Annotated in this window: 52 protein-coding genes (1 of these 52 only partly in view); 21 read left to right on the forward strand and 31 right to left on the reverse strand. The window is 66.7% G+C overall.

Features of this window, described 5'->3' with window-relative positions; translation table 11 throughout:
- Window positions 1-169 precede the first annotated feature (169 nt).
- Entirely contained in the window at window positions 170-5,404 is a 5,235-nt protein-coding gene (locus ACFU4Z_RS23320) for an amino acid adenylation domain-containing protein (RefSeq protein ID WP_379066372.1), read from the forward strand.
- A 16-nt stretch (window positions 5,405-5,420) separates the two neighbouring features.
- On the opposite strand, the gene ACFU4Z_RS23325 is transcribed toward ACFU4Z_RS23320, so the two are convergent.
- Window positions 5,421-6,005, reverse strand: a complete 585-nt coding sequence (locus tag ACFU4Z_RS23325; RefSeq protein ID WP_379066374.1) for a hypothetical protein — start codon at window positions 6,003-6,005, stop codon at window positions 5,421-5,423.
- Between the two features lie 328 nt (window positions 6,006-6,333).
- Window positions 6,334-6,948 carry a TetR/AcrR family transcriptional regulator gene (locus ACFU4Z_RS23330; RefSeq protein WP_379066376.1) on the reverse strand — a complete coding sequence of 205 codons (615 nt, stop codon included), beginning with the start codon at window positions 6,946-6,948 and terminating at the stop codon, window positions 6,334-6,336.
- A 193-nt stretch (window positions 6,949-7,141) separates the two neighbouring features.
- Between ACFU4Z_RS23330 and ACFU4Z_RS23335 the strand changes: the two genes are divergently transcribed.
- Complete coding sequence (locus ACFU4Z_RS23335; protein WP_379066543.1) at window positions 7,142-8,218, forward strand: PDR/VanB family oxidoreductase; 1,077 nt, start codon at window positions 7,142-7,144, stop codon at window positions 8,216-8,218.
- Between the two features lie 81 nt (window positions 8,219-8,299).
- On the opposite strand, the gene ACFU4Z_RS23340 is transcribed toward ACFU4Z_RS23335, so the two are convergent.
- Both ACFU4Z_RS23340 and ACFU4Z_RS23345 read right to left on the reverse strand, forming a co-directional pair.
- Complete coding sequence (locus ACFU4Z_RS23340) at window positions 8,300-10,117, reverse strand: LodA/GoxA family CTQ-dependent oxidase (RefSeq protein WP_379066379.1); 1,818 nt, start codon at window positions 10,115-10,117, stop codon at window positions 8,300-8,302.
- Window positions 10,014-11,114: a tryptophan 7-halogenase gene (locus ACFU4Z_RS23345; protein ID WP_379066381.1), complete on the reverse strand. Its 1,101-nt coding sequence runs from the start codon at window positions 11,112-11,114 to the stop codon at window positions 10,014-10,016. Before ACFU4Z_RS23345 ends, ACFU4Z_RS23340 begins: the two co-directional genes overlap by 104 nt.
- A 403-nt stretch (window positions 11,115-11,517) precedes the next feature.
- Between ACFU4Z_RS23345 and ACFU4Z_RS23350 the strand changes: the two genes are divergently transcribed.
- Window positions 11,518-12,246, forward strand: a complete 729-nt coding sequence (locus ACFU4Z_RS23350; protein ID WP_379066383.1) for a TetR/AcrR family transcriptional regulator C-terminal domain-containing protein — start codon at window positions 11,518-11,520, stop codon at window positions 12,244-12,246.
- A gap of 12 nt (window positions 12,247-12,258) precedes the next feature.
- Here ACFU4Z_RS23350 and ACFU4Z_RS23355 read toward each other — a convergent pair whose 3' ends face one another.
- From ACFU4Z_RS23355 to ACFU4Z_RS23370, 4 genes are all read right to left on the reverse strand, one after another.
- Entirely contained in the window at window positions 12,259-13,503 is a 1,245-nt protein-coding gene (locus tag ACFU4Z_RS23355) for a fatty acid desaturase family protein (RefSeq protein WP_379066385.1), read from the reverse strand.
- A 205-nt stretch (window positions 13,504-13,708) separates the two neighbouring features.
- Window positions 13,709-15,019, reverse strand: coding sequence for a glycoside hydrolase family 130 protein (locus ACFU4Z_RS23360; RefSeq protein ID WP_379066387.1), 1,311 nt, complete (start codon window positions 15,017-15,019; stop codon window positions 13,709-13,711).
- Window positions 15,019-16,029, reverse strand: coding sequence for a glycosyltransferase (locus tag ACFU4Z_RS23365; protein ID WP_379066389.1), 1,011 nt, complete (start codon window positions 16,027-16,029; stop codon window positions 15,019-15,021). The genes ACFU4Z_RS23360 and ACFU4Z_RS23365 overlap by 1 nt, the downstream gene beginning before the upstream one ends.
- Window positions 16,026-17,219 (reverse strand): glycosyltransferase, encoded by a 1,194-nt coding sequence (locus tag ACFU4Z_RS23370; protein WP_379066391.1) that lies wholly within the window; start codon window positions 17,217-17,219, stop codon window positions 16,026-16,028. Before ACFU4Z_RS23370 ends, ACFU4Z_RS23365 begins: the two co-directional genes overlap by 4 nt.
- Window positions 17,220-17,462: 243 nt before the next feature.
- Here ACFU4Z_RS23370 and ACFU4Z_RS23375 point away from each other — a divergent pair, with 243 nt between their 5' ends.
- The 3 genes from ACFU4Z_RS23375 to ACFU4Z_RS23385 all read left to right on the forward strand — a co-directional run bounded on the left by ACFU4Z_RS23375 (window position 17,463) and on the right by ACFU4Z_RS23385 (window position 20,969).
- On the forward strand, window positions 17,463-18,557 hold the full coding sequence (locus tag ACFU4Z_RS23375; protein ID WP_379066393.1) for a glycosyltransferase family 4 protein: 1,095 nt from the start codon (window positions 17,463-17,465) through the stop codon (window positions 18,555-18,557).
- Window positions 18,558-18,884: 327 nt separating this feature from the next.
- The gene (locus tag ACFU4Z_RS23380) at window positions 18,885-19,550 is read left to right on the forward strand and encodes a trypsin-like serine protease (RefSeq protein WP_379066395.1); all 666 of its coding nucleotides are present in this window, start codon (window positions 18,885-18,887) and stop codon (window positions 19,548-19,550) included.
- A gap of 75 nt (window positions 19,551-19,625) precedes the next feature.
- Window positions 19,626-20,969 (forward strand): MFS transporter, encoded by a 1,344-nt coding sequence (locus ACFU4Z_RS23385; RefSeq protein ID WP_379066397.1) that lies wholly within the window; start codon window positions 19,626-19,628, stop codon window positions 20,967-20,969.
- Window positions 20,970-20,994: 25 nt separating this feature from the next.
- On the opposite strand, the gene ACFU4Z_RS23390 is transcribed toward ACFU4Z_RS23385, so the two are convergent.
- The 4 genes from ACFU4Z_RS23390 to ACFU4Z_RS23405 all read right to left on the reverse strand — a co-directional run bounded on the left by ACFU4Z_RS23390 (window position 20,995) and on the right by ACFU4Z_RS23405 (window position 23,759).
- Window positions 20,995-21,243: a DUF397 domain-containing protein gene (locus ACFU4Z_RS23390; protein WP_379066399.1), complete on the reverse strand. Its 249-nt coding sequence runs from the start codon at window positions 21,241-21,243 to the stop codon at window positions 20,995-20,997.
- Complete coding sequence (locus ACFU4Z_RS23395; RefSeq protein ID WP_379066401.1) at window positions 21,218-22,084, reverse strand: metallophosphoesterase; 867 nt, start codon at window positions 22,082-22,084, stop codon at window positions 21,218-21,220. The genes ACFU4Z_RS23390 and ACFU4Z_RS23395 overlap by 26 nt, the downstream gene beginning before the upstream one ends.
- Window positions 22,085-22,317: 233 nt before the next feature.
- On the reverse strand, window positions 22,318-22,896 hold the full coding sequence (locus ACFU4Z_RS23400) for a pyridoxamine 5'-phosphate oxidase family protein (RefSeq protein WP_379066403.1): 579 nt from the start codon (window positions 22,894-22,896) through the stop codon (window positions 22,318-22,320).
- A gap of 152 nt (window positions 22,897-23,048) precedes the next feature.
- Window positions 23,049-23,759, reverse strand: a complete 711-nt coding sequence (locus tag ACFU4Z_RS23405; protein ID WP_379066405.1) for a TetR/AcrR family transcriptional regulator — start codon at window positions 23,757-23,759, stop codon at window positions 23,049-23,051.
- A 97-nt stretch (window positions 23,760-23,856) separates the two neighbouring features.
- Here ACFU4Z_RS23405 and ACFU4Z_RS23410 point away from each other — a divergent pair, with 97 nt between their 5' ends.
- Window positions 23,857-25,476: an FAD-dependent monooxygenase gene (locus tag ACFU4Z_RS23410; protein WP_379066409.1), complete on the forward strand. Its 1,620-nt coding sequence runs from the start codon at window positions 23,857-23,859 to the stop codon at window positions 25,474-25,476.
- A gap of 129 nt (window positions 25,477-25,605) precedes the next feature.
- Window positions 25,606-25,947: a hypothetical protein gene (locus ACFU4Z_RS23415; protein WP_379066412.1), complete on the forward strand. Its 342-nt coding sequence runs from the start codon at window positions 25,606-25,608 to the stop codon at window positions 25,945-25,947.
- A 227-nt stretch (window positions 25,948-26,174) separates the two neighbouring features.
- Here ACFU4Z_RS23415 and ACFU4Z_RS23420 read toward each other — a convergent pair whose 3' ends face one another.
- From ACFU4Z_RS23420 to ACFU4Z_RS23435, 4 genes are all read right to left on the reverse strand, one after another.
- Window positions 26,175-26,717 carry a hypothetical protein gene (locus tag ACFU4Z_RS23420; protein WP_379066415.1) on the reverse strand — a complete coding sequence of 181 codons (543 nt, stop codon included), beginning with the start codon at window positions 26,715-26,717 and terminating at the stop codon, window positions 26,175-26,177.
- A 157-nt stretch (window positions 26,718-26,874) separates the two neighbouring features.
- On the reverse strand, window positions 26,875-27,498 hold the full coding sequence (locus tag ACFU4Z_RS23425; RefSeq protein WP_379066418.1) for a DUF305 domain-containing protein: 624 nt from the start codon (window positions 27,496-27,498) through the stop codon (window positions 26,875-26,877).
- 87 nt (window positions 27,499-27,585) lie between these two features.
- The gene (locus ACFU4Z_RS23430) at window positions 27,586-27,996 is read right to left on the reverse strand and encodes a DUF6153 family protein (RefSeq protein WP_379066420.1); all 411 of its coding nucleotides are present in this window, start codon (window positions 27,994-27,996) and stop codon (window positions 27,586-27,588) included.
- 58 nt (window positions 27,997-28,054) lie between these two features.
- Window positions 28,055-28,633, reverse strand: a complete 579-nt coding sequence (locus tag ACFU4Z_RS23435; protein WP_379066423.1) for a hypothetical protein — start codon at window positions 28,631-28,633, stop codon at window positions 28,055-28,057.
- Between the two features lie 148 nt (window positions 28,634-28,781).
- On the opposite strand from ACFU4Z_RS23435, the gene ACFU4Z_RS23440 reads away from it, so the two are divergent.
- From ACFU4Z_RS23440 to ACFU4Z_RS23450, 3 genes are all read left to right on the forward strand, one after another.
- Window positions 28,782-29,387 (forward strand): hypothetical protein, encoded by a 606-nt coding sequence (locus ACFU4Z_RS23440; protein ID WP_379066425.1) that lies wholly within the window; start codon window positions 28,782-28,784, stop codon window positions 29,385-29,387.
- An 83-nt stretch (window positions 29,388-29,470) separates the two neighbouring features.
- Window positions 29,471-30,619, forward strand: a complete 1,149-nt coding sequence (locus tag ACFU4Z_RS23445) for a class I SAM-dependent methyltransferase (protein ID WP_379066427.1) — start codon at window positions 29,471-29,473, stop codon at window positions 30,617-30,619.
- 146 nt (window positions 30,620-30,765) lie between these two features.
- A complete protein-coding gene (locus ACFU4Z_RS23450; protein ID WP_379066429.1) occupies window positions 30,766-31,620 on the forward strand; it encodes a Bax inhibitor-1/YccA family protein in 855 nt (284 codons plus the stop codon).
- 74 nt (window positions 31,621-31,694) lie between these two features.
- Here the strand turns inward: ACFU4Z_RS23450 and ACFU4Z_RS23455 are convergent, their stop codons facing one another.
- The 6 genes from ACFU4Z_RS23455 to ACFU4Z_RS23480 form a co-directional block, all read right to left on the reverse strand.
- Window positions 31,695-31,922 (reverse strand): DoxX family protein, encoded by a 228-nt coding sequence (locus ACFU4Z_RS23455; RefSeq protein ID WP_379066432.1) that lies wholly within the window; start codon window positions 31,920-31,922, stop codon window positions 31,695-31,697.
- 883 nt (window positions 31,923-32,805) lie between these two features.
- Window positions 32,806-33,327 carry a type VII secretion system-associated protein gene (locus ACFU4Z_RS23460; RefSeq protein WP_379066434.1) on the reverse strand — a complete coding sequence of 174 codons (522 nt, stop codon included), beginning with the start codon at window positions 33,325-33,327 and terminating at the stop codon, window positions 32,806-32,808.
- Between the two features lie 172 nt (window positions 33,328-33,499).
- Complete coding sequence (locus ACFU4Z_RS23465; RefSeq protein WP_379066436.1) at window positions 33,500-34,423, reverse strand: hypothetical protein; 924 nt, start codon at window positions 34,421-34,423, stop codon at window positions 33,500-33,502.
- A gap of 323 nt (window positions 34,424-34,746) precedes the next feature.
- Window positions 34,747-35,967 (reverse strand): acetyl-CoA C-acetyltransferase, encoded by a 1,221-nt coding sequence (locus ACFU4Z_RS23470; protein WP_379066438.1) that lies wholly within the window; start codon window positions 35,965-35,967, stop codon window positions 34,747-34,749.
- A 74-nt stretch (window positions 35,968-36,041) separates the two neighbouring features.
- The gene (locus ACFU4Z_RS23475; protein WP_379066440.1) at window positions 36,042-36,929 is read right to left on the reverse strand and encodes an SGNH/GDSL hydrolase family protein; all 888 of its coding nucleotides are present in this window, start codon (window positions 36,927-36,929) and stop codon (window positions 36,042-36,044) included.
- Window positions 36,930-36,993: 64 nt separating this feature from the next.
- Window positions 36,994-37,455 carry a hypothetical protein gene (locus ACFU4Z_RS23480; protein WP_379066442.1) on the reverse strand — a complete coding sequence of 154 codons (462 nt, stop codon included), beginning with the start codon at window positions 37,453-37,455 and terminating at the stop codon, window positions 36,994-36,996.
- 177 nt (window positions 37,456-37,632) lie between these two features.
- Here ACFU4Z_RS23480 and ACFU4Z_RS23485 point away from each other — a divergent pair, with 177 nt between their 5' ends.
- Window positions 37,633-39,024, forward strand: a complete 1,392-nt coding sequence (locus tag ACFU4Z_RS23485; RefSeq protein WP_379066444.1) for a cystathionine beta-synthase — start codon at window positions 37,633-37,635, stop codon at window positions 39,022-39,024.
- Window positions 39,025-39,065: 41 nt separating this feature from the next.
- Here the strand turns inward: ACFU4Z_RS23485 and ACFU4Z_RS23490 are convergent, their stop codons facing one another.
- The 3 genes from ACFU4Z_RS23490 to ACFU4Z_RS23500 are packed head-to-tail and all read right to left on the reverse strand — an operon-like array spanning window position 39,066 to window position 41,295.
- Window positions 39,066-39,860, reverse strand: a complete 795-nt coding sequence (locus ACFU4Z_RS23490; protein WP_379066446.1) for an MBL fold metallo-hydrolase — start codon at window positions 39,858-39,860, stop codon at window positions 39,066-39,068.
- A gap of 31 nt (window positions 39,861-39,891) precedes the next feature.
- Window positions 39,892-40,653 (reverse strand): maleylpyruvate isomerase family mycothiol-dependent enzyme, encoded by a 762-nt coding sequence (locus tag ACFU4Z_RS23495; RefSeq protein ID WP_379066448.1) that lies wholly within the window; start codon window positions 40,651-40,653, stop codon window positions 39,892-39,894.
- Between the two features lie 27 nt (window positions 40,654-40,680).
- Window positions 40,681-41,295 carry a TetR/AcrR family transcriptional regulator gene (locus ACFU4Z_RS23500; protein ID WP_379066450.1) on the reverse strand — a complete coding sequence of 205 codons (615 nt, stop codon included), beginning with the start codon at window positions 41,293-41,295 and terminating at the stop codon, window positions 40,681-40,683.
- A gap of 673 nt (window positions 41,296-41,968) precedes the next feature.
- On the opposite strand from ACFU4Z_RS23500, the gene ACFU4Z_RS23505 reads away from it, so the two are divergent.
- Window positions 41,969-42,847, forward strand: coding sequence for a hypothetical protein (locus ACFU4Z_RS23505; RefSeq protein ID WP_379066452.1), 879 nt, complete (start codon window positions 41,969-41,971; stop codon window positions 42,845-42,847).
- A 76-nt stretch (window positions 42,848-42,923) separates the two neighbouring features.
- Here the strand turns inward: ACFU4Z_RS23505 and ACFU4Z_RS23510 are convergent, their stop codons facing one another.
- Window positions 42,924-44,099: an acyl-CoA dehydrogenase family protein gene (locus ACFU4Z_RS23510; protein ID WP_379066454.1), complete on the reverse strand. Its 1,176-nt coding sequence runs from the start codon at window positions 44,097-44,099 to the stop codon at window positions 42,924-42,926.
- Window positions 44,100-44,281: 182 nt separating this feature from the next.
- Between ACFU4Z_RS23510 and ACFU4Z_RS23515 the strand changes: the two genes are divergently transcribed.
- Window positions 44,282-45,427: a cystathionine gamma-synthase gene (locus ACFU4Z_RS23515; protein ID WP_379066456.1), complete on the forward strand. Its 1,146-nt coding sequence runs from the start codon at window positions 44,282-44,284 to the stop codon at window positions 45,425-45,427.
- A 115-nt stretch (window positions 45,428-45,542) separates the two neighbouring features.
- Here the strand turns inward: ACFU4Z_RS23515 and greA are convergent, their stop codons facing one another.
- Both greA and ACFU4Z_RS23525 read right to left on the reverse strand, forming a co-directional pair.
- Window positions 45,543-46,037, reverse strand: a complete 495-nt coding sequence (gene greA, locus ACFU4Z_RS23520) for a transcription elongation factor GreA (protein ID WP_328405951.1) — start codon at window positions 46,035-46,037, stop codon at window positions 45,543-45,545.
- A gap of 306 nt (window positions 46,038-46,343) precedes the next feature.
- Complete coding sequence (locus ACFU4Z_RS23525) at window positions 46,344-46,799, reverse strand: DUF4307 domain-containing protein (protein ID WP_379066458.1); 456 nt, start codon at window positions 46,797-46,799, stop codon at window positions 46,344-46,346.
- A gap of 105 nt (window positions 46,800-46,904) precedes the next feature.
- On the opposite strand from ACFU4Z_RS23525, the gene mca reads away from it, so the two are divergent.
- The 5 genes from mca to ACFU4Z_RS23550 all read left to right on the forward strand — a co-directional run bounded on the left by mca (window position 46,905) and on the right by ACFU4Z_RS23550 (window position 49,898).
- Complete coding sequence (gene mca / locus ACFU4Z_RS23530) at window positions 46,905-47,783, forward strand: mycothiol conjugate amidase Mca (RefSeq protein ID WP_379066460.1); 879 nt, start codon at window positions 46,905-46,907, stop codon at window positions 47,781-47,783.
- On the forward strand, window positions 47,783-48,064 hold the full coding sequence (locus tag ACFU4Z_RS23535) for a hypothetical protein (protein ID WP_379066462.1): 282 nt from the start codon (window positions 47,783-47,785) through the stop codon (window positions 48,062-48,064). Before mca ends, ACFU4Z_RS23535 begins: the two co-directional genes overlap by 1 nt.
- A gap of 60 nt (window positions 48,065-48,124) precedes the next feature.
- Window positions 48,125-48,508: a hypothetical protein gene (locus tag ACFU4Z_RS23540; RefSeq protein ID WP_379066464.1), complete on the forward strand. Its 384-nt coding sequence runs from the start codon at window positions 48,125-48,127 to the stop codon at window positions 48,506-48,508.
- A gap of 119 nt (window positions 48,509-48,627) precedes the next feature.
- A complete protein-coding gene (locus ACFU4Z_RS23545) occupies window positions 48,628-49,155 on the forward strand; it encodes a DoxX family protein (protein WP_379066466.1) in 528 nt (175 codons plus the stop codon).
- Window positions 49,156-49,334: 179 nt separating this feature from the next.
- Window positions 49,335-49,898, forward strand: coding sequence for a TIGR03086 family metal-binding protein (locus ACFU4Z_RS23550; protein ID WP_379066468.1), 564 nt, complete (start codon window positions 49,335-49,337; stop codon window positions 49,896-49,898).
- Between the two features lie 140 nt (window positions 49,899-50,038).
- On the opposite strand, the gene ACFU4Z_RS23555 is transcribed toward ACFU4Z_RS23550, so the two are convergent.
- A complete protein-coding gene (locus ACFU4Z_RS23555; RefSeq protein ID WP_379066470.1) occupies window positions 50,039-50,599 on the reverse strand; it encodes a GyrI-like domain-containing protein in 561 nt (186 codons plus the stop codon).
- Between the two features lie 131 nt (window positions 50,600-50,730).
- On the opposite strand from ACFU4Z_RS23555, the gene ACFU4Z_RS23560 reads away from it, so the two are divergent.
- Window positions 50,731-51,645: a serine hydrolase gene (locus ACFU4Z_RS23560; RefSeq protein WP_379066472.1), complete on the forward strand. Its 915-nt coding sequence runs from the start codon at window positions 50,731-50,733 to the stop codon at window positions 51,643-51,645.
- Here the strand turns inward: ACFU4Z_RS23560 and ACFU4Z_RS23565 are convergent.
- Window positions 51,597-52,547, reverse strand: coding sequence for a LysR family transcriptional regulator (locus tag ACFU4Z_RS23565; RefSeq protein ID WP_379066474.1), 951 nt, complete (start codon window positions 52,545-52,547; stop codon window positions 51,597-51,599). The genes ACFU4Z_RS23560 and ACFU4Z_RS23565 overlap by 49 nt on opposite strands.
- Before the next feature lie 154 nt (window positions 52,548-52,701).
- Here ACFU4Z_RS23565 and ACFU4Z_RS23570 point away from each other — a divergent pair, with 154 nt between their 5' ends.
- Entirely contained in the window at window positions 52,702-54,846 is a 2,145-nt protein-coding gene (locus ACFU4Z_RS23570; protein WP_379066476.1) for a thioredoxin domain-containing protein, read from the forward strand.
- A 6-nt stretch (window positions 54,847-54,852) separates the two neighbouring features.
- Here the strand turns inward: ACFU4Z_RS23570 and ACFU4Z_RS23575 are convergent, their stop codons facing one another.
- On the reverse strand, window positions 54,853-56,435 hold the 3' portion of the coding sequence (locus ACFU4Z_RS23575; RefSeq protein WP_379066478.1) for an adenylate/guanylate cyclase domain-containing protein. The gene runs 28 nt beyond the window's last position; the window shows 1,583 of its 1,611 coding nt (coding positions 29-1,611); its start codon lies off the right edge, out of view — the gene reads right to left on this strand; the stop codon is at window positions 54,853-54,855.

A 56,435-nucleotide genomic window follows, 5' to 3' on the forward strand; every position in this document is an offset into this window, starting at 1 on the left:
ACCCGAACCGCGGTGGGTGTGCCCCCCGGTTTGGTCACTTTTTCAATCCCGCTCATCCCGGCGGGGTGGGCACCCCCACCCCGCCCCCCCCACCCCCCCGGGGGCGGCGACCGGCCCGATCGGCGATGACGAGCGGACGCGGCCGCTGCGGGCCTCGCATGTCGCCTACGTGGTCTTCACCTCCGGATCCACCGGGGTGCCGAAGGGCGTCGCCATCACGCATGCCGGCATTGCCGACTTCGTCTCGGGGCAGCGCGCCGACCGCGAGCTCCAGCACACGTCCAGGGTGTTGCATTTCGCGTCGCCATCGTTCGACGCCGCACTGATGGAGATCCTGATTGCGGTCAGCCGGGCCGGTGCACTGGTCGTGGCGCCGACGGGGATCTACGGCGGCGGTGAGCTGGCCGAGTTCTTGCGCGTGCAGCGGGTCACCCACGCGTTCATGACCCCGGCCGCGCTCGCGTCGCTGGATCCGGCTGGGCTGGACGACTTGCGGCTGGTGATGTCCGGTGGTGAGGAGGTCCCGGCGGATCTCGTGAGCCGATGGGCGGGCACCGACGTCGCGGGCGCCCGGAAGTTCCAGGTGCTGTACGGGCCGACCGAGGCCACGATAGTCGCCACGGCGACGCGTGTTCTGCAAGCGGATGACCGGCCGACGATCGGTGTCCCGCTGCCCGGAATACAGGCGCTGGTCTTGGACGCCCGGCTGCAGCCGGTGCCGGTGGGGGTGGCCGGAGAGTTGTATCTGGCGGGCCTCGCGCTGGCGCGCGGGTACCTGAACATGGCCGCTACCGTCGCGGCGCGGTTCGTGGCGCATCCGTTCGGGGAACCGGGACGCCGCATGTACCGCACGGGTGATGTGGTGCGCTGGAATGCCGACGGTGACCTGGAGTTCCTGGGGCGCAACGATTTCCAGGTGAAAATCCGTGGCTACCGGGTCGAGCTGGGCGAGATCGACGCGGTGCTGAGCGCGCGGGCGGAGGTGGCATACGCGGTCACGGTGCCGTGGCGTACGGGCACGGGTCCTGCGCAGTTGGTGTCCTACGCGGTGCCCGAAACCGGGGCGAGCCTCTCGGGCGAACAGCTGGGCGCGGCGTTGGCCGAGGTGCTGCCGTCGTACCTGGTGCCCGCCGCGGTGATGATCCTCGACGCGATCCCCCTGTCGCCGAATGGAAAGCTCGACCGCGCGGCCCTGCCCGCACCCGTTGTCCAGGCCAAGCGATTCCGGGCCCCGGCGTCACCGGTGGAGGAAATAGTCGCAGGCGTATTCGCCGATGTCCTCGGCATCGACGGTCCCGTGGGCGCCGACGACGACTTCTTCGAGCTCGGCGGCAACAGCCTGGTGGCCACCCGGGTAGCCGCGCGGATCGGCGCCGCACTCGACGCGACCATCCCGGCGTCGATGATTTTCGAGGCGCCGACGGTCGTGCGGTTGGCCGCGCGCGCCGAATCGCAGGCCGACACCGGACGGGTAGCGCTGACCGCACAGCCACGGCCGCAGCGAATTCCCCTGTCGTACGCGCAGCAGCGGATGTGGTTCCTGAACCGGCTCGAGCCCGGCTCGGCCGCCTACAGCATTCCGATCGTGCTACGGCTGTCCGGACAGCTGAATCTCGACGCGCTGCGCGCGGCCATCGAGGATGTGCTGAACCGGCACGAAGTACTGCGGACCGTATACCCGTATGCCGAGGGTGAGCCGTCGCAGGTTGTCCTGCCCGCCGCCGCGGCGTGTGCGCCGATGACGGTGACCTCGGTCGCGGAACCGGAACTGGCCGAGTCGTTGTCGGCGTTCGTCTCGACGGTGTTCGATGTGACGGTCGAGGCGCCGGTGCGGGTACGGTTGTTCGAGCTCGGGCCGAACGAGTGGGTCCTGGCCGTGGTGGTGCACCACATTTCCTGCGACGGTTCGTCACTCGGCCCGCTGGCACGGGACATGATGACCGCGTACACAGCACACCTGCTCGGGGAGGCGCCGAATTGGCCGCCGCTGCAGGTGCAGTACGCCGACTACGCGATCTGGCAGCGGACGGTGCTGGGGACCGAAGCCGATCCCGAATCGTTGCTACGTGCCCAGATCGACTACTGGACACACGAATTGGCGGACCTCCCGGTTTTGCTCGAGCTGCCGGCCGACCGACCGCGTCCGCCCATGCAGACCTATGCGGGCGCGAGCGTACCGATAACCGTCGGTGCCGATCTGCATGCGGGATTACAGCAGGTCGCCCGAGCACACAATACGACGCTGTTCATGGTCTTCCACGCTGCGCTGGCGGCGACGCTGGCCCGGCTGGCGGGTACGGACGACATAGCGATCGGCACTCCGTATGCGGGACGCGGCGAGCCCGAACTCGACGATCTGGTCGGAATGTTCGTCAACACCCTGGTGCTGCGGACCCGGTTGACCCCGGGGATGACGTTCACCCAGCTCCTCGAACAAGGGCGCGGGACCGATCTGGCCGCGTTCGGGCACGCCGATGTTCCGTTCGAGCGGCTGGTGCAGGAGTTGAACCCGGTGCGGTCGCACGCCCACCATCCACTGTTCCAGGTGATGCTGGCCTTCCAGAACGTCGCGATGGCCCAGTTCGAACTGCCGGGGCTCTCGGCGTCGGCCGTGACGGCCGACACCGACACCGCACTGTTCGATCTGCAGATCACGATGTCGGATTCCTATGACTCCACCGGTGGCCCGGCCGGCATCAGCGGCGGGGTGATCTACGCGAGCGACCTCTTCGACGCGACGACAGCGACCACGATCGTCGATCGCCTGCTGCGGTTGCTCGGCGCACTGGTGACCGATCCGGCACAGCCGGTGCACGAGGTGGATCTGCTCGGCGCCGATGAACGGGAAGCCATTCTGACGCGGTGGAATTCGACCGATCGCGGGCTCCGTCCCGGCGAGACGCTCGCCTCCGTCTTCGCCAACTCCGCGCAGGCGCATGCGGACCGGCCCGCGGTGATAGCCGGAGAACAGACGCTGACCTATGCGGAATTCGCGTCTCGCGTATACCGGTTGGCGCGGTGGTTGATTTCTCGCGGAGTGGGTCCGGAGTCGTTGGTGGCGCTGCGGGTGCGGCGTTCACTGGACCAGGTCACCGCCATGTACGCGGTGCACGCCGCAGGCGGTGGGTACGTGCCGGTCGATCCGGACCTGCCGGCCGACCGCATCGCGTACATGCTGTCGATCGCCGCACCGGTGCTGGAGTTGTCCTCCCTCGATGGGCTGGAGCTGTCCGGATTCGATGACGCGCCGGTCACCGACGCCGATCGGCTCGTACCGCTGCGACCGCACAACATCGCATACGTGCTCTTCACTTCGGGGTCGACGGGTCGACCGAAAGGTGTTGCGATATCGCATTGTTCGGTGGTCAACCAGGTGCGATGGTTCAGCGGGGTCTACGCGCTGACGCCGAATGACGTCGTGCTGCAGAAGTCCCCGGCCACGTTCGACATGTCGGTGTGGGAGCTATTTGCGACATTGGCGGTGGGGGCGCGGCTGGTGATCGCGCGAGCCGACGGGCATACCGACCCCGCCTATCTCGCCGAAACCATTGCCGCCCAGCGGGTCACGATCACCGCGTTCGTGCCGTCGATGCTTGCGGTACTCGCGGACGCGGCGCCTGCGGAGTCGCTGGAGTCGGTGCGGACGCTTCTGGTGGGCGGTGAGGCATTCGGCCCCGAGGTGGTGGCCGCGGTGCGGCGAATAGTGCCCGGAGTCGAGTTGCACAATCTGTACGGGCCGACCGAGTTCACCGTGTGCGCGACCGCGCATCGGGTGACCGAAGCCGACAGCGGGAGCATGCCGATGGGCACACCGGTATGGAACGCGCGGGCATACGTACTCGACAACCGGTTACATCCGGTACCGCCCGGTGTCGCCGGGGAGCTGTACTTGGCGGGCACCCAGCTCGCGCGCGGCTATCAGTCACGTCCGGGCCTCACCGCGGAACGGTTCGTGCCCGACCCGTACGGTGACGGCCGGCGTCTGTACCGCACCGGCGACTTGGTGCGCTGGCGCCAGACCGGCGAATTGGAATACCTGGGCCGCACCGATTTCCAGGTGAAGCTGCGTGGCCTGCGTATCGAACTCGGTGAAATCGAGGCAGTACTCGCCGAGCACCCCAGCATCGCCCGGGCGATCGCTGTGGTGCGCTCCACCGGTGCGGTGGACCACTTGGTCGGCTATCTCGTGCCCGCCGCGGGCGCCACGGTCGACACCGCGGCGGTCTCGGCGCACGCGGCAGCCAAACTGCCCGACTACATGGTGCCCACCACGGTGATGGTGCTGGACACGGTGCCCCTCACCGCCTCGGGCAAGCTGGACCGCACGCGGCTACCGGAGCCGGTGCTCGCGGTAGGGGAGTTCAGACAGCCATCGTCGTGGCTGGAAGGGGAGGTCGCGCGGGCCTTCGGAGTGGTACTCGGCGTGGATCGGGTGGGCGCCGATGACGACTTCTACGCATTGGGTGGCAACTCGCTGAAGTCGGTGCAAGTGGTGAGCGAGTTGCGGAAAGGACTCGACTACGAGGTTCCGATCAGCTGGATGGTGTCGGATCCCTGCCCGGCCGACCTGGCAAAGCGGATCGAATCCAGAATGCGCTCCGGTGCCGCCATCGACCGGACCGATGTCGGCTTCGACACGCTGCTGCCGATCCGGACCGGCGGTGAGCGACCACCACTGTTCTGTATCCACCCGGCCTTGGGCCTGTCGTGGTGTTACCGCGTACTCGACCGGTACCTCTCCGACGGTCGACCGATCTACGGCATACAGGCGCCACAAATCGGCGGCGAGGTCCCCGGTCCGATATCGATCGAAGAAATGGCCGAACGCTACTTCGACGAGATTCGCGCGGTTCAGCCACACGGCCCCTATCATCTCCTCGGCTGGTCGCTGGGTGGTGTGATCGCTCACGCCATTGCCGTCGAGATGCGCGCCGCCGGTGAACAGGTTGCGCTACTGGCACTGCTGGACGCCGAGGTGGACGGTGTCGACGAGTCGACGCTGCGCGCCGTCACGGCCGGCGAACTGATCAGCAATCTCGGCCCGGTCATGGGCGTCGATTTCGTGAGCCCCGATGCGACTGCCGAGGAGGCCGCCGACCTGATCGAACGGCACCTCGGGGGCAGCCTCGGTATCGACGCCGCACGGATCGAGCGCCTGACCGATGCCTACAACCTGGCGATCCGGGCGGCCAGTGCGTGGCGGCCCGCGGTCTTGGACAGCGACATGCTCTATTTCACCGCGGCGCGGGAAAGGCGATCCGATGCTGCGGGTCACGAGGGATGGGCGCGGGTGGTCCGCGGGCAGATGTCGATTTTCGACATCGATGCGACCCACCTCGCGATGACCGAACCGGGTGCGATTGCCCAGATCGCCCGGATTCTCAACGCACGACTGGATAGATGAGCGCGTTTTGTCTCGGCTAGGTGGTGGGCGCGCCGGATCCCTCGGTTCGGACGTCCTCTTGTGGGAGGGGCGTGGTGATGCCCACGATCACCCCGACCGCCGCCCCGAACGCCGCACCGAGCAGGGCGGCAGGTCCGGCAACGACGGCGACGCCGACGGCCGCGCCCAGGAGCGGGCCGACAACCAAGCCGGTCGGCAGGAACGGGATACCGGCGATGAACCCGGCGCCCGCGCCGACCAATCCGACGGCTATCGCGACGGGCGCGGACACCCCTGCGGCGAGGCCTGCGCCGATCGCCGCACCGACGGCCGCGTCGATGGTGGTGGCGATGCATGTGCGGGGATCTACGGGGACGTACGCGCAGAACGCCTGGATCGCCTCCTGATCCACGGCCGGCGGCGAGTCCGGCGAGTCCACCGTCGCGACGCGGGTCCATCTGTCGGCGGCGAGCAGATCCGCCGGGAAAGGACCTTGCCACTGCACCTGGTGTGCCGGCGAGAGCCAGTCCGCTGTCGTCGGCGCCTGCGCGGTGTCAACCGGGGATGCGTCGGCTACTCCGGTTCCGAGTGCGACCGCAAGCGGCAATATGCTCGCAATCAATAGTGGACGTGATCGGTGCCAACGATCGGCTTCCGGCATTCCGCACCTCCTGGACGTCTACCTCTTATCGCTTCTCGACTTCGAGTATTTGTCGCACGTTGCGGCGGTTGCCAGCCTAAGCGGTCGGCGCGGCCGGGTCGGGGAGAAATGCCGAACCCCCGTGTGTGGCGAATTTGTGGCTATGTCTGGGCCGCGAGGCCGCTCGACCGGTCGGTGACGGTGGCGGCCATCGTGTGGTCGTCGCGCGCGGTCAACAGTTGCCGGGCCACGTGATACCCCTCGGTCGGCAGTTGCGCGGGGCGCGAGGTATAGACGGAATCGGCGAATTTCAGCCGGAGATGATCGGCGCCAAATACTTTCGGGCGAATTCGGTGAGCTCTTCGGTGGATTGGAGCGGGATGGATCCGTCCGGCTGCAGGACGAGTGAATGCACGAAACGGCAGACGATCTCCGCACGGGTCCGCACATCGGGGGAGTCCGGCAGCAGCTTGCTGTCGACGGCCTGTTGCAGCGCGGCGGACGTCGCCGCGACCGACATGGCGAAGGTGGCGGCGCCACCGGTGGTGAGTTGCGGAAGGACTCGCTCGGGTTCGAGGGCCAGCATCCGTTGCACGAGGGGATGGGTGCGCCATCGGGTGACGACCGTGACGAAAATGTCGGCGACGAGTCCGTCGAGGGTGTCGTGGCGTGCGGGCATCTCGGCGAGTTCGGCGAGCACGCGCCCCACTTCGCGGGTGGTGACCATCTGCACGACGTCGTCGCGGGAGCCGACGCGACGGTAGACCGTGACCCGATCGACGCCGGCGCGGCGGGCGATGTCCTCGATCGTCGTCTTTTTGATCCCGACCTGTTCGAACTGAACCAGTGCGGCGTCGAGGATGCGCGATTCGATGGCTTCGGCCGATTCGCGCGTATTCGACGAGGTCGTGGGCGTGGCGGTCACGCTTCGACGCTAGCAGGGATCGCACTTTCTGAAACATTCTTGATCTAATTGTTGCTGCAACAGTGCAATGTTATTTGTTGCGCTGTACTGTCAGATCATGCGCAACGACGTGGCACTCGTCGCAGCGCGGACTGGTGGGCGCGACAGCGCGATATCCGGCCGGGTCGCCCGCGGCGCGGCCGACGAGCGATGGATGGGAACCGAAACGGTGGCAGCGGAATTCGTGCCTTCGGCGGGCATGCGAATGCTCGGCGTCGCCATGGATGCCTACAAGCAGGTGTTCGTCGCGGGTAAGGTCGCGCGGTTGCTTTCGCGGTCGAACCCCCTGCGGCGCAGCGGCTTCGAGCTGGATCTCGTCGTCGAGTCGATGTGTGTCGAGGCCGAAGACGTGCTGAGCCTGACGCTCGTCGCGCAGGGTGGGCAGCGGCTGCCCGAGTGGCGGCCGGGTGCGCATCTGGATGTGTTTCTGCCCTCGGGGCGGCAGCGCCAGTATTCGTTGTGCGGTGAACCCGCCGACCGGACGCGCTATCGGATCGCCGTTCGGCGAATCCACGACGGCGGCGGCGGATCGCGGGAGTTACACGAGGTCGTGCGCGCCGGCCACGCCCTCCGAATTCGAGGTCCGCGCAACGCGTTCACCTTCATCGAGGCGCCGTCGTACCTGTTCATCGCGGGCGGCATCGGAATCACGCCGATCCTGCCCATGGTGCGCGCGGCCGAGGCTGCCGGAGCCCGCTGGAAGCTGGCTTACCTCGGCAGGTCGCGTGCGACGATGCCGTTTCTGGATGAACTGAGCACATGTGCGGGAGGCGAGCTCGAGATCCGCCCCGACGACGAATTCGGCACCCCGGATGTCGCGGATCTGATCGCGAGGGCGGATCCCGGCGCGGCGGTGTACGTGTGCGGCCCGCCGCCGGTGCTCGAGGCCGCGCAGCGCACGATGTTCGTGGTCAACCCGGCGGGATCGTTGCACACCGAACGCTTTTCGGCGTTGCCGGTCGTCGGCGGCAAGGAATTCGGCCTGCGGCTGGCGCGCAGCGGGACAACGATCCGCGTCAGCGCCGATGAGCCGGCACTCGCTGCCATCAGACGCGAGATCCCCAGCGTCGCCTACTCCTGCCAGCAAGGTTTCTGCGGCACCTGCAAGGTCGCGGTGCTCGCCGGAGACGTCGAGCACCGCGACCGCATACTGCCCGACTCGGAGCGTGTGAATTTTATGCTCACCTGCGTATCCCGAGCGGCAGGCGACGGTCTCGTGCTCGACCTCTGACCGGTCGAATGCCGAAAAGTCCTTCCGTGGCGGCGTCCCTACCGAACTGCAGGCGATCCGGCGGGTGCCGGGTCGACATGTTCACGCGGTAACCGAAGTCCCCGAGTCTGTGCTGGTGTCCGCCGATTCCCCCTCGACCACGACGACCCGGCCGTCGGGAAGGCGACGCGGTCGGAGCACGCCAAGGCGGCTCCAGCCGGCCACCATCTCGTCGTCGGCGACGGTTGCCGTGTCGTGCAGGCTGCGCGCCCATGGCCGTGCGGTTCGGGGCAGATCGCCGATATCCGGCTGCGGACCCGCTGCGACGGCTTGCGGGTCGCTCGACCTGGCTGGATCGGTGATGGCCGCGAGGAATTCGGTGAAGGCGGCCTCGGTGATCACCTCGTCGGGACGCTGCGCGGGCCACCAATGGACCTGGCAGTAGTAGAAATCGGCCTGCCATGGCAGCGCCATTCGCTCGGTGAGTTCGCCGGGTGACAGGTCGGGGCGCAGCCGGTGTGGTTCCACATACATGCTCGGATCGCGGCTGGTGTAGGTCATTTCGATGCCGGGGAAGAACGGCCCGCCCGCACAGGCCTCCAGTGCCGCGCGATCGAGGGCGGCCGGTTGCTCGGACACCGGTATCTGGTCGAACCGCCGTGGCGTCGGCTCGCGGCCCGGCCAGTCGGCGTCGAAGTCGCCGTCGGCCCATCGGCGCATTGCCGCGTATTGGTGGGGCAGCACAGCCAGGAACGTTGCCGGTTGGCCGGTGCGCGCGTCGCCCGCGTCGCCGGACAGCGGCGGCATGAAGCGCTTCGATGCCTGACGCGCGGCGGCGGCATCCCGCAGATTCGGATCGCGCAGCCGCCCGAACACGCTCATGTGTGCGGTCCGCGCCGTCGCGCCGTTGTCGGACAGCACGCGCAGCGCCTCGGGATTCAGGAAGTCGCCGCCGGTGCCGTGGCCGTGAAACTGGTTGGCGCCGAGATTGACCCAGCGATAGCCCGCCGCGCGCGCCAGGATCGGGTAGATGTCGGCGGTGAACGAGATGGTCGGCGGTGGCGTCGTGGCGCGCGTGATACCGACCTGCACGTCGTGGAGGGTGACGATGTTCCCGACCGCGGGCGCGTAGTCCGGCGGCGCGACGATCACCCACGACGACGCGGTGACGGGAATCTCGCGGCCATCGTGCAGCACGGCGCGCGCGGTGACCGGGCCGTCGGACGTATCGTCGAACCACGTGTCGTTATTGGCGAATTGCTCGATTTTCGCGTTCACGACCGACCGCGAACTGCCGAAGCCGCCGAGTACGACCAGCCTGCCGTCCTCGTCGGTGCGTAGTTCGCCGAGCGGGACTTTCTCGCCGAGGAAACTGCCGGTGTCGAAGCGCTGTGCCGCTGCGCCCGCATTCGATCCAGAGACCGTGCGTGGACCGGGGTCGATCACCAATGCTGTTCGTGCAGCCGGATTTTCGGGGGTGTCCGCGATCGTGGCGTTGCGCGGTCGTCGCGGCACGCCCGGCGCCTCGAACGTCTCCGCGGCGGCCTTCGCGTTCACCAGGTGGACCGTCCAGCCGATATCCGCCTCGGCCGCGGTCAGCTCCCGCACCACCTTGCCCGCGGCGTTGTACCCGTACAGCCGAAATCGAGCAGCCTGCCGCTTCATCCGACCTTGTGCGTCCTTGAACGGCCCCTCGGGGTTCGCCGGAATCCCCGGCGCTTCCGGTCCGAGGAAGAACTCGTCCGGACTGTTGCCGACGCGCGCCACTCCGATGCCGGGATGGATCCGCGCGAAGGCGATGTGCGACGGGTCGGTGTCACTGCCGGCCGGCGGCGGGGATGCCGCGGCGAGTCCAGAAGGCCGAGGCGGGCCACCGCTGCTCGGACCGGTATCGGGCGCTGCGCTGTCGGAGGTGGTCATCGAATAACTCCGTCTCGTGGTGTGTGTAATCGGTGATGGCCGAAAAGTGCTGGGCGAGTAGCGCATCGGCGGCCCGCGCCCCCGCGGCCGCGCTGCTGACCCCATGCAGGATCCCGCTGCTGCTGAGCGGGTCGTAGGTGGCCGCGGCGTCACCGACGGCGAGCCAATTCGGCCCGGCAACAGGGTGCAGCCTGGACGGCCCGGCCGCGGCGACGGCAATGGCGGGGTCGGCTGCCGCCCGGGCGCGCGCACTGGTGTTCGGAGCTCGATGCAGCAACGCGACCCACTGCTCGCCCAGTCCGTTCGCCCCGAGATCGACGACCTCGGTGTCGGTGACCAACATGACCGATAGTCCATCGGTCGCCGGTGCCGAATACCACCAGCCGATATCGGTGGCTTCCACCAAAGTATCGGTCACCCCGGCATTTCCGGCGGGTTCGCAGGTCGCGGCGAAACTCGTCGTTTGATCGATGTTGAGGCGGGTGGCGCCGAGCCCACGGGCCACCCGCGCCGAGCGGCCGGTCGCATCGATCACCACGGCGGCATCGACGCGTATCGCGTGGTCGGATGTTTCGACGTGCAGCGCAGCGTGTTCGGTGCGGTTCTCGGCACGCGTGACATGGCCGTCGATCAGGCGGACGCGCTGTTGGGTCGCTGCCGCGCGCAGCTCGGCCTCGAAAGCGGGCAGGCAGAGGTGCCAAGCACATCCGTACGGGTGGCAGATGTAATGCCGTTCGCGCGGATGCGCGCTACCCCAGCACGAGTGATTGCTCCAACATTCACGGGGTGCGGACCGGAGGAATTCCGGCCAGAGTCCGAGTTCTTCCAGCAGCGGCCGGAACTCGGGTGGCACTGTCTCGCCCCGATTTCGGCGGCGCGGCCGTGCGTGGATGAGCGCGACGCTCCTGCCTGCGCGGGCAGCGATCAACGCCGCCACCGATCCAGCGACTCCCGCGCCCGCGATGGCGACATCCACCGAGAGCTGGGGGACGGCCATTGCCCCACGGTAGAACCGGCGCACCTCGCCTACACGGGTAGTCGAGTACTCGTCCTACTCGCACACCCCGCAGCGTGCTCGAGTATCGGTCCGTGCTCGGTGTCGGTACCGCTCAGCGCTCGTGGCTTCGGCCGAGTTTGCGGGCTGCTTGTTCGGCCTTGGCTGCTGCGCGGGTGGGGCGGCCCTCGTCCTGCATCGATGCAGGTTCGCTGGGGCGGAGGAATCGCTTGATGGCACGGAGCGCGGTGCGGGCTTTGTCGGCGAGCGTCATTGCGGCGGCTTTCTATGGGCGGTAACCAGCTGGGTCGCCGAATACCTCCAGTGAACTCCGATGACCCCCAGGTGTCAACGCTGTAGGTATACACTCATGACCCACACTGGTTTTATCGAGGGAGTGCCCGTGATGGCCGAATCACCGACCGGCGGCAAGGGCGCTGCCGCAGGGGGTCGTGACAACGGCCAGATCACGCGGGCGGTGGTGCTCGCGGCCGCGCTGAAGATCGTCGATCGGGACGGGGTCGAGGGGTTGTCGATGCGCCGCTTGGCCGACGCGGTGGGCCGGGATCCGATGGTGATCTATCGGCATGTGCCGAACAAGGCCGCGGTGCTCGACGGTGTCGCCGAGTCGGTGTTCGCCCAACTCACGGTCGATGCCACCGGTACCGATTGGGCCGACCAGTTGCGTGTGGTCGCGCGCGACTTCCGGCAACTGGCGCTCGCGCATCCGCGCGCGGTTCCGCTGCTGGTGACACGGCCGTTGGCGACGCCGTTGGGGATGCGGCCCCGCGCCGTGGTGCGGCCTTTGGAAGACATCATCGGCTTGCTGACCCGCGCGGGATTCTCTGGAGCCGACGCACTGCATATCTACCGTGCGCTCTTCGGATTCCTCTACGGCCACATCCTCAACGAACTCCAAGAGCTCGTGGAACGACCGGAGGAAACCGACGAAGTGCTGCGCCTCGGGCTGCACCGGCTGCCGATCGGTGAGTTTCCGCTGCTGCGCGAACTGGCCCCCGTCCTGGCCTCCTACGACGGCGCTGCGGAACTCGAGCGTGGCCTCGACATCCTGCTCGCCGGTCTCACCGCGACGCTGCCCGATCCCGGCGAGGTCGCGCGCACCCCGCGCGGGTGATGCCGTCCGCTCTCAATGGCGCAGTGCGGCGATTGTTTCGATGCGCCGCCGGAGGGCGCGGTTCTTCAGCGCGGTGCGCAGACCGCGTCGGGTAGCCGCTGAGCCGGTGTCCGATGTCGTCGCGGCGATGTCCTTGTCGAATCGTCGTTCGGACGCTGTCTCGGGTGCGTCATCACTGGTGGCGGTGAGGAAGCGGTCAGGGAGAGCGAGTTTGTGGATGGTGCGCAGCGTCAGCAGGTACTGGTGGGTCAACGAACCGGTGGTGTAGGGCAGATCGTATTTGTCACAGAGGGCGCGCACTCGCTCGGCGATCTCGGCATAGCGATTGCTCGGCAGATCCGGGAACAGGTGGTGTTCGATCTGATAGCACAGGTTTCCGCTCATGAATGCCAGCAGCGGGCCCGCATCGAAGTTCGCGGTGCCGAGCATCTGCCGCAGGTACCACTCCGGTTTGGTCTCGTGCTCCATGACTTCGGGAGTGAATTTCTCGGCGCCGTCGGGGAAATGTCCGCAGAAGATCACCAGATACGCCCAGATATTGCGCAGCACATTGGCGGAGGCATTCGCGGCCATGGTTCGCCGCCACCGCCGCCCGCTGAGTGCGGGGAAGAGCAGATAGTCCTTTCCTGCCTGCCGGGCGAGCTTGCCGATCATCGCCCTGGTCTGCGCGGTCTTCTGCTCTTGGGTTGGCATGCGATCACGCTCGGCATACATGCCGTGCAGGGCGATACCCCATTCGAAGGTGGCGGCCAGGAACAGATTCTGCAATGGCTGCAGCAGAAAACGGGGCTGCCAGGTTTGGTCGCGTGTCACCCGCATGACGCCGAAGCCGATGTCGTCGTCCATGTCGAGCACATTCGTGAACACATGGTGGCGATAGTTGTGCGAATAGCGCCACTGCGCCGAAACCCCCGCCATGTCCCATTCCCACGTGCTGGAATGTATTTCGGGATCGTTCATCCAATCCCATTGGCCGTGGCACACATTGTGGCCGACTTCCATGTTCTCGATGCTCTTGGCCACCGCCAAGCCCGCGGTGCCGAGCAGCCAACCGGCCTTGGTCCTGCTGCCGACGATCACCAACCGCGACACGGCGTCCAGTATCCGCTGGAAGGCAATTGTGCGACGGATGTACGCCGCGTCCCGCTCGCCACGCTGCTCGGTGATGTCCCCGCGGATCGCATCGAGTTCGCGCCCGAGCGCCTCGACATCGGCCGCGCTCAAATGCGCGTATTCCTTGATTTCGGTGATTGCCATACCAGGTCCTCGTTGTTCGGTCAGATCGAAACTCTGGTGCGCGGTCACCGGCGTGATGAACGGGCCGGTCCGGGTGGAACCACACGTGCCCGAGATCGGATCTGCCAGAACTCCAGTACACGCCCGTATAGGATAAGTGTCAACGCTGTAGGTCAACGCGTCACAACTACAGTGTGAATAAACGATGAAACAGTGCGCGAGCCCCTCAGTCGGGACCGGCTTCCAGGAGCTGCCGCAGCAGCGCGGGCAGCGATATGAACGCGAATCCGACCGCTGAGTCGCTGCGCCCGTAGGGCAGCACGAGGGTGTCCTGGTGGACCAGTGCGCCGCAGGAATACACGACGTTGGGCACATAGCCGTTGCGCTCGGCCTCGTTCGGCGCCAGCAGCGGCCTGCGCAGAGCGCCGATGACCCGGGTCGGATCGTCGAGGTCGAGCAGAATCGCGCCGATGCCGTAGGTGCGCATCGGTCCGACGCCATGGGTCAGCACCAGCCAGCCCGCGGGTGTTTCGATCGGCGGACCGCAATTGCCGAGCTGGATCAGCTCCCATGGCTGGGTTGGTCGATAGACGGTGACCGGGTCACTCCACACGCGGGCGTCGGGCGAGCCGACCACGCTGATGCTTTCCCGATCCCACCGCGACAGCATCAGATATCGGCCACCGACCTGTCGAGGAAAGAGCGCCATCCCTTTGTCCCCGGCCCCATCTCCGGCAAGCGCGGTGCTGACGAAGGTGACGAAATCGCCGGTCTGCAGGAGTCTCGGTGTGACGACCGCGCCGTCGAACGCGGTGTAGGTGGCGTAATACGTCACGGTACCGCCCGCCGCGACGAACCGGGTGAATCGCGCGTCCTCGATCCCACGGCTCTCCTCGTCGACGGCCGGGAAGAGCACCCGCTCGCACATCGGGAGTTCGGCCGGAAAGGCCACGGTGTAGTCGCCGGACGTCGTCGAGGTGAACTGCCCGGTCTGGATGTAGGGCGTCTGCTCGTCCAGCCGAACCGAATCTCCTTGTCCGAGCAGGCCGGTCCGGAACTCGATGCTCGAAATATGTCCTTCACCGAGCGCGCGCAGGCTCATGACGAAGCGCAGTTCGCCAGGGGCGACACCGGATTGATCGGGGTGCGCGACGATCGACGGATTGAACAACGCCGCGGCTTCGACCGCGTACTCCTGGGTGAAGCAGGCGCCGATGAGCTGACGGCGTTCGAGCGCCGGCGTCGATGTGCGCGGTACCCGGTGCGCGACCTGTGCGTAGTGCGTCGCGAACATTGCGCCGATATCGCGGTGCCGTTGGCCGAACCGGCTCATCGTGTCGGCCAGGGTGGCCGGCACCGCCGCATCGGAGAGGCCGAGGACTCTCCCGATGATGGCGTCGGCGCGCGACATGCCTTGCCCGAGAATTTCCTGGCCGGGCAGGAACAGTCTGGCCAAGACCCGGCGTTGGTCGGGATACAGCGCCTGGTCGCCCCGCCGCGCGAGCTGGGCCGGACTCGGCGCCGCGGGGTCTGTCATTACCGCTCCCGCTGCAGTCGGCGGGCCTGTTGCTGGGTGGAAATCAGCGCGAGTGTCGACTCGGCGCCTTGGTTTTCGTTTCTGCCGGTCGGCTCCAGTCCGTCACAGCAGCCGCCGCTGACCTCGTCGAGCAATGGTGTCCCGGCGTCGTTCGCACCGCGGAACCAGCTGTCGCACAACAGGACCGCATCCTTCCAGCGCTGGTCGCCGGTCTGGTCGTAGGCGCGCGCGCACGCGTCTGCCAGACTCGCGACCTCGATCGGCTGCTGATCGAATCCGGGTCGCAGCTCGCCGGTGGTCCAGCCGTCGACGGGGGTCACCGACAGATGGTCGCCCGCCGTTTCCACCTCGAGCAGCCAGCGCAGCATTACCAGCCCATCGGCGTGTGTCCTTTCCTCGCCGAGGGCCGCGCCCGCCACCAGAATCGCCTCGGCCAGCACCGCATTGGCGTAGTCGAGCCGGGGTTCGGGCCAGCGCCAGTGCAGTTTTCGGGTCGGTGGCCCGATCAGCGCGCTCGCGCTGGCCAGTAGCTCACGGGCGACCTGGTTGGTCGGATCGGCCTGCAGCACTTCGGCCGCACCGAGCGCCGCGAAGGCCATCGCGCGCGGCCATTGCGAACGCCGTCGCGCACCGACGGTGAAATGCGCGAGCGCGGCCTCCGCCAGGTCCGGCCTTCGGGCGACCACCGAGCCGAGCGCCCACAGGCCGCGGCCCCAATGGTCTTCGAGGCTCGGCTCGTCCTGCCAGGTGCGGTCGGATCCACGGCGATTGTGGAAGCGGCCGTCGGTGGTGAGTGCGCTGACAACGAAGTCCAGATAGACCTGCGTGAGGGCCAGCAATTGCGTGCCGGGCTCAGGCTCGCGGACGGCGACAACGAGGGCGCGCGCGACGTCATCGACGCAATAGCCGTTTTCGGTGCGCGGTTCGGTGAACTTCGCGTGCTCGAAGATCCCGCAGTCATCACTGAGCCGGAACATGTGTGCGTAGGAAATGGTGATGGTGTTGTTCATGCGGTGGCCAGCTTTCGGTCGGCCTGCAAGGTTTCCGTGGCGAGCGCGCGATACTTGCGGCTCACCGAGGACCAGAGCAGTTCGGGTGCAAGACGATCGGCTTCCTCGCCCATGCGATCCGCGAGGCCGGGCTCGGTGAGCACGCGGCGCAGTGCTGTCGCGATGGCAGTGGGCGACTCTCGCTCGACGAGCAGGCCCGCGCCGCTCGACAACAACTCCCGCGCATGCGGGAAGGCCGTCGACACCACCGGTTTGCCCGCGGCGACGGCCTCGATCAACACGCCCGAGGTCACCTGTTCGCGCGAATCATAGGGCAGGAGTACGACATCGGCCTGCCGGATCAGCCGGTACAGCTCGGCGCTCGACAGGTAGCGGGCATCGAAATGCACCGCGTTGCCGACCCCGCGACGACGGGCACGTTCGACGAGTCCGGTGCGGTAGGACTCGCCATGCTGTTCCAGCACCCGGGGGTGGGTCTGTCCGACCACCCGATAGTGCGCCGCAGGTCGCAGATCCGCGAGCTGAGCCATCGCGTCGATGCCCCATTCGATGCCCTTGCCGGCGCCGAGCAGCCCCCAGGTGAGGATGACCGGTGATCGTGAGATCGGCTGGTGCCGGTCCTCGGGCTGTCCGGCGCGGTTGTCGGCGGCTCCGTGCGGGATCAGCCGGATCTTCGCCGGGTCGACCGTGTAGTGATCGATGAGCCGCTGGCCCGCGGTTTTCGTCATCGTGACGACCGCAGCGCAGATGCGGGCGAGCTCTTCGAGGATCACCCGTTGCCGGGACGTCGGGGTGGCCAGCACGGTGTGCAGCACCACGATCGCCGGAATGCGAAGGGCGCGAACGGTTTCGAGTACATCCGCACCGTCTCGCCCGCCGAAGATGCCGTACTCGTGCTGGACTATCGCCACGTCATAGCGGTTGAGCGCCGCGGCGGCGGCGATCGCGCCGCCGCGTGCGCTGCGCACCCACTGATGCGCCACCTCGGGCAGCGGTGTCTGCTCGGGGGTGTCGACAACGGCGACGACACCGACGGTGCTCACCTCGCGAACCGGTTCACGGACCAAATCGACCGGTGTATAACCATTGTCTTTCGACATCAGCGAAGTGACCAAGGCGTCGGTGAAGGTCGCCAACCCGCACTGAGTGGGTGGATACGTGCTCAGAACTCCATAGGATCGAACTGACACGACGTCAGCCTTCCTGTTTCGAGGCAGCGTCTACGGTGGCGCTGTCTGTAGCCACTCAATTGGCTATCGTGCTGCGCTGGAGCGCTTGAGAATCCGCTCCGGACTACGACACGGGCGGATCGACCACTAGGCCCCGATCGTAACATCCAGGTCACGGGGCGTGGGGCGTGGTACGGTCGTGTAATCAAGTCCGCTCCGTCACTCGACGATTCTCGCGGCAAAATCGCCAGTAATCGAGGATCTATGAAAATCGGCGTTATTTCGTCGGTCGCGCACCGGTCGCCTCCGAAAAACTATGGACCGTGGGAGCACATTGCCTCGACCTTGGCCGAGGGATTCCTCGCGCGTGGCCACGAGGTCACGCTGTTCGCCACCGCCGACTCGACGACGTCGGCACGGCTGGTCGGTCCTGTTCCTTCGGGATACGAGGAGACGGTCGGCGCGGATGCGAAAGTGGCCGAGGCGCTGCATAATTCGACCGTGTTCGAGCATGCGGGAGAGTTCGATGTGCTCGCCAACCACTTCGACTTCATGCCGCTGACCTACAGCAGGCTGGTGTCGACCCCGATGGTCACCACGATCCACGGCTTTTCCTCGCCGAAAATCGTGCCCGTTTATCGGGCATTCGACGATATCGCGCACTATGTGGCGATCAGTGCCGCTGATCGCCACCCGGATCTCGGCTATGACGCGACCATTCATCACGGCATCGACCTCGCGGATTTCACCTTTCGGCCGGAGCACGGCGAATATCTGCTCTTTCTCGGCAGAATCCACCCGGAAAAAGGCACGCACCTGGCGATCGAGGTGGCACGGCTGTCCGGACTTCCGCTGATCATCGCAGGCGTGATTCAAGACGAGGAATACTTCCGCACCGAGGTCGAGCCGCATCTCGCCGATACGGCGGTGACCTACGTCGGTCCGGTCGGTCCCGCGCAGCGCGACGAGTTGCTCGGCGGCGCGCGTGCGCTGCTGCATCTCATCGGTTTCGCCGAGCCGTTCGGGCTGTCGGTCATCGAATCCTTGGCGACCGGAACACCGGTCATCGCCACGCCATTGGGATCGATGCCGGAGATCGTGCGCGATGGCTCGACGGGGTTTCTGGTGACCGATGTCGCGGCCGCGGTCGAGGCGGTAGCCGAGATCGGCACGCTCGATCGCCGCGCCTGCCGGGACGATGTGAAGGCACGCTTCGACGCGGATCGGATGATCGACGCCTACCTCACGCTGTTCGAGCGGATTGTGCGACTGCCGAGGCGGTCCGCCCGGTTGGCCGCACCTGCGACGGCGGGGCAGTCCATCGGCTCGCCGGGACTGTTCTCACACGCGGGTCTGTAATCACGGCTGTTCTCGATCCCGCCTCATCCCGCCGATGTCCTATCGAATTCCCGGTGCGGCGGGGTGCGGACCCACGCAGCCGGGTGGCCAGTCGGCGAAGGGCGGCGCCGGTGTCTTTCCGAGACAGCGCAGCACCCGGGGCGCTGGTGGACATGGCTCTCCGGTCATCGGTGTGACGGCACTCGGATTCGCCGCATGAACTCTATTCGCCTCGGCGGGGAAGTGGTTGAGCGCGCGCATCGTGGCGGCGGGCGATATCGTGCATGTGTCGGCGGCGTAAGCGAGTACCGGCACAGTGGCCGGGCCGACACAACCGATAGGCGAATCATGCACTACCGCAACAGGCTGTCGATGTTGGTGACCGTGGCAGCCCTCGCGGTGTACCTCGGCGTGGGATTCCCTGCGACCGCGCAGGCTCAGGTGACCGCGTACCCGGGCATGACGATCCGGACTGCCGACCGGATCTGCTCGGTCGGGGCGACGGGGCATATGGGTAGTGCGCAATACGCCGTCACGGCCGCGCACTGCTTTCAGCAGAGGGCGCGTGTCTACAACGCGAACGGCGGCGTCATCGGATGGTTCGAACAGAGCTATGGTGACGACTCCACGGTCGCGAACCTCGGCTTCGCCCTCATCCGGCTCGCGAACAATGTCGGCATCTCGGCCTCGCTCGGCACCTTCGGCATCCAATCCACCTACACCGAACCCTTTGTCGGTGAGGGTGTGTGCCATGTCGGCTCGGCAACCAGCTGGACCTGCGGAACCATCACCTCGGTGGCCGACAACCACTTCATCACCGACTTCTACGCCGACAGGGGCGATTCCGGCGGCATTGTGTACAACCAGACCCCGGAGGGACGCGCGGCCTTCCTCGGAATCCTGATCGGGGGCATGGAATCCGGCGGCGTCGTGGTTGAAACGGCCGGCTACCTGCGCGATACCATCGACGCCCGCGCCGTCGGAAACGACAGCTTCCGCTGGTACGTCGAATAGCGTCCCCGGCGTGGCCGGGGCCGTCGCGTCCCCGATGACTTGACTCCCGGGCATCGCGGCGTCGAGAGTGCCCGAATGGTCCACGCCACTGATGTGTCCGGCGCGACGGTGCGCAAGGTCACCCTCCGTCTGGTGCCCTTTCTCGGGCTGCTGTATTTCGTCAACTACCTGGATCGGGTGAATATCGGCTTCGCCGGGCCCAGCGGTATGAAGGCCGATCTCGGGCTGAGTGAAACCGCGTTCGGCCTCGCCTCCGGGATCTTCTTCATCGGCTACCTCATTCTCGAAGTGCCGAGCAATCTGGCGCTGCACCGGTTCGGGGCGCGGCGGTGGATCGCCAGAATCATGGCGAGTTGGGGGATTGTCGCCACCGCAATGGCTTTCGTGCCCAACGAAACCATGCTGTATGTGCTGCGCTTCGCACTCGGTGTCGCGGAGGCCGGCTTCTTCCCCGGCATCCTGCTCTACCTCACCTACTGGTTTCCGCAGCAGCACCGCGCGAAGATCGTCGCACTGTTCATGACCGCGGTACCGATCTCCACCGCGCTCGGCTCGACGGTGTCGAGTCTGATCATCCAGTACGGCGACGGCGTGTTCGGGCTCACCGGCTGGCGCTTCATGTTCTTGGTCGAAGGCCTGCCCGCGCTGGCGCTGGCGGTCGTGACCTGGTTCTATCTCACCGACCGTCCGGACAAGGCGCGCTGGCTCTCGCCGCGGGAACAGGATTGGCTGACAGCCGAACTCGCGGCCGAACAGGCCGCGCTGGAGCAGGCCGAGCATTGGACGGTGCGCAAGGCGCTGACCCATCCGCGCGTGCTCGGCCTCGCCCTCATCTACGGCGGCATCGTCTACGGCCTGTACGCGCTCGGGTTCTTCCTGCCGACCATCATCGCCGGATTCCAGCAGCAATACGGAACGCACTTCTCGATCGTCCAGCGCGGGCTCATCAATGCCGTGCCCTATGTCATCGGTGCGGTGGTCATGGTGTTGTGGAGCAGGCACGGTGACCGAACCGGCGAGCGAACCTGGCATGTCGCCCTGCCCGCATTGATCGGCGGGCTCGCCATCCCGGTGGCCCTCTATCTCGGAAATCCGTTTGCGGCCATGGCCGCTGTCACCGTGTGCGCGGTCGGAGTGCTCGCCGCGCTGCCCACCTTCTGGGCGCTGCCGAGCACCTTCCTCACCGGCGCCGCCGCGGCAGGCGGCATCGCGCTGATCAACTCGATCGGCAATGTCAGCGGCTTCGTCGCGCCGTATGTGACCGGTGCGCTGAAGGATCTGACCGGCAGCCAGCGCGCCGGTCTGTGGGTCGTCGGGCTCTGCATGGTGGCGGCGGCGGTGGGAGTGCTCGTGCTGCGAAACCGGGCTCGCACGTACTGGAACGTGCGTGGGACAGACAAGAAACGGCCACAGCATTGAAGCCAGGGGCCGATCTGTATCCGAGCTACGGGCGGTCCAACCGGCCGTCATTCACTCCCGCGGTGAATGCTCCCCACTCTCCGGGAGTGAGGGCCAGCACCGGGCCAGTCGGATTCTTGCGGTCACGGACGCCGACCACACCGCTGCCGAGGAAAGCGACCGCTACGCAGTCGCGAAGCCGGACATCGTCCGTGCCGCAGGCGATTCCATCAATTGTCGTAGGTCGCGTCACAAGCCCGCGATGAATATCAGCTGGCCAACTCCGGTTGTTCACGATCGGCCGACGCGTGGCGAGATGGCAATTGCAGTACCAGCCAAGACTGGTCGTGGTCGTAGTCGTGCCGATGGGAGGCTTCCGGGTCCGCTCCGAGGCCGTCGACCTGCGTCCAGTGATCGGCGCCGCACCGAATCATGTCGGTGTAGCGGTAGTGCAGATGTCCGTGCAGCATCAGGCCGGGCCGCAGCGTGTTCACCGCGCGCTGGATACGGTCCTGATTGGGCAGGCACTCGGGCAGATTCTTGCGATTCCAGTCCGGGGCCGAGTCGCGCGGTTTGTCGTGCGCGAGCAGCACATCGACCGGCGAGGTGTCGGCGGTGAGCACCGCATCGAACTCCTCGTCGGTCATCTGCTCTTCCGGAAACCACAGTTTCCCCACCGTGGCCGGACGCCGTGACGACCCGAAGCGCCTGCGCCGCTGCGCATTCCGTTCGCTCTGCGCCTCCTTCGCCAATCGCCAGGACTTGTCGACCGAATACGCCCCACCGAACGCCGCGAACCGCGTCTCCTCCCACACCCATCGGTGACCGCGCGGGGCATACCGAATATTGCTGCGGCACACCAGGAACCCATCATCATCGGCTTTGCCGTCATACAGCTCATGGACCAGCGACGACTTATCGTGATTGCCGTCGAGGAAGTACACCTGAACCCGCAGCTTGCGCGCCACCCGATTCACCACATCGAAGTAGCGCCTGCCCTCCGGCGTGTGTTCCCAGGCACCGAAGTCCCCGAGCACGAACATCCGCGTGCACTTCTCCCGCACCGCGACACGCACCAACCGCACCGCATGATCGGTATTGCCGTGTATATCCCCGGTCATCAGCACGTTCCCCATGAGCACATCGTCGCAGGCGCGCGCACACTCGGCATCCGCATTTCCACCCATATCGGATGGCCTGGCTCGAGATCCAGCTCTACACGGGTTCGGGAGGTCAGTGAGCAGTCGGCTGTGAGCGGGCGGAGGCCCTCCAGGTCACCGCGGTGATCAAACGGCAACTCGGGCCGAAGTCCGATTGACCAGCACATGAGGCGAGAGGTCAGCTGGAGCGCCGGTATCGACTCGTATGGCTAGCGTTCGATTGTCGTGGGCAAGGGATGTTCGGGATCCAGCGCGGGCAGGCCGTCGATGCTGTGCCCGTTGTCGCCGGCGATCCGCCGGGCGAACTTCTCATCGGGCTGTCTGGCGAGGTAGGCGTCGAGCACGGGGCGCTCGCCGACGAGGTCGTAGTAGGGCACCGAGTACCCGCACGAGTCCGCGATGCGATCCACCGCGATAACAATGGCCATCCGAACACCAGGATGATCACCGCCGAAATGCTGGCGCAGGGTATCGAACTCCGCATCGACGGGCCGGACAACCCGGCCGGTACCGAACAGGCGCAGAATCCGCGAGTTGCGGGTGAACGAGCAGAACATGATGGTAATCCGACCGTTGTCGCGCAAGTGCGCGATGGTCTCCACGCCACTGCCGAACAGATCGAGGTAGGCCACGGTGTGATCATCGAGCACCGCGAAGGTATCGCGGTACCCCTTCGGAGACAGATTCACTCGGCCGCCCGTCGACGGCGCGGTCGCGACGAAGAACATCGCCTGCGCCCCGATGAATTCACGCAACGACTCATCGATATGCGGAAATACCTTCGCCATCGGGCTCCTCTTCCCACGCCATCCCCGATGCAGGACTGCGAATCGAGGCTAACATGCGCCCGCAGAGGTATACGCTGACGACCTCAACAGCGGTGCTGCACTGACCAGCTGAGCCCATGTTCCTTTCACCGACACCGCGACGGCCGCAGATGTCAGCCGCGGATGCGCGCGGCGATTCCGTCCAGCAGGCAGTCGAGGCCGAAGTCGAAGCGCTGTTCGGGCGCGGCGTCCTCGGCGTCGGCGACGCGGCGGGCGAAGTGGGGGTAGGCGTTGCTCGCGATAACTTCACGGATGTAGGGAGCGACGGCGGCGCGCCATTCGTCTTCGGTGTGGCCGGTGCGGCGTTGCGCCTGCTCTTCGGCGAGGTGCCGGGCGACGGCCCCGAAGACGTAGGCGTCGACGGTATCGACGACGGCGGCCGCGACGGTGATGTCCGGAGTGAGGGTGGTGGCGGCTGCGAGCGTAATATCGTGCAGGCGTAGGGAATTCGCACCAAGGGTGGGGCGTCCGGTGAGTTCGGCGGCGAGCCATGGGTGGCGGATCATGGTGGCGCGCAGATGGCGGGCCACCGCGGTGAGGTCGGTGCGCCAATCGCCTGCCAGTTCCGGTGGCGCCACTTCGCCGTTGACCGCATCGATCATCAGATCCAGCAGGTCGTCGCGGCTGGCCACGTAGCGGTAGAGCGAGGCGGTGCCGGACTCGAGCTCGGTGGCGATGCGGCGCATCGAGACGGCGTCGAGTCCTTCGCTGTCGGCGAGGTCGACGGCGGTGCGGACGATCTGCTCTACGCCGGGCGCGCTGCGGCGTGGGGTGCGCCGCTCCTTGGTCCACACCACAGCCGGGGTCTCCGCCGACTTCGCCATCACGTCCTCCTTGTGAAACGTCCGACCTTGCGAACATCGTAGCAGTATGGCTACGGTGTATCCGTAGCGAGAACACTGTATCCATAAGGGAGTGGTCATGACACAGACTCGGGTTCCCGTGCTGATCGCGGGCGGTGGCTCGGTCGGCCTGTTCGCAGCGCTGTTGCTTGCGCATCATGGGGTCGAGGCGGTGGTCGTCGAGTGTCGATCGGGGCCTTCGATCCATCCACGCGCGACCGGACTCGGACCGCGGACCCTGGAATTCCTGCGTGAGCTCGGGCTCGCCGATGCGGTCGACGCGGTGGCGGTGGACATGACGGCGGGCAGCCTCGGCAAGATCTCCGCGGTGACGCTGGCCTCGGTCGATCCGGCCGCCCTGCCGGATGTGGCACCCGCGCGTGCGGGCCGGGTCGCCGACCGGGTCAGCCCCGCCACGATTCGCGGCACTTGCCCGCAGCATCGGCTCGATTCGGTAGTGCTGCCCGCGGCGACAACGCGGGGCGCGACGATTCGGCACTCGACTCGGCTGCTGTCCTTCGAACAGGACGCGGACGGCGTCACCGCGCATCTGGACGACGGTGCGACGATCCGGGCGGACTATCTGATCGGGGCCGACGGCGTGCACAGCGGTGTCCGCGGCGCGCTCGGGATCGCCACGACCGGCCCTGGCGCACTAGGTAGTCCGAAGATGAACATCCTCTTCCGCGCGGATCTGCGGCCCTACACCCGAGGGCGGTTCTTCGCCGCCTGCGACATCACCACGCCGGACGCGCCGGGCATGTTCATGACCGTGGACGGCGCGACCGAGTGGATCTTCCACACCGAATACCGCCCGGAGGACGGACAGTCGGCCGACGACTTCACGCCCGAACACTGTCGTGCCCTGATCCGGGCCGCCGTCGGCGACCATGAGCTCGACGTCGAGGTGCTCAGTCGATTGCCATGGCGGGCGCGTGGATGGGTCGCCGACAGCTTCCAGCAGGGACGGGTATTCCTGATCGGAGACGCGGCGCACGCCGTCCCGCCGCTCGGCGCGTTCGGCCTCAACACCGGCGTCGCGGATGCGCACAACCTGGCCTGGAAATTGGCGGCGGTGCGCGCGGGTCGGGCCGGTCCCGCGCTGCTCGACAGCTATCACGCCGAACGGCGACCGGTGGCGCTGACCACCATGGAACAAGCGCTGCTACGGCTGAAAGCACCACGGCTGCACTGGGATTCCAGTGCAGCGGCGGCCTCGGAGCGGACGGCGATGGGCATGATCAACGCCCCGATCGTGCAGCTGGGCTACCGCTACGACTCGGCGGCGGTAGTCGATCCGCAACCGCACCTGCCCTCCACCGAGGACATCGAGCTGGTGCTGGACGGCGCACCCGGCTCCCGGCTGCCGCATGCCTGGATCGACATGGACGGTAGGCGAGTATCCACGCTCGACCTCGTGCGATCCCGCCTCACGCTGCTCGTCGGCGCGGGTAGTGCGCAGTGGGAACGAGCCGCGACAAAAGCGGCAGACCGTCTCGGTGTCCCACTCGCGGTCGTCGCGATCGACTCGGGGAAGAGTTGGGCGCGACAGGTCGGGCTCGACGCGGGTGGCGCGGTTCTGGTGCGACCCGATCAGTTCATCGCCTGGCGATCGCCGGCGGCGGTCGAAGATCCGACCGGCGAGCTCATCACCGTGCTGGATCGCGTGCTCGCCTGCGGCGGGGATGGCCGAGGCTGATCCTTTGGCGGGCAACGTAGTCCCATCGACGAGTGGTAGCCGCCGAACTGTTTGGGGCCGCGTAATCGGGCAACCCCTCGATATGACGCAGCCGGGCGCATCGCCCGAACCGAAACGTGAGGTACCAGCATGACAGCGGAAGGATCGTGGGAAATTCCCCCACTCGACGACGCACCCGATATCGCCCGCGCACCCGAATCCCCACCGGGACACGCGCTGGCCGACGCACGAAATTGGGCCGGGTTCGTCCTGCTCTTCATCGGAGGAGTGGTGACCGTCGCCGCCGCGGCGATCGGGGTGGCCGGTTATCAAGGGGCGGCGGTGGTCGGCGCGAGTATCGCCATCGTTATCGTGCTCGGCGGCACGGCGCTGATTGTGCTCGAACGTCGGAAGGCGCGGTCGCGGCAGAGCCGGACGGCCGAGCCCGAGGCGCCCGCTTCCTGGCAGGCGGTCGTCCCGCCGGGGGTTTGAACCGGCTCAGTCGAATTCGAGCGCCAGCTCCTCGGCGACCGTTGCGGCCGTGGGCATCTGGTCGATCTCGGTGCTCAGCCTGAGAACCGGGGCGCGATCGGACGCGAGCACGGTGTCGATACCTGCCGCATGGTGTCCGCCGAGATCCGGTCGGGTGCGAGGTGCACGGGGGAGTCCTGCTGGAAGACCTCCTCGAGCGTGCCGAACGCCGCTCGAGATGAGTTGTCTCAGTGGGCTTTGCAGACGGCGATCGCGGCGTCCTTGGTGGCGTTGAACCTGTCGATGGCGGCATTCAGGGTGTCGGTCGGCGCACGCTGGGCGAGCGTGTCGGCCAGCCCATTGGTGTCGTCGCGGTAGGCGCGCAGCGGAGCGGCCACCTCGGCCGTCACCTCGTTGGTCAACTTTTCGTCGAGGTTGCGCGCATTGTCGCGCAGTGTGGTGACCGCGACGTCGGCCTTGGCATTGACCTCGGGGTCGTCGAGCCCGCGATCATTGCTCACGGCGATGTATTCGTTGAAAGAGTTCACCGAGCTCGCGTTCGCGCTGCGCAGTGCCGTGCACGCCGCCTCGGTCGTGCGCTCCGCCGCCGCGGCGCGCGAGGAGGACGCGGCGATCGAGGACGCCGTGACCTCGGAGGTGTAAGCGGCGAGGTCGGTCTGGTTGACCGCGGCGGTGCCGGAGACCTGTGTCGAGCAGGCGCCGATCGTGACAAGACCAACGGCAGTCGCCGCGGCGGTGGCGGCCAGACCCGCGCGTTCCAGTCGACGCATGGTCGGATCCCCTCTCTCCCCTCCGAGTTCCCGGCCGCTGGAGGTGCCGAAGGAGGCCGGATATTTCGACCGTACTTCTTCGGCGCGCCACACGTCAGCGGGCCGCGCCGATATCGATGACGAACCGATACCGGCGCGGCTGCTGCTGCCTGCGGTGTCAGCCCTGGCCGAGCATGGCTCGCATGACGCCGATCTCGGCCTGCTGCGCGGTGACGATGGCACCGGCCAATGCCTTCGCGTCCGGGTTGGCGCCCGTGGCGAGCTCGGTGTTCGCCATCGCGATCGCGCCGGCGTGGTGATCGATCATCATGGTCATCCACTGGCGATCGAACTCGACGCCCGACGCGGCGTGCAGGGAGCTCATCTGCTCGGGCGTCATCATGCCTTCCATGTCGTGGCCGGTGTGCCCGCCCGCCGCGGCAGGCGCCTGCTGGCCGAAGCTCTCCAGCAGGGTGCTGATCTGCTGCATCTCCGGAGCCTGTGCCTTTTCCACCTCCGTGGCGAGCGCGAGCAACTGCTGATTTCCGCTCCGGCCGGGGACCAGCTTCGCCATCTCGACGGCTTGGGCGTGATGGGGATACATCATCTGCAGGAAGGTCACATCGGCGGCGTTGAAGTCGGTTCGGGCGGCAGGCCGGGTGGAGGTGGCCGCCGCACTGGATGGCGAGCCGTGCTCCATGCCGGGCATGGAGCCGGAGTCGTCGTTGCCGCAGCCCGCGGCGAAAAGCGCTGCCGCGGTCGCGGCGACGGCGACGGTGATCCGGGTACGGGTGATGAACATGTCTGTGCTCCTGGTGAATGCGAATGACTCGGTGTCGGACAGGCGAAAGCCGCGGCCGTGCTCGGTGGCTCGGGCGCGGTGGACCTGTCAGATCCGCAGAATCGATAATTCGGCCAGTGACGGAACCGTCCATGGCGGTGCGCGTTCGCGCCGCGGCTTGCCGTTGCGCGGTAGTGCTGTGTCGAGGTGCGGTCGATCACCGGTGACCCGGTAGAGCAACACGAGCATCAAGGCGAGACCGACGGCGGTCAGGATGAACACGCACGCGTGCATGCCGCCGTGGGAGTCGCCGCAGCCATCGCCGCCGCAGTCCGTTCCGGTCGCGGCGGCGCCGTGGTCCTCGGCAGGCATGGCCGCCGCGACCGTTGCGGCCATATGGTGCTCGCCGGGGATCGTGAACACGCCCGCGTGCATCGCGACGATGCCCGCGAACAGCGCGAGCACGCCGAGCAGCCGGGGGAACCCGGATGCGCGCAGTGGAGCGTGCTGTGCCGTCACCTCGCCCATTCTAGGCACGGCGGGTCGACGCTCTGCGATACCCCCGGTGGGTAACCCGTCATGGCGTGGCTATGTCGATGACCAGGCGGGTGGGGCTGGTCAGGGTGGTGACGGAGAATGGCGGGCGGTCGGCGTCCACGCCGATGAAGGATTGGGTGGCGCCTTCGAAGACGCCGGACTGGTAGACGCCTGCGACCGTGGGGGCGCTGGGGTCGGTGGCGGGGTCGGGACCCGCGTAGGGGGTTACGCCGCTGTCGAACGGATACGCGGAGCCGGTGATCTGGACCTCGAGGATCGAGCGGCCCGCCACCTCGATGATCTTGCCGCTACCGTCCTGGACGGCTCGGTCGGCATATTGCACGATCCAGCCCGGGATGCCTACACCGCCGAGCTCGTAGACCACACGGTCGAATCCGGGCTGGTGGCCGATCCGGATATCGGTCACGGTGAGGCCCGCGTCGCCGGAGGGATTGCCCCGCTTCGGTTGCGCGTCCGGTGGCGTGGACTGTGGTGTCGCGTCGGCGAGCGTGCTCGCGGCCGAGGTGGTCGGGGAGCCCGAGGCGGCGGTCCCGTCGTCATCACAGCCGGCGAGCAGTGCCGCTGCGGCGGCGGCTGCCAACACCATCCTTGTGCGCATAGGGCCCGATCGTAGCCGTCGAATCGAGTGTTGCCGTTGATTTGCACGATGCTGGTGCCGATACCGGTGAACCAGGCGGGCGGCTGTCCCGTAGTTATCGGTGACTGGGTGCAACGGGTGCGCCACGATCCATGGAGGAATTCGAAAAATGCTGTCGACCACAAGCTTCCGCCGCTCTGCGCTGCCGTTCGCCGCTGCCGCGGTGGCGCTCGCCGGATTGCTGAGTGCGTGCGGAGGCGCCGAACCGGCGAAACCCATCGCCGCCACCAGTTCGGCCACGCCTGCACCCGCCGCCGTCGCCGCGCCGCAGGCCGGACAGGCGCCGGCGGTCGCGAAGACGCAGGGCTGGCTGAAGATCTACGACGGGCCCGCTCCGGCGGGCGCAAATGCGGTGCAGCTCAATGTGACCAGTAATCCGAGTGTCGGACAGTATGTCTCGGATGGATCAGGCCGATCGCTGTACCGGTTCGACAAGGACACCGCCAATCCGTCGGCGTCCAACTGTGCTGGGCAGTGCGCTGTCACCTGGCCGCCGCTGACCGTGGCGCGAGGTCAGTCGATCTATGTGTCCGGCGTCGACCCGCAGCGCGTCGGATTCATCGAACGTGCCGACGGCGCATGTCAAGTCACGGTCGGCGGCTGGCCGGTGTACTACTTCGGGAAGGATAAGAACGCGGGTGATCTGCTCGGCCAAGGCGTCGGTGGCACCTGGTTCGCGGTGGCGCCGAGCGGCGGCAAGGCTGTGGCGAGCTGATCCGGATCCGTTGCGGCGCAGCGGCCTGGTGGTTTTCCCGGCCCCGCCGTGACGGCGCGGCAACGATCTAGCACACTTGACGCGTGGGAACTGTCGAGGAAGTACTTGGCCGACTGCGGCGGTATCCGGATGTAGAGGCCCAGAACCTCTACGCCGTGGATGCCGCCGATCGGCTGATCCTCGATGTCGCCGACGACGCGCTCGCCGCGGCTGGTAGCGGGAGAATTGCCATTATCGGCGACAGCTACGGTGCGCTCACCCTCGGCGCGATCGCCGGGCACGACCTGCGCGATGTGCGGGTGCACCAGGACCTGCTCACCGGCGAGCTGGCGCTGGCCAACAATGCCCGCGCGCTCGGACTCGCGGATCGCTACAGCGCGCAGCCGCTCAACGACAGCCTGCTCGCGGATGTGCAGGTGGTGTTGCTGCGGCTGCCGCGGGTCCTCGCCGGGCTTGCCGAGGTCGCCGACGCCATCGCGCGCTACGCCGACCCGAAGGTCCAGGTGTTCGCGGGCGGTCGCGACAAATACCTCACCACATCGATGAACGACTTACTCGCTGAGTCCTTTTCGGAGGTGCGCGCCAGTCGCGGCAGGCAGAAGTCGCGCACCCTGCTCGTCTCGGGGCCGAAACCGGTTGGCGAGCTGCCGTTCCCGGTGCGCGAGCGGATCGACGATCTCGACATCGATGTCGTCGCGCACGGCGCCGCCTTCTCCGGGGCCCGCCTCGACATCGGGACCAGGTTCCTGCTGCAGCATCTGAAGTGGATGAAGCCCGACGCCCGCGATGCCATCGACCTCGGTTGCGGCACCGGAATCCTCGCGGTCACCCTGGCGAAGGCGCGGCCGGGCATCACCGTCCTCGGCACCGATCAGTCGGCTGCGGCGGTGGCATCGGCGCGGGCGACGGCCGAAGCCAACGGCGTCGCCGACCGAGTGACGGTGGTGCGCGACGACGCCATGTCCTCGGCCGCCGATAACAGCGCCGATCTGGTGCTGTGCAATCCGCCGTTCCATGTCGGCGCGGCCGTGCACACCGGCTCGGCGATCAAAATGTTCACCGAGACCGGCCGGGTGCTGCGCCCCGGCGGCGAGCTCTGGACGGTCTTCAACTCGCACCTGAACTATCGAGGGGTGATCGAGCGGATGGTCGGGCAGACCGAAGTGATCGGTCGCAATCGAAAGTTCACGGTGACGCGGTCGGTGCGTGGGCTGCACGACGCGCATCGGTAGTAGAGTCCGAATTGTCCGTCTCGTTGAGTTGCTGGAGCCTGGCTCCGGGAACTCGGCACAGCCGACACGCGTTGGACAGGTAGTTGGATATCGAGTGACCAACGGCCACGGCGAGCGTGGGCCACGACTCCAGAAAGGCATTCACGGTGCGCACGACAAGCAATCCGGTTTTCAGAAATCTCCCTCGGCAAGAGGGTGGTGGCTATGCCAACTTCGGGTCAGGGGTGACGGGCGCGGGCCAGGTGGGTCAGCAGTTCGGTAACCAGTACGGCCAGCCGTATCAGCAGCCGTACCAGCAGGCCCCCGCCACGCGCGCGATGACCATCGACGATGTGGTGACCAAGACCGCGATCACGCTCGGCGTGCTCGCGCTTTCGGCGATCATCTCCTACGGCCTGACCAACGCGAACAACTCGCTCGCGCTGCCGTTCGTCGTCGGCGGTGGCCTCGTCGGCCTGGTGCTTGTGCTGGTCGCGACCTTCGCGCGCAAGATGGACAACCCGGTCATCGTGCTGTCCTACGCGGTGTTCGAGGGCCTGTTCGTCGGCGCGCTATCGTTCATGTTCACGAATATCGAGTTCGGCGGCGTCGGCGGCAGCGCCATGATCGCGCAGGCCGTGCTCGGCACCTTCGGTGTGTTCGCGGGCATGCTCGTGGTCTACAAGACCGGCGCGGTCCGGGTCACCCCGCGCTTCACCAGAATGGTCATCGGCTCCATGATCGGCGTGCTCGTCCTGGCGCTCGGCAACGCGGTCGCCAGCTACTTCATCGACGGTGGCCTCGGCCTGCGTGACGGAGGCCCGCTGGCCATCGTGTTCAGCCTCGTCGTCATCGTGATCGCGGCATTCAGCTTCCTGCTCGACTTCGACGCCGCCGATCAGCTGATCCGCGCACAGGCGCCGGAGAAGGCGGCCTGGGGCGTCGCGCTCGGCCTGACCGTCACCCTGGTCTGGCTCTACGTCGAGATCCTGCGCCTGCTGAGTTACTTCAACAACGACTGACCCTGACAAGCAACGGCTCCCCATCCGATCGGGTGGGGAGCCGTTTGTCATTGCGGCGTACGGCGGTTGTGCCTTCAGGCAGCGGCACCCAGTCCCACCGCGACGATGACCGGGACCATGTGCAGCAGCGGGAAGGCGATGCTGCTGTAGGCACCAGCCCGGATGTTGGTGATGATGGCGCCGACGAAGCAGAGCACGATCCCGACTGCGGCGGCGTATCCGCGCAGCCGTCCTTCCAGATCGAGAGAGGGCGTCAGTCGAGAGTTTCGGGAGCATCTCTCGGTGCTTTGAACCTCACCCATGGGTTGTCCAGCGCATATCCGTGCCTACTGACCCTCACATTGGTGCCGATTCCTTTTTCTTCGACCACCATGCCGTCGGCGTGCGATGTGCGGTAGAGGAAAGTTGTCGCCTTGGAAGCCCAAACGTCAATATTTATTCCGGCGGCATGCAACGCCTCCGCTGATTCTCGAGCAGCTGGACCGCTTGCGGGGCCGCAACAAATCTGAAGCAGTTGTGCTGCGGGTTTACTCCTCACGGCCTGTGTGAAGTGCTCGTTGGAAGCGAGGGCCCGGCCGAAGTCTGTTCCGCTGGTGGTGACTTCAATCCATTTGGGTTCACTCGCACCCGGATCCCTCACGTCGATCTGGAGGTTGTATCCATTTCCGGTGGAGTGGGCCCGCACGAAGACCAACTCGGGGTCAGGGGCGTCCCGCTCATAGCTATACCATGGGGCCCTGGCCGATCGCCCTCCATTATTGGATTCGACGTACGTGGTGTGTATCGAACGATATCCCTCCGGTGTGAATCGGATAGGCCCTGGACCGTCTTCGTAGTCGACCGGAAAGTGCACTCCGACGACATTCCCGTCAGGATCACTGATCGGGGCACTGCGGATTCTATCGGACGTGAAAGTGTGAATTCTTCCGGTTTCATCCACGCCCTGAAATTCAGTCGGATCAGCGGGTTGTCCTGGTCTGAATTGTTCGTATTCGTGTGCGCGTTCGCCGTCGGATGAAACCCATTCGCCAGAATCTCGTTTCAGACTGCCAGCTGTTCCGGATCCGTTATGGAGCAACACTCTGCCGATTTTCACCACTGCGGCACTGACCCGCTCTGTCAAATCAACCAGCGTGGCTGCCATCATAATAATATGCGATTCTTACTCGTGGTAAAGCGAACTGTCTATTCAGGCTTCCGTAGTGCGCCGGTGTGGAGCCGGAATTGCTCACGGCTATTCGGATTGAGGAGGATGTCCACGCCGTCCGGGACGATTTTCGCCAGCTCGCTGCCCAGTATCTGTATCCATCGCTCCGCTTCGATTCGGCGCTTGTGCACGGCTGCGGTGACGACGCAGACGCAGCGGACCCCGTCGGGCGCGGCTCCTACCAGGAGCTCGCCGCGATCGTTGCCCGCGATCTCCACCAGCGCGTCAAAGAGGGTTGGAATGATGTCGCCACCCACGTCATCGCCATTGATGGCGCGCTGTAGCACGGCATCGGTGGGATCGGTGGGTGACGAGTCGTCGCTGGGGACATAGTCCGGATTGGGCTCGAACGGGCCTTGGTTGCCGTCCTCGTCGACGTGCCATCCACCGAGAATCAGTTCTGGCGGCGGCGCCGCGTCCGGCGCGGTTTCCTGCCAGCTCGCATCGACCATGACGAACCAATTGTCGAGCGGCACGGCATGTGGCGCCGGAGTTTCCATAGGACATACTTATACAGTCGGGTGGAGAAACCAGTGGCCTCACCCGTGGGAGTGGGGGCTGTCCGGCGGTCGCTCACCTCAGCGGTCGATGACCATCGCCATGCCCTGCCGTCGGCGACACATGGTCTCGACGCCTGCGGGGGTCGGGACAATCGGTGCCACTGGGAGGGCGTCAGGCAGGTCTTTCGGGAGTGTTTCTCGGCGCTTCGAACACCTCCCAGGGAGACTCTTTCGGATTTCCGAAGTCATCGACTTTCATCTCGGTGCCGTGGTCGTTGATTATTATGAAGCCAGTTTTTTCGGCATCTTCGATATGGTGACTGAAATGTGTCTCCTTGGTGGACCACACGTGGAAACCTATTCCAGCAGATTGCAAACTCTGTGCCGATTGCCGAGCGGCTGAACCGCTGGCAGGTGCGCATGAAAACTGAATAAGCTGCGCTGTCGGCTTGTTCCTGGCTGCCTGTTTGAAGTGCTCGTTGGAAGCGAGAATCCAACCAAACTCTGATCCGTTGACGCCCACCTTAACCCAGTGGGGCTCGCTCGCACCTGGTTCAGCTATATTGACCTCGATAGCGTATTCATCTCCATTGGCATGGGCTCGCGAGAAGACCAACTCAGGGTCAGGGTCTTCTGGTTTCTTTTTGGCCCACGGGGCGAGGAATCTCGTGTTCTTGATCACTTTGATATTTCCTCTGCTGTACAGGCCTCGATAGTAATCGCGGTGTACTGCCGCATACCCTTCCGGTGTGAAAATCGCGGGGCCTGTACCATCGCGCGGCTTTGATGGAAAATTCACGCCCACAATATTGTCGTCAGGATCCCTGATCGGGCCGCTGCGGATTCTGTCGGATGTGAAAAATCGAAGTTCGCCGGTTGTGGCATCGTAGCCAAAGAATTCGGCTGGATTCGCGCGTTCTCGTCGTTCGAATTTTTGGAGTGCCCGCGCGTATCTGGCGTCTTCCGACACCAAGCTCTTGGCGAGCAGACCCAAATTGCCAGTGGTTTCGTACACGTTCTGCCGCAACGTGCCGCTGACTTTCGTCACTGCGGTATTGATGCGCTCCGTAAGTCGGATCAGCGTGGCTGCGAGCATATGAAAATCCTGGTAAAAAGAGACTTGCCGAATCTATGATCGGCGATTTGTTGCTCGTGGTGACGTAAACTTTCTACTAGGCCCGCCGCAGCGTCTCGGTGTGGTCGGAATTGTGCTCGGCTACCCGGATCGAGGAGGATGTACACGCCGTCCGGGACGATTTTCGACACGTGCTACCCGGTATCGGTATCCATCGATCCGCCTCGTGTCGAGTGGCTCGGCAGCTGGCGCCGGAGTTTCCATAAGCCATACTTATACCGCCAGTTGGGAAAAACAAATGGCCCCCCACCCGTGGGGGTAGGGGGCCGTTCTGCTGTCTCAGCTCAGCTGAGGCGCTCGATGACCATTGCCATGCCTTGGCCGCCGCCGACGCACATGGACTCCACGCCGAACTGCTTGTCGTAGGTCTGCAGGTTGTTGAGCAGCGTGGTGGTGATGCGGGCGCCGGTCATGCCGAACGGGTGGCCGAGCGCGATCGCGCCGCCGGAGACGTTCAGCTTGTCCTCGTCGATCTTCAGCTCGCGGGCGGAGCCGAGCACCTGCACCGCGAAAGCCTCGTTGATCTCGAACAGGTCGATGTCGTCGACCGTCTTGCCCGCCAGCGTCAGGGCGCGCTGGATGGCCTCGATCGGGCCGAGGCCCATGATCTCGGGGGAAAGGCCGGAGACACCGGTGGACACGATGCGCGCCAGCGGGGTCAGGCCGAGTTCCTTGGCCTTGGTGTCGCTCATGATGACCAGCGCGGCGGCGCCGTCGTTGAGCGGGCAGCAGTTACCGGCGGTAATGCTGCCGTCCGGCCGGAAGACCGGCTTGAGCTGGCTGACCGCCTCGTAGGTGACACCGGCGCGCGGGCCGTCGTCCTTGGAGACGACTGTGCCGTCGGGGAGGGTGATCGGGGTGATCTCGCGCTCGAAGAAACCGGCCTTGATGGCTGCCTCGGCCCGGTTCTGCGAGCGAACGCCCCAGCGGTCCTGGTCCTCACGAGTGATGCCGGTGAGGGACGCGACATTCTCCGCGGTCTGGCCCATCGCGATGTAGGCGTCCGGGATCAGGCTGTCTTCGCGCGGGTCGTGCCAGATGCCCGCGCCGCCCTCGGCGGCCTTCGCGGTGCGCGCCTTCGCCTCGTCGAAGAGCGGGTTCTGCGTGTTCGGCCAGCTGTCGGCGGAGCCGTTCTTGTAGCGGGACACCGTCTCCACACCCGCGGAGATGAATGCGTCGCCCTCGCCCGCCTTGATCGCGTGGAACGCCATCCGGGTGGACTGCAGCGACGAGGCGCAGTAGCGGTGCACGGTGGTGCCGGGCACGAAGTCGTAGCCGAGCTGCACGGCGACGATGCGGGCGAGGTTGAAGCCCTGCTCACCGCCGGGCGAACCGCAGCCGAGAATCAGGTCGTCGATCTGGGCCGGGTCCAGCGCGGGCACCTTGTCGAGCGCCGCGCGCACGATCTGCGTCGTCAGATCGTCGGGCCGCATATCGACCAACGAGCCTTTGGCGGCACGTCCGATCGGGGAGCGGGCGGTCGAAACGATGACGGCCTCGGGCATGAGGACTCCTTTGTTGGGACGGTAAGTGTTGGCGTTCAGACGTTGTCCGAGCACACTCCGCGAACCGTTTGTTACTAGTGCGTTCTCATCGAATCTACGTCGCGTCTCGCTGGGCGGGAAGCGGGGGTCGCCTCGTTCAGCGCGTCGATCAGGGCGGGCAGCAGCAGCGCCGCAGCCAGTTCGTATCCCGCCGCCGAAGGATGGAATCCGTCGGCGGCGAACATCAACTCGGGCGCGGCGCGGAACTCGGGCGCGAGCAGATTGCCCATCTGCACCGGGCGCCCGCCCGCGACGGTGGTGGCCACGGTCTGGGCCCGAGCCAGCCGGGCGCTCCAGTTCTGCACCACGGACCGCAGCGGCTGCGGAATCGCGGTGACGATGCCGAGATTCGGGCAGGTGCCGACCACCACGATGGCGTCGGCTCGGCGCAGCCGCGCCACCGCGCTGGCCAGTCTGCGCGCTGAGGCCCGGATGGAATGCTTCTTGGTGATGTCGTTGGCGCCGATGAGGATGACCGCGGCGTCCGGCGGCGGCCCCGCCACGAACATCGCGTCGACCTGGCCCGCGAGTCCCTTGGAGGTGGCGCCCGATATGGCCTTGGTGCTCAACCGAATTCGCTGTCCGGTGGCCGCGGCGAGGCCGCGGACGATGCGTACGCCGGGCACTTCCTCGGCACTGTGGCAGCCGACGCCGCCCGCGGTGGAATCGCCGAAGATCATCAAGTGCAGATCCGCGTGCGCACCGGCCCGCCATGGCTGTGGCGCGAGGCATCCCGCGGTGTAGATGCCGTCGGCCTCCGGCGGTTTCGAGGTGTCGCGCCCGATCATGCCCCGCGCCACACCCGCCTGCGCCATGAGCAGGCGGTAGGCGGCCCAGGATGCCGTCCCCGCGCCGGAACCGGCCAGTACGGTGGCGGCACTGGTGACTGCCGCGGTCCGCCAGCTGATCCGTGGTGTGCTCACGGGGAGGAATTTTACGGACTCACGCGGCGGACACAATGTCCGCCGGGCGGTTCACTCGACGACCTCAGGCGGGCACGTCGAACCAGCCGCGGGCCGGGATGCTGGCGTTGTTGGTGGTGACGGTGACCTCGACGCGGCCGGGGCCGGTGTCCTGGAACAGCGAGTATTGGATGCTGCCGTAGATGCCGGTGACCACGATGTTGGTGTAAGCGCCCGTCGCGCCGGTGGTCATATTGCGCCAGGCGACGGTGGTGTAGACCTCGCACAGCGGCGCGAAGGGGTACTGGCCGGGACCGATCCCGGAGACCGGCAGAGCACGGACGTTGAATATGGCACGGCCAGGCCATTCCTGGTCGGTCTCGACCCAGGTCCTGATGTTCGTCCAGCACAGACCGCCGGTGGCCAGCGTGGGCACCTGGGCGAACTCGACGGTCGTCGCGTTCGCCTGCGCACCGGATCCGACGATCACGGCCACCGCCGATCCGGCCAGAACCGCGGCGGCACGGGCGATGTTCGGCTGCCTCATGCTCAGAGATCCTAGGCGCGGGCGCGACCGATCGCCGGTAGTCATGACCGACGTGGCGTGCCCCAATTCACATCGATCGGCCCCTGCGGTGCGGGCCAAGGGTGTTCGGCAGGGTGACGGGTCGCGGAGAACATGGCGGTGGGCTGCCCGGACGACGGTTCTGCAACGATGGGTGCCATGCGCATCGCGGATCATGTCGTGGACCTCATCGGTAATACACCGCTGGTCCGGTTGAACTCTGTGGTGGGGCCGAACGCCGGCGTGGTGGCCGCCAAGATCGAGTACCTGAATCCTGGCGGCAGCTCCAAGGACCGGATCGCGGTGAAGATGATCGAGGCCGCCGAGAAATCCGGGCAGTTGCGGCCCGGCGGCACGATCGTCGAACCCACCTCGGGCAACACCGGCGTCGGCCTCGCACTAGTCGCCCAGCAGCGCGGCTACAAGTGTGTGTTCGTCTGCCCGGACAAGGTCAGCGAGGACAAGCGCAACGTGCTGCGGGCCTACGGCGCCGAGGTCGTGGTGTGCCCGACCGCCGTGCCGCCGGATCACCCGGACAGCTACTACAACGTCTCCGACCGGCTGGTGCGTGAGATCGACGGTGCATGGAAGCCCGACCAGTATTCCAATCCCGGCGGACCCGACAGCCACTACGAGACCACCGGCCCGGAGATCTGGCGCGACACCGACGGCAAGGTCACCCATTTCGTGGCGGGCGTCGGCACCGGCGGCACCATCACCGGCACCGGTCGCTACCTCAAAGAGGTCTCCGGCGGCAAGGTGAAGATCATCGGCGCCGACCCGGAGGGCTCGGTGTACTCCGGCGGCACCGGTCGTCCGTATCTGGTCGAGGGCGTCGGCGAAGACTTCTGGCCGTCGGCCTACGACGCGGCCATCCCCGACGAGATCATCGCGGTCTCCGATGCCGACTCCTTCGACATGACCCGCAGGCTCGCCCGCGAGGAGGGACTGCTCGTCGGCGGCTCGTGCGGCATGGCGGTGGTGGCGGCCATCGAGGTCGCGCGCCGCGATCCGGACGCGCTCATCGTGGTGCTGTTGCCCGACGGTGGCCGCGGCTACCTGTCCAAGATCTTCAACGACGAGTGGATGAGCTCCTACGGCTTCCTGCGTGAGCGTCTCGACGGCAGCACCGACGAGCCGCTCGTCGGTGACGTGCTGCGCGGCAAGTCGGGCGGGCTGCCCGATCTGGTGCATACGCACCCGTCGGAGACCTTGCGCGACGCCATCGAGATTCTGCGCGAATACGGCGTCTCGCAAATGCCGGTCGTCGGCGCCGAGCCGCCGGTGATGGCGGGCGAGGTCGCGGGCAGCGTCTCCGAACGTGATCTGCTTTCCGCGGTGTTCGAAGGCCGCGCGAACCTGACGGATCCGGTCGCCAAGCACATGAGCCCGTCGTTCCCGCTGATCGGTGCCGGCGAACCGATCTCCGCCGCGACCAAGGCGCTGTCGGACACCGACGCGCTGATGGTGGTGGAGGAAGGCAAGCCCGTCGGCGTCATCACCCGCCACGATCTCCTCGGCTTCCTGAGCACGGGCAGCATCGGCCACTGAGCGGCCTGCGGAAGCGCCTGTCGTGGCAGGTTATCCGGTGATCAGGGTTCGAAAGATCCGAGCATAGCTTCCAGCGCCTGCTGATCCGGCCCGACAAATGCGGGAGCCGCCGGGGCCGCCGAGATCGTATCGAACATACGATCGTTCATGCCGATGGCGGGCGGCAGGTGTGTGCTGAAGATGCCCGACGGATCCAGCTTGCGAATCGGATCCACGGTGGCCGCGTACTTTTCGGGATCAACGGTGTGCACCCAAGGGCTGTCCACCGTGGCCCACAGCAGCTGTGCCTGCGGCAACTCCGGCCCGGCGGCGCGCGCATCGGCGCCCATGGCGATCTCCGCGCTCGGCAATGGCGCGCCGAAACAGTCGGAGCTGAACAGTGCTCCGGAGCCGGTATCGAAAACGCCGACCGTGGCGGGATTGTCGAACAGCGGCGGCCGATAGCCGATCAGTGTGCGATCCCCGACGTCCAGTTGCTGCCCGGGGTTGAGCAGATACACCCGATCGAGCGGAATCGTCCATTCGCAGGACATGATTCCGACGCCGGCGAAGGTCGTGACGATGCGTGCGTGCGGTGCGGCTTCGAGCAGGCTCCACAGGCCGCCGGTGTGATCGCGGTCGGGGTGGGTGAGCCAGATCCAGCGCACGTCGGACGGATCGATGACGTGCCCGAGTTCGGTGCGGAAGTCCTTGTCGGAGTTGCTCAAACCGGTGTCGATGACGACCGGCTCGGCGGCGTGCAGCACAAAAGCGTTGACCGGGATGAATCCGATACCGGGCACCTCGGCGCAGTCACTGAGCGCGGTGACGTCGGCGGTGAGCTGATGGATGTTCATGGCGTCCTCGAAAGGGGTTGGCCGGGGCGAGTCAGAACGGGACCTGGGTGCGCAGCAAGCCGGTTGCTTCGCCGCGGCCGGAGAGCGCCCGGCAGAACTCGATGGCGTCGAGTTCGAGTGGATCAGGTGCGCCGGCGGATGACCATGTGCCGCCCGCTGGTCCGGTCAGTGTCAACTGGTAGGGCATGCCGTGGCGCTGGGCCCATTCGCGAACGACGTTGTCGACTATGCGTCCGTCGTGGTCGGCGGTGAGCATCAGGTCCTGGCCGGTGGCCCGGCACAGGTCGATCCGGTGCATCCAGGGGTCCCGGGTCAGGATGATGTCGATCAGGTAGCCGAGGCTCCATCTTTCGGCGACACCGTTGACCGGCTGCGAACCCGGCACCGGCCGACGGCGGATGAATCCGGGAATGCGGCGGCGCGTCCGGGCGGCTCGAGGGCCGAGCTCGGCGAGTAACGCGGTGAGCTCTACGGGTGTGTGCTCGCTGAACTCGCGGACCTGCAGCGCGGTCAGCGCGTCGACCATCTCGGCTTCGCCGCCCGGTCGCTTGTTCGCGATCCAGTTCTGCCGGACGTTCTCTCGCGGGGAGGCCGCCATTGCGGCCATGCCCACTACATGCGAAATCAGCTGGTGCACGGTCCATTCCGTGCAGTCGGTGGGCTTGGCCCAGTCATCGGGGGCGAGCCCGGCCACCGCTTGCGCGATGCGCGTGTATTCCGTTGCCGCCAGCCGCATTGCCTCGGGATGGTCGAGCGTGGGTCGGCGGAGATCGGTCCGTTCGCTGGTGCTCATCGTTGTCATGGTCGCTTCCTCGCGCTGTCACTGGGTTGTTCCGCTGTCATCTGCCAGGCCGACACCGTCGGCCCACATATCCACTGCGCGATCCAGCAGTCTGCGTCTGCTGTCGCCGCCCGGGTCGTTGGCCAGCTGCTGATCGACGAGTCCGCCCACGAGGGCGAACCAGATCTCGACATCGCCGCGATCGGTGATGCCGATGTTCGCGAGCAGGTCGAGGCTTTGGTGCAGTACCCGCACGGACGGCGCATACGACTCCGGCGACGGTACGAAGCCGGGGATGGTCCGCTGGTTCATCAACTGGTAGCGCGCCAGATCGGCGACCGCGAAGTCGAAGAAGACTCGGGACAGCGTCCGCAGCTGTGCCCGAGGCGAGGCGGGCAGCTGGGCGATCGCGTGCTGCGACACTCGCTCGCACTCCTGCCAGGCCTGTCCGAACATCGCGTCGTAAATGGCGTTCTTCGAGGCGAAGTGCGTGTACAGCGAGGGGGCCCGCATGCCGACCCGGCTCGCCACTTCGCGCAGCGTCAGCTGAGGGAGACCGTGTTCCCGCGCCAGCTCCCAGGCGACCTCCAGGATCTCCTGCCGAGTTGCCTCACGACGTTCGGCTTGCCTATTGCGAGTAGATTCACCTAACACAGTTAGAATTGTGATCCAGTTCACATTTGATGTCAATAGCGCGCACCCACGCGAATCGGCCGCCGAGGCCGGGTGCTTCGGCGGCCGATCGAGTCGCCTCGTGTGCGGTGATCACCTCCCGAATCCGGCTGCCTTCGACAATGCAACGGAATTGGCATCCACCGCCGCTATCGCTGCCTCGACGCTCGGCTCGTTGAGGTTTCCGCCCTTGGCAACCGCCTGTGCCAGTGCCAGTGCGGCCAGATCTACATGCGAGGTGAGCGGGCAGGTCGGGTTCGCTCGTCGTTCGGAGCCGGTCGAATTCGGGTCGCCCGCCACATTCTTGTACTGGGCGATGCCGCCGGCATGCGGCTCAATTCGGTTCCGGGCCTGGAGAATCCGGGCGGAAGCGAGGAGCGGTGGCGGCGCACGCGGACGAATCGGCCGTCCGTTCGGTACCCGGCCGTCGTCGGCGAGCCTCGGACATGCCCGGCGCGCTTCGAATAGTCCGACAATCCGTACGAGCTTCCAGCCCGCGAATCCGTAGTCGCGGCATTGCTGTTTTCGCGGCGATATTCGAATGTGGCAAATTGTTCGCAAATCAATGATTTCGGTGCTCGCACCGGGGTATAACCGGCCTGGAAGCCGCCCTGGCAAATCGTCAGGGCGCAATCGGATAGCGAAGGGAAGGGCCGTGTACACCTCCAGTTTGGCTATCGATTTCCAGCAAGGGTTCTCGGACGCGTGGAGTTCCGTCGCCACGTTCGTCCCCAAGCTGGCCGGATTCCTCGTCATTCTGCTCATCGGTTGGATCGTTGCGAAAGCGGTCGCGGCGATCGTGGACCGAGTGCTCGAGCGAGTCGGCTTCGACCGGCTCGCCGAGCGGGGCGGGATCAAACACATACTGGCGCGCAGCCGCTATGACGCCTCGGATCTACTGGCGAAGCTGGCCTACTACGCGATCCTGCTTATCGCGCTCCAACTCGGATTCGGCGTATTCGGGCCGAACCCGGTCAGCGATATGTTGAACGGCATTGTGTCCTGGCTGCCGAAGGCCGCGGTCGCGATCGTCATCGTGGTGATCGCGGCGGCGATCGCGCACGCCGTTCGTGACATCGTCACGAACGTGCTCGGCGGCCTGTCCTATGGCCCGGCGCTCGGCCGGTTCGCCGCGGTGTTCATCTGGGGCGTCGGCATTATCGCGGCGCTGAATCAGATCGGGGTGGCGAGCTCGGTCACCATGCCGATCCTGATCGCCGTTCTCGCCACCATCGGCGGCATTCTGGTGGTCGGCGTCGGCGGTGGCATGGTCCGTCCCATGCAGCGGCGCTGGGACGGCTGGCTCAGCAACCTCGAAGCGGAGATGCCCGCGGTGAAGGGGCACGCGGAGGCATATAACCGTGGCCGCGAGGACGCCTCGCGCGAGCAGCTGTGGATGGATCAGCAGGCCGCCCGTGGACAGCAGTGGCAGCCGGAGTCGATGGACGGGTCGTATTCGCAGGGTGGGTATTCGAACGGCGGGTATCCGCAGGGCGGCTATTCGCAGTACGGCGATCCGCGCGACATGCGATAGGCAGTCGGCGCCGAGCAGGTGCGATATCCGCCGCGGGCCGATCCGGTTCGCGGCGGACGTGCGTCATGCGACAGTGTCAGCGAAACGCGTTCGCGTCGGTCAGCGCTTTGCCGAGCACGAGTTGGTGTACCTCCGCGGTGCCCTCATAGGTGAGCACCGACTCGAGGTTGTTCGCATGACGCAGCACCGGATAGTCCAGCGTGATGCCGTTGGCGCCCAGGATGGTGCGGCATTCGCGGGCAATCGCGATGGCCTCCCGTGTGCTGTTCAGCTTGCCGGCGCTGATCTGCTCCTGGCGCACCACACCCTGGTCCTTCAACCGGCCCAGATGCAGCGCGAGCAGCTGGCCCTTGCCGAATTCCAGCGCCATATCCGCCAGCTTCGCCTGGGTCAATTGGTAGGCGGCCAGCGGCTTGTCGAAGACTTCCCTGGTCCTCGCGTATTCGATGGTCGCGGCCAAGCAGTCGCGGGCCGCGCCGAGCGCACCGAAGATGATGCCGAAACGTGCCTCGCTCAGGCAGGCCAGCGGGGAGCTCAGCCCGCGTGACTGCGGCAGCAAGGCATCGGCGGGCAACCGGACATCGCTGAAGTCCAGTTCCGCGGTGATCGAGGCGCGCAGCGACAGCTTGCGATGCATCTCCCGCGCGGTGAACCCGGGCGTGCCCGCGGGCACCAGGAATCCGCGAACGACCTGTTTGCCCTCGTCCTCGGTCTGAGCCCAGACCACCGCGACATCGGCCACCGATCCGTTGGTGATCCACATCTTCGATCCGTTGAGCACCCAGTCGGCGCCGTCGCGCTTGGCGCGGGTCCGCATGCCACCGGGATTGGAGCCGAAGTCGGGTTCGGTGAGCCCGAAACAGCCGAGCGCGCGGCCCGCCGCCATCTCGGGCAGCCACCGCTGCTTCTGCTCCTCGGATCCGAACTGGTGGATCGCCGTCATCGCCAGCGACCCCTGCACCGACACCATGCTGCGCACCCCCGAGTCCACCGCCTCGAGCTCCTGGCAGGCGAGCCCGTAGGCAGTCGCCGACATCCCCGCGCACCCGTAGCCGTCCAGATGCATGCCGAGCAACCCGAGCTTGCCCAGCTCGGGGGCGATCTCGCGAGCCGGGAAGGTGCCCGTTTCGAACCAGTCCGCGATATGCGGTCGCAGCCGTTGGTTCGCGAAGGCCGCGACGGTATTACGGATCTCGCGCTCCTCTTCCGACAGCAGGGCATCGATCGCGAACAGTTCTTCGACAGTCACCATGGCCTCAGCCTAATTCGGATCGGCGGTACCGAGACCGGCCTCCCGTCACCAGACTCCGGGGCCTCGCCACGGCCGCCTGCCGCCGATGGCCGAGGGGCGGCGGGGAATAGGCGGTTCGGTATACGCAGTAAGAGGCCGCACCAGCCAGTTGCTCATAATTCACCGCCATCTAGGCTGGGGCCATGAGTGAGTTGGGATTCTCTACACGGGCCGTGCACGCCGGATTCGATCCCGATCCGCGGACCGGTGCGGTGAACGTGCCCATCTACGCGAGTTCGACGTTTGCCCAGGACGGGGTGGGCGGGCTGCGTGACGGCTACGAGTACGGCCGGACCGGCAACCCGACCAGGACCGTGCTCGAGGCCAACCTCGCCGCGCTCGAATCGGGCCGCTTCGGACGGGCGTTCGCCTCCGGCATGGCCGCGACCGACTGTGCGCTGCGCGCCACGCTGCGGCCCGGCGACCACATCGTGATTCCCGACGACGCCTACGGCGGCACCTTCCGGCTGATCGACAAGGTGTTCAGCCAGTGGGGCATCGAGCACTCGCCCGCCCACGTGTTCAACGTCGACGAGATGCGCGCCGCGATCCGTCCGAACACCAAACTGGTCTGGATCGAGACCCCGACCAACCCGCTGCTCAGCATCGGCGACATCCCCGCACTGGCCGAGGTCGCGCACACGGCGGGCGCGAAACTGGTGGTGGACAACACCTTTGCGACGCCGTACCTGCAGCAGCCGCTGCTGCTCGGCGCCGACATCGTCACGCATTCGACCACCAAGTACCTCGGCGGGCACTCCGACGTGGTCGGTGGCGCGCTGATCACCAACGACCCGGAGCTCGACGCGGCATTCGCCTTCCTGCAGAACGGCGCGGGCGCGGTGCCCGGCCCCTTCGACGCCTTCCTCACCCTGCGCGGCACCAAGACCCTCGCGTTGCGGATGGATCGGCACTGCGACAACGCGGAGGCCATCGCCGAGTTCCTCACCAGGCACCCCGCGATCTCACAGGTCATCTACCCCGGACTGGCCGAGCATCCCGGCCACTTCATCGCCGACAAGCAGATGAAGCGCTTCGGCGGCATGATCTCGGTGCGGCTGCACGGCGGCCCGGACGCGGCGCGTGACTTCTGCTCGCGGACCAAGATTTTCACCCTGGCCGAATCGCTCGGCGGCGTGGAATCGCTGATCGAGCACCCGGCCGCGATGACACACGCGTCCACCGAGGGCTCCGATCTCGAGGTGCCCGCCGATCTGGTGCGGCTCTCGGTCGGCATCGAGGACATCAGCGACCTGATCGCCGATGTCGAGCAGGCGCTGGCCCGCTGAGGTATCGGACATGACGAAGCGGCCGCATCCGGAATCGGGTGCGGCCGCTTGCGTTCGGGGGAGAGCGTGTTTCCTCTATCCGAGGAGGCCGGGCGCGGTGCCCCGGCGGGATGCGTCAGCTGTGGTAGGGCTCAGCGCTGACCAGCGTCACCTTCATGGTGTTGCCGTTGGGCAGCGTGTACTCACGGGTCTCGCCGACCTTGGCGTCGATCAACGCGCCGCCGAGCGGCGAGGCGGGCGAGTAGGTCTCCAGTTTGGAGTCGTTCAGTCCCTCTTCGCGGGTCGCGATCAGGAAGGTCTCGGTGTCGGACTCGTCGCCGTCGTAGTAGACCTTGACGACCGAGCCCGGGAGCGCGACGCCTGCCTTCGTCGGTGCGACGCCGACCTTGGCGTTGTTCAGCAGTTCCTGCAGCTGGCGGATACGCGCCTCCTGCTGGCCCTGCTCCTCACGAGCGGCGTGGTATCCACCGTTCTCCTTGAGATCGCCCTCTTCACGGCGTTCATTGATCTCGGCAGCGATGACGGGACGATTGGCGATGAGCGCGTCGAGCTCACCCTTGAGCCTGTCGTGCGACTCCGGGGTCAGCCAAGTCACTTGCGTCTCAGTCATCTCGATCACTCCCTAGTAGTTGTTCCCGGCAGGCCGGGATTCCCTGATAACCGCTGCAGTGCCCACAGGGGGCGGGCACGCACCAGCCGACGGCTAGTGCCATCCTGGGGAAGTTCTTCGAACCCCGACAGGCCTCTGCTCCGGGCAAATACGAAAATCCGGAACCGATAGCGCTGGCCGCCAATGCAGCAAACACGGCTCCGAGCCCCGGAACCGTGTATCAGGCTATTTTAGCATGAATCATAAACATGCAGGTCGGAGTTTGTTTTGCCGTGGCCGGGGTGTAGGTCAGCCGTTCGAAGGTACTCAGCCAGCGCGAAGGTACTCCGGGACCCGATCACTGCACGCGTAGATGCTGCCCGCGGAGGCACGCGAGGATGAACGCACGGTCGTGGACAACTCGATCGTGCCGCTGTCGGACGGCTCCACCAGAACTTCGCGGCGGCCGACCTCGGTGCCGTCCTTGTCCATCGCCCGTACGAAACACACCACCGGCTGCCGCGGATCGTTGCGGGTGATCTTCATCCGGACGGTCAGCGTCGAGTCGTCCACGACGACGTAGCCGAGCTGCTCGGCCTCGATGTCCTTCGGGCCGTACTTCTGCCATCCGAGGTAGGCGACACCCAGCCCGAGCAGGACGACGACCCCGCCCAGAACCGGTGGAATCCAGCGCGGTCCGCGGCGCGGCGCGGAGCCGTAGCGGTCGGCGCGCCGTTCGATGGCCGCATCGCCACCGGCTGATTCCGGCGCAGGCTCGGTCATGAGTGGTCGCTCCCGGGGGGTACGTCGGAACAAAAGTCTGTCGAATGGAACTATAGGGAACGAAGCCCAAGCACCCGCGAGCGAGAGCGATGAGGTGAACGAGACGTGAGTGGCCTTCGCCTCATGGCGGTCCATGCCCACCCTGACGATGAATCGAGCAAGGGTGCCGCGACGACCGCACGCTATGCCGACGAAGGAAACGAGGTCATCGTCGTCACGCTGACCGGCGGCGAACGCGGCAGCATCCTCAACCCCGCGATGGACATTCCCGGCGTGCTCGACCGGATCGATGAGGTCAGGCGCGAGGAGATGGCCGCGGCGGCCGCTGCGCTCGGTGTGCGTCAGACCTGGCTGGGGTTCGTCGATTCGGGTCTGCCCGAGGGCGATCCGATGCCGCCGCTGCCGGAAGGCTGCTTCGCGCTCGTTCCGCTGGAAGAAGCCACCGAGGCGCTGGTGCGGGTGGTCCGGGAGTTCAAGCCGCACGTGATGACTACCTACGACGAGACCGGCGGTTACCCGCATCCGGATCACATCCGGTGCCACGAGGTGTCGATTGCCGCGTTCGAGGCCGCGGGCGACCCGCAGCGGTTCCCCGATGCCGGCGAGCCGTGGACGCCGCTGAAGCTGTACTACGACCACGGGTTCAGCCTGCAGCGGATGGAGGCGTTCGCCGCGGAGTTCGAGCGGCTCGGCGAGCCATTCCCGATGCAGGAGTGGCTGGATCGGATTCGTAAGTACGCCGTCGAGCGCGGTGATGTGATGTCGCGGGTCACCACGCAGATCGAATGCGCCAAATACTTCCCGCAGCGTGACGACGCGCTGCGCGCACACGCCACTCAGATCGACCCGAACGGCGCTTTCTTCGCGATCCCGCTGGAGATGCAGCAACGGGTGTGGCCCACCGAGGAATTCGAGCTGGCCAAGACGAAGGTGAGCACCGCGATCCCCGAGAACGACCTGTTCGCAGGCATCGAGGATCTGTGATGCTCGCCCTGCTCGCGCAGACTCCTGGCACCCCTACCGGGCCCGAGTTCGGTAAGGCGTCGCCGCTCGGGCTCGTCATCATCCTGATCCTGCTCGCGGGCACGGTGCTGCTGGTGCGCTCGATGAACCGGCACTTGAAGAATCTGCCCCCGACCTTCGAACCGGAGCATCCCGAGCCGGATCAGGAGGCCGACGAAGGCACCGAGCCCGGTATCACCCGGCGGGTGTCCGAGGATGCCGCCGAGGATGCCGAGTCCGATGGTAAAGCCGACAAAACCTGAGGTTTCCGCCTGTCACAACGGCCGTCCGCATCCAGCGGGCGGCCGTTGTTACATTGGCAGGTGCTCATCGATCTCGGTGACGCCGTCGTCAAGACGTTGCTGGACGAGCCCGTCGCACCGCTGGTCGACATTCAGATCCGCCATCTCGGCGGCGCGCTGGCCGAGGCCACCGCGGACGGCGGCGCCCGTGTCCCGGTCACCGAGCCCTGCCTGCTGTACGTGCTCGGACTGCCGCACCTCGCGGCGGCCGTCAAGACCAGGCGGACCGAGATCGTCGACGCCATCGGCGGTCATATCAGCGGGCTGAAGCCGTACACCTTCCTCACCCCGGACGAAGGCGCGGCCGCTGCCTTCGACCAGTCGACGCCGGCTCGCCTCGGCGAGGTCAAGCGTGCCCGTGACCCGCACGGCATCATTCGCGCCAACAATCCGGTGCTCGGATAGCGCTGTCGCGCTTAACGATTCGTAGGCCGCGGGCGCGCATCGTGACCCGCGGCCTACCTATCGGCCGTCCATTGCGCAGACATCGTCGTTCTATCAACAGGGTCGCTCAGAGTAATGGCATGACAATCACAGCAAACGCCCCAGCCACCTCGACCGGCTCGAATCGAGTCACTACCTTCGTCAACGCCGTCGCGGGCGAAACCCTCTCATCGCGAGTACGTTTCACTGCCTTCGCCGTCGCTACCGGCGCGGTCCTCACCGAATCGGTGGTCGGTTCCTACTGGGATCTGGCCCGAACCCAGTACGTCGTCGATACTTTCGCCGACCTGAAGTACCCGATGTATTTCGCCACGATCCTGGGCGTCTCCAAGCTCGCCGCCGTCGCGGCCGCGGTGGTTCCCGGATTCCCCCGGCTCAAGGAATGGGCCTACGCGGGACTGACTTTCGTGTATGTCGGTGCGGCGGCGTCGCACCTGGCGATCGGTGACCCGGCCCCCAAGTGGATCTCGCCCTTGGTGTTCGCCGGCCTGACCTTCGTGTCGTGGTCGTTGCGCCTGCCCGCGCAGCGCGATCCGAAGCCGCTGCCGAAGGTGGCCCCGCGCTTCAAGGCGCTCGTCGGCCGTTCCGGTCGGACCGAGCAGGTCTGATCGGTTGCCCGAGACATCGCGGAACGCGGCGGCTCCGTCCCGAGGGGCTCGCCGCGTCCTCGCGCGCCGAATTCGGGCACGGCGATGGATTTTTCGACGCGCGGCGTCTGTCCTGGTCGCGGTTTGAATGTCGGTCCGGTGTGCTACTCATTCAGCGAACCCACGACCGAAGGATGACGATGGATTCTGTGATCGACCAGATCGACCGCGCTCTGGACATGACGGGGGCGATCGTCGCGACGGTGGACGACGACCGGCTGGTCGCGCCGACACCGTGCCACGAATGGGATGTGCGTGCGGTGCTCAACCATGTCGTCGGCGGCATGCACCTGTTCGCCGCCGCGTTGACCGGGATGGATGCGGGGGCCGAGCACGAAGACGACTGGCTGGGCATCGATCCGCACGCCGCGTACGCCGCGGCGGCCGAGGTGGATCGGGCGGCATGGCATCGGCCGGATGCGCTGACCGCGACGGTGCACATCTCGTTGGGCGATCTGCCGGGCTCCGCGGCGGCGATGGTCCATCTCACCGAGCTGGTGGTGCACGGTGTCGACATCGCGCTCGCAGTGCACCGGCCGGATCTCGCAGACGACGCGTTGTGCGCTGAATTGCTCGCCGCGATGCAGGCGATGGGCGGCATCGATGGCTTCCGCAAGCCGGGCATGTTCGACGCCGAGGTACCGGTCGCCGCCGACGCGCCCGCTCATCAGCGGCTGCTCGGCTACGTCGGCAGGACGTGGTGACCGCAGCGCTCAGGCGTGGACGTGCCCGACCGGCTCTCGGCCACATCGGCGTATTGGACGTACCGGATAGCGCCCAGACCCGAGCGGCCCGCCGATGAGCAAGATAAGCGTCGGCGAGCTGGCGATCAGGTAGCGCGCGCTCAGGCGTCGATGCGGCGAACCGGGTGGCGCAGAATGGTTTTGGTGCTCGCGGCCGGGGCCTTGCGCGGGTCGGACAAGTAGATTTCGTGATGGAGGCCGTTCATCGTCAAGCCTTCGGCGGTCATGAACGCATCCATGCGGGTGAGGGTCTCGGGCTCGGTCGAGTAGGGGCCGACGTGCAGCACCTGGATCGCGTCGCCCTCGGTGATCGACTCGAAGCTCGCGCCCGACACCATGTCCGGGGTGACGGGGTCGGGCATGCGGATCATCAGTTTCCAGTGCCACTGCTCACGTGGCACCGAGAGCGGTGGTTCGTCGGATTCCACCCACCACTGGCCCTCCAGCTTCGGTACGACGAAATCCGCCGCGGCGGCCTTGGCGATCTTCTTCGCGCCGTAGGCGGCGCGATACAGCGCGGCCACGGCGTCGAGGTACGCCGGGCTCTCCGGTGCTCCGGAGCCGGTGACCGTCACGTAGTTGTAGGCATCGAATGTGCGCAGCGCAGGATCGCGCGGCGCGTCGTAGTAGTGCTTATCGGTCTTGGCCAGATCGATCTTCACCGGATGTCCTCCTGTCGGATTGCCTGTCGGTGGCCAGCGTGGACCCTCCAACGACGGGAGAGTCAAGACGCCGGTTCGATGCGTCGTTCGAATGGCGCGGGCGGGTTGCCGCGCGGCCGAGCCCACCGTGAATGCTGGCAGCCGTGGACGAGTTCTTCCGGAAAGTCGGTGTGCGCGGCTGGGTGCACGCCAAGTGTTTCGACTGCGACGGCGAGGTGGGCTCGGGCGCCGACGAGCCGGTGGTGCTCGCCTCTGTGGTCAAGGTGCCGCTGGTGCTGGAGTTCGCTCGCCAGGTCGCCGCTGGGCAGCTGGACCCGACCGATCGGGTGCGTGCGGCCGCACGGGACCGTCTCGGCGGCGTCGGCACGGCGGGATGCGTGGACGATGTCGAGTTGAGTTTGCGCGACGCCGCGTTCTTCGCTCTCGCGCTCAGCGACAACACCGCGGCCGATCTGCTGTTCGACCGGGTCGGACTCGACAATGTGCGCTCGCTCGTGCGCGAGCTCGGCCTCATCGGCACCCGGATCGTCGGATCGCCACGGCACATTGTGCAGACCATGGCCGAGGACATCGGAGCCCGCGACCCGATCGACTTCGCCGCACGGTTTCCCGCGCTGAGTGCTGCCGAGGTCCTCGGCACCCGCGCCCTGGATCCGCTGCGGACCAGCGCGAGCACGCCACGCGAAATGACCGAGCTGCTCACGCTCATCGGCGCGGATCGGGCAGGCACCGCCGAGACGTGCCGGTGGGTGCGTGACCTCATGCGTCAACAGGTCAACTGGCACCGCCTCGCCGCGGCATTTCCACCCGAGGTGCGGCTCTGGGCCAAGACCGGCACCCTGCCTGGCGTTCGCAACGAAATCGGCGTCGTCGAATATCCCGGCGGAAGTCGCTACGCCGTGGCGGTTTTCACCAGGGCCGACACCCTCGAACAGCGGCTACCCGAGGTGGACCGCGCGATCGGCGCGGCGGCGAAGTACGCGATCGAAAACATTGTTCACGGCCTGCCGTACACCACATTCCACGGGCGCTGCGGTATTTCCTGAACAGGTGCGGGGCGGGAAGCGCCGTCACCCTGCACCACATTCGCGACCAGCTCGGCGAGCTCACGCACCAGCGGATGCGGCGCCGCAGCGGGCCACGCCAGCGACAGTCGCCAGCTCAATGTTCCTTCCGGCAACGGTCGCCAGACCACCCGCGGTTCCTTCTGTGCCACCATGCCCTGGTCGAAGGCCACGCCGCGGCCGGAAAGCACCATGCCGAGCACGAACTCGGGATTGCGGGCGTGCTGCACCGACGTCGGCCGGAAGCCGTGGTCCCAGCAGGTGCGCAGCGTCGCGTCGTACAGCCCGGGCGCCGCGGCTCTCGGAAAGATCACCAGTCCATACCCGGCCAGGTCGGCGAGGGTGAGCGAGGAACGCACGGCCAACGGTGAATCCCGCGGCAACACCACGCCGAGGGGCGTGTCCACCGCTGGACCCGTTTCGAGGCCGATCATGTCGACCGGATGCTGCAACAGGCCAGCGTCGAGTTGCCGGTCGGCCAGCAATCGGAGCTGCTCGGCGGTGGACAGCTCCTGCAGGTCGACCCGGATGTCACGGCTCTCGAATGCGGTCAGTACGGCGGCGAGCACCCGCCCGGCCAGCTCGGGCGGCACCCCGACGCGCAATGCGTCGATCTCGCCCCGATGCGCTTTGCCGACGAGCGCTGTCGTCCGCTCCCAGCGCGCGAGCAGATCGCGGGACTCCGCGAGCAGGATCTGCCCGGCCTCGGTGAGCGCGACCCGGCGGCTGTCGCGATCGAACAGTCGCGCGCCGAGGTCGGCCTCGAGTTTGCGGATCCGCTGACTCAGCGGGGGCTGGGCGATGCCGAGGCGCTCCGCCGCGCGTCCGAAATGCAGTTCTTCGGCGACGGCGATGAAATACCGCAGTTGGCGTAGGGGGTCCACGCTGCGACGATATCGGTTTCGATATCAGTATCGCGATCAGCTCGCGCCCAAGTAGGCGGCACACTCTCCGGAGCGAGGCGAGTTAGTCAGGGCCCATCGCTCGCGGACCGTCACACGATGACCGGTCGCACTCCGACTGTGAGACGGTAGAACCATGAACCGGCTCGGGAACGCGACTTCTCCGTACCTGCGGCAGCATGCCGACAACCCGGTGCATTGGCGGGAGTGGGACGCCGAGGCACTGGCCGAGGCGCGGCAGCGGGATGTGCCCATCCTGCTCTCGGTCGGATACGCGTCGTGCCACTGGTGCCATGTGATGGCGCACGAGTCCTTCGAAGACGAGGCGACCGCGGCGCTGATGAACGCGAACTTCGTCTGCGTGAAGGTGGACCGGGAAGAGCGGCCCGATCTGGACGCGGTCTACATGAACGCCACCGTCGCCATGACCGGTCAGGGCGGCTGGCCGATGACGTGCTTCCTCACCGCGGACGGTGAACCGTTCTATTGCGGCACCTACTACCCGAAGCTGCCCCGTGGTGGCATGCCGTCGTTCAGCCAATTGCTCACCGCGATCACCGACACCTGGCTCAACCGGCGCGACGAGGTGAACAAGGCGTCCGCACAGATCACCGAGGCGCTGCGGGGGCAGGCGGCCGGACTGCCCGACGGCGATTTCAGCATCACCGCCGAACTGCTCGACCACGCGGTGGCCGCCGTGTTGCGCGAGGTGGACGATAAGCACGGCGGTTTCGGTGGTGCGCCGAAGTTTCCGCCGTCGGCGCTGCTGGAAGGGTTGCTGCGGAGCTGGGAGCGCACCGGTGATCCCACGGTGTTCGAGGCGGTGTCCCACACCGCGGAAGCGATGGCCCGTGGTGGCATCTACGACCAGCTGCGCGGCGGCTTCGCGCGCTATTCCGTCGACGATGCTTGGCTGGTACCGCATTTCGAGAAGATGCTCTACGACAACGCCCAATTGCTGCGCGCCTACGCGCATCTGGCGCGCCGGACCGGATTGGCACCGGGCGAAACGGTCCTCGCGTGGCCGCTCGCGTTGCGCATCACGGAGGAGACCGCAGGCTTCTTGCTCGATGATCTCGGCACCGAACAGGGCGGTTTCGCCTCCGCGCTGGATGCCGACACCCACCTGGAACCGGGCGGGCCGGGAGTCGAGGGCGCCACCTATGTGTGGACACCCGCCCAGCTGACCGGCGTGCTCGGACCGACCGACGGGGCCTGGGCCGCAGAGGTTTTCGGAGTGACCACCGCGGGCAACTTCGAACAGGGCACCTCGATCCTCACCCGATACACCGATCCCGACGCCATCAAGGCCGCGGTGCCTGTCGATCCGGACGCCCCGGCCCGCTTCGAGCGTATTCGGACCGCGCTGCGCGACGCGCGCGACCGCCGCCCGCAGCCCGCCCGCGACGACAAAGTGGTGACCGCATGGAATGGGATTGCCATTACCGCGCTCGCCGAAGCGGGAGCTGCGCACGGCCGCCCCGATTGGGTTGCGGCCGCGGCGCGTTGCGCACGCTATCTGCTCGCTCAGCACGTTGTCGATGACCGGGTGCTGCGCGCCTCGCTCGGCGGTGTCGCCGGAACGGCGCCCGGTGTTCTGGAGGACTACGCATGGCTGGCGGTCGGGCTGCTCGCCCTGCACCAAGCCACCGGCGAACCGAGTTGGCTCGCCGACGCACAACGCCTGCTGGACAAGGCCATCGAGCATTTCGCCGACCCGGCGGCACCGGGCAGCTGGTTCGACACCGCCGACGATGCGGAAATCCTCGTCACCCGCCCGCGCGACCCGATCGACGGCGCCACCCCAGCGGGCGCCTCCGCGCTCGCCGAAGCACTCCTGACCGCAAGCGCCGCAAGCGATCCGGCCCGCGCGGTGCGCTACCGCGAGCTGGCCGACCAGACCCTCACCCGAGGCGCGGTGGTACTCGCTCGCGCGCCGCGCTCGGCCGGGCAATGGTTGACAGTCGCCGAGGCGGCGCTGCGCGGTCCGCTCCAGGTCGCGATCGTGGGTCCGAGTGGCGCATACCTCGGCGGCGGCGAACTGTCGCTCGATGCGCCGGGCGCACTCGAGTTCCAGGACGCGCGCAGATTGCTCTCAGCCGCCAGGAGATCGGCCCCTGGCGGATCGATAGTCGTTGCGGGCGAACCGGACTCGGTGCCGCTGCTGGCCGATCGCCCCCTGGTCGACGGCGCGGCGGCGGTGTACGTGTGTCGCGGCTCGGTGTGTGATCTCCCGGTCACGACCGCTGCGGACGTGCAGGAGGCTCTGAGCAGGCAGTGAACGAAGTCAGGGCTTTTCGCCGCGTGTGCGACTTGTGGTGACCGCGTCGGACGCCGTCGCGCGCACGTGCAGCGCGTCGGACTCGTCTGCTGTTGCCTGCGTGCGGATCTCGGAGATCGGACTGCGATCCTCCGTCGGGTCCGTGCTGCCGCCCGGCAGCGCGGCGTCGGCGTTGCTTCCGTCGGTCTCCGGTGCGTTGCAGCGGAGTTCGGTGACCGCGCTCACGGGCGTCGCGCCGATCCTCGCTGCGGAGTGTTCGGTGCTGTCGTCTGTGGGGTGGCCGGTGCTGCCCGTGGGATCGATATCGGTCCAGCAGGCGGTGGGTTCCTTCATGCCACGCAGCCGGATCGATTCGTACAGGGTCCATTCGGCCTTCTCGTGATCCGCCGCGGCTTCGATCACCGCGCCGCTCACCAGGATTCGGCGGGGGACCTCCTTGGCCTCTGTCGTCAGCCGCGCGGCCTCGTTGACCGCGTCGCCGATGACGGTGTATTCCAGCCGGGTATCGGAACCCACGTCGCCCGCGAAGACCAGGCCGAGGGCGACGCCGATGCCGATATCCAGTTCACCGGCGGCGACCACCTCGTCGCGGATGCGCCGGGCAGCCCGCAGAGCCGGGGTCGCGTTGTCTCGCAACGCGATCGGTGCGCCGAAGACGCACAGCGCCGCATCGCCCTCGAACTTGTTGACCAGCCCGTTGTTCGCCTCGGTTGCCGCGACAACCGTCGAGAGCAGCCGGTTGAGCTTGGCGACGAACTCCTGCGGCGGCAGCCCGGTGGAGAGTTCCACGGAGCCGGTGACATCCACGAACAGCGCCGCGACCACTCGGACATCGCCGGTCAGATCGACGCCACGGGCCAGGGCGCGTTCGGCGACTTCCGCGCCGACATGCCTGCCGAACACTTCCCGCATCCGTTCGCGTTCGCGCAGATTCGTGGCGAGCTCGTTGACCGAATGCTCGAGCCGCCCGATCTCACTCGCGCTGCCGACCGGCACCCGCACATCCAGCTCACCATGGGTGATCCGGTCCAGCGCCCGGCGCAGCATCCGCAGCGGCGCGGCTACAGCGCGGGCCAGCGTCGCGGTGGCGAGCGCGCCGACGCCGATTCCGACCGCGGCGACGTAGATGCCGGTGCGGATGCGGTCGGACGCACCGGACACCGGGTCGGCGAGCACCACGATGAGCATCAACAGCGGCATCGCCCCCGACACCGCCCAGGTGAGCACGACGCGGACGAATACCGTTGAGCTCCAGTGCATCGTCGCGCCGAGCACGGCGGTCACGATCGGAATGGTCGGCCGGATCAGCCGATCGACGATCAGGAAGGTCAATGCCGCCGATTCGAATCCGCCGAGGACGAACATCGCCATCATGACGGCGAGGTCGTGCTCCGGCGTCACCCGCGATAGCGCGACGGCGGAGATGATCACGCCGGGCAGCCACAGGGCCAGGGCGCGCGAGGTGATGGCGATCGGCAGCCGCAGCAGGCGGCGGGCCTCCTCCGGCGTGGGTTTGCGTCCGTCGTCCAGCCAGCCGAAGTACACGGCCCGGTCGCGGATCGCGAGTGCGATACCGGCGAGGAATCCGA

The sequence above is a fragment of the Nocardia sp. NPDC057440 genome, from assembly GCF_042802915.1.
In the GTDB taxonomy this organism is placed as follows: domain Bacteria; phylum Actinomycetota; class Actinomycetes; order Mycobacteriales; family Mycobacteriaceae; genus Nocardia.

Excerpts from the sequence above, each read along its gene's own strand:
- ACFU4Z_RS23335 (WP_379066543.1), top strand. The coding sequence starts at position 7,142 with ATGGGAACCGAAACGGTGGCAGCGGAATTCGTGCCTTCGGCGGGCATG.
- ACFU4Z_RS23340 (WP_379066379.1), bottom strand. The coding sequence starts at position 10,117 with ATGACCACCTCCGACAGCGCAGCGCCCGATACCGGTCCGAGCAGCGGT.
- ACFU4Z_RS23345 (WP_379066381.1), bottom strand. The coding sequence starts at position 11,114 with ATGGCCGTCCCCCAGCTCTCGGTGGATGTCGCCATCGCGGGCGCGGGA.
- ACFU4Z_RS23350 (WP_379066383.1), top strand. The coding sequence starts at position 11,518 with ATGGCCGAATCACCGACCGGCGGCAAGGGCGCTGCCGCAGGGGGTCGT.
- ACFU4Z_RS23355 (WP_379066385.1), bottom strand. The coding sequence starts at position 13,503 with ATGGCAATCACCGAAATCAAGGAATACGCGCATTTGAGCGCGGCCGAT.
- ACFU4Z_RS23360 (WP_379066387.1), bottom strand. The coding sequence starts at position 15,019 with ATGACAGACCCCGCGGCGCCGAGTCCGGCCCAGCTCGCGCGGCGGGGC.
- ACFU4Z_RS23365 (WP_379066389.1), bottom strand. The coding sequence starts at position 16,029 with ATGAACAACACCATCACCATTTCCTACGCACACATGTTCCGGCTCAGT.
- ACFU4Z_RS23375 (WP_379066393.1), top strand. The coding sequence starts at position 17,463 with ATGAAAATCGGCGTTATTTCGTCGGTCGCGCACCGGTCGCCTCCGAAA.
- ACFU4Z_RS23380 (WP_379066395.1), top strand. The coding sequence starts at position 18,885 with ATGCACTACCGCAACAGGCTGTCGATGTTGGTGACCGTGGCAGCCCTC.
- ACFU4Z_RS23385 (WP_379066397.1), top strand. The coding sequence starts at position 19,626 with ATGGTCCACGCCACTGATGTGTCCGGCGCGACGGTGCGCAAGGTCACC.
- ACFU4Z_RS23395 (WP_379066401.1), bottom strand. The coding sequence starts at position 22,084 with ATGGGGAACGTGCTGATGACCGGGGATATACACGGCAATACCGATCAT.
- ACFU4Z_RS23400 (WP_379066403.1), bottom strand. The coding sequence starts at position 22,896 with ATGGCGAAGGTATTTCCGCATATCGATGAGTCGTTGCGTGAATTCATC.
- ACFU4Z_RS23405 (WP_379066405.1), bottom strand. The coding sequence starts at position 23,759 with ATGGCGAAGTCGGCGGAGACCCCGGCTGTGGTGTGGACCAAGGAGCGG.
- ACFU4Z_RS23410 (WP_379066409.1), top strand. The coding sequence starts at position 23,857 with ATGACACAGACTCGGGTTCCCGTGCTGATCGCGGGCGGTGGCTCGGTC.
- ACFU4Z_RS23415 (WP_379066412.1), top strand. The coding sequence starts at position 25,606 with ATGACAGCGGAAGGATCGTGGGAAATTCCCCCACTCGACGACGCACCC.
- ACFU4Z_RS23420 (WP_379066415.1), bottom strand. The coding sequence starts at position 26,717 with ATGCGTCGACTGGAACGCGCGGGTCTGGCCGCCACCGCCGCGGCGACT.
- ACFU4Z_RS23425 (WP_379066418.1), bottom strand. The coding sequence starts at position 27,498 with ATGTTCATCACCCGTACCCGGATCACCGTCGCCGTCGCCGCGACCGCG.
- ACFU4Z_RS23435 (WP_379066423.1), bottom strand. The coding sequence starts at position 28,633 with ATGCGCACAAGGATGGTGTTGGCAGCCGCCGCCGCAGCGGCACTGCTC.
- ACFU4Z_RS23440 (WP_379066425.1), top strand. The coding sequence starts at position 28,782 with ATGCTGTCGACCACAAGCTTCCGCCGCTCTGCGCTGCCGTTCGCCGCT.
- ACFU4Z_RS23455 (WP_379066432.1), bottom strand. The coding sequence starts at position 31,922 with ATGGGTGAGGTTCAAAGCACCGAGAGATGCTCCCGAAACTCTCGACTG.
- ACFU4Z_RS23460 (WP_379066434.1), bottom strand. The coding sequence starts at position 33,327 with ATGGAAACTCCGGCGCCACATGCCGTGCCGCTCGACAATTGGTTCGTC.
- ACFU4Z_RS23465 (WP_379066436.1), bottom strand. The coding sequence starts at position 34,423 with ATGCTCGCAGCCACGCTGATCCGACTTACGGAGCGCATCAATACCGCA.
- ACFU4Z_RS23470 (WP_379066438.1), bottom strand. The coding sequence starts at position 35,967 with ATGCCCGAGGCCGTCATCGTTTCGACCGCCCGCTCCCCGATCGGACGT.
- ACFU4Z_RS23480 (WP_379066442.1), bottom strand. The coding sequence starts at position 37,455 with ATGAGGCAGCCGAACATCGCCCGTGCCGCCGCGGTTCTGGCCGGATCG.
- ACFU4Z_RS23485 (WP_379066444.1), top strand. The coding sequence starts at position 37,633 with ATGCGCATCGCGGATCATGTCGTGGACCTCATCGGTAATACACCGCTG.
- ACFU4Z_RS23490 (WP_379066446.1), bottom strand. The coding sequence starts at position 39,860 with ATGAACATCCATCAGCTCACCGCCGACGTCACCGCGCTCAGTGACTGC.
- ACFU4Z_RS23495 (WP_379066448.1), bottom strand. The coding sequence starts at position 40,653 with ATGAGCACCAGCGAACGGACCGATCTCCGCCGACCCACGCTCGACCAT.
- ACFU4Z_RS23510 (WP_379066454.1), bottom strand. The coding sequence starts at position 44,099 with ATGGTGACTGTCGAAGAACTGTTCGCGATCGATGCCCTGCTGTCGGAA.
- ACFU4Z_RS23515 (WP_379066456.1), top strand. The coding sequence starts at position 44,282 with ATGAGTGAGTTGGGATTCTCTACACGGGCCGTGCACGCCGGATTCGAT.
- greA (WP_328405951.1), bottom strand. The coding sequence starts at position 46,037 with ATGACTGAGACGCAAGTGACTTGGCTGACCCCGGAGTCGCACGACAGG.
- ACFU4Z_RS23525 (WP_379066458.1), bottom strand. The coding sequence starts at position 46,799 with ATGACCGAGCCTGCGCCGGAATCAGCCGGTGGCGATGCGGCCATCGAA.
- ACFU4Z_RS23535 (WP_379066462.1), top strand. The coding sequence starts at position 47,783 with ATGCTCGCCCTGCTCGCGCAGACTCCTGGCACCCCTACCGGGCCCGAG.
- ACFU4Z_RS23545 (WP_379066466.1), top strand. The coding sequence starts at position 48,628 with ATGACAATCACAGCAAACGCCCCAGCCACCTCGACCGGCTCGAATCGA.
- ACFU4Z_RS23550 (WP_379066468.1), top strand. The coding sequence starts at position 49,335 with ATGGATTCTGTGATCGACCAGATCGACCGCGCTCTGGACATGACGGGG.
- ACFU4Z_RS23560 (WP_379066472.1), top strand. The coding sequence starts at position 50,731 with ATGCTGGCAGCCGTGGACGAGTTCTTCCGGAAAGTCGGTGTGCGCGGC.
- ACFU4Z_RS23570 (WP_379066476.1), top strand. The coding sequence starts at position 52,702 with ATGAACCGGCTCGGGAACGCGACTTCTCCGTACCTGCGGCAGCATGCC.